Here is a 57,671-nt window from a genome sequence, read left to right as displayed (position 1 = left end):
ATGTTTATCAGCGTGAGCTTCTAGTGACAGTCCCTTTATACGATCTCGTTGACAATTGCAAACCACTAAATCGATTTTTGCATTTCGCTTATCAAAGTTTACTAAGAACAATTGCTGTTAAAAAAAATTGTTCAATTAAAAAGGCCGCCTCTATATTAGAAGAAAAAAATGTAACAATGAAGCAAATGACTCATGTATATAAATCAGCTGGCGAGCCGTATACATCTAAAGGTGTACGTACGGTTCTGAGGGAGGTGTCTAGATATCATCGAAATGACGTCGACCCTACGATCCTTCACCATCTCAAGAAGATATCCATGTTACAAAAAGGTTAGCAGAATGCGGGAAGATGATTGGCATAGAACTTTTAGATCATTTAGTGATTGGTGATCATAAATTCGTGTCATTAAAAGAAAAAGGATATGTATAAATACTATCTATTTTTAACAATTTCTCGTATAATTAAATAGGCGAGTTATCTAAGTAAGCGCCCTACGGCAAGAAAATTCTTGCGTTAGGCGCTTCTTATTGTGATAAAATGTATAGTAATAGTTTTTTACAATCCGAGATTATTCATCATGACTCTGACATGAATAAATGAGGGCAATGGTATTTCTGAAGCTGTAAGGGTATGAATTTTATCAAAACAACAGTAACGTTGTGTGAAATTTTCATGCACATATGAATATTTTACTTTTTAAAAGATAGAGAGGACGATTAATGTGTCAAAATTTAGTTTTTCACAAGATTTAGGTATTGATTTAGGGACGGCGAACACGCTAGTTTATATTAAAGGAAAAGGGATTGTTGTTAGAGAACCATCTGTTGTGGCTAAAAATAATTCAACAGGTGACATTGAGGCGGTTGGGAGTGACGCGCGTAATATGATTGGTCGTACACCAGGTAATATTTCTGTGATTAGACCTATGAGGGATGGGGTTATTGCAGATTATGATACGACGGCTGCTATGATGAAGTATTATATTCGTTTAGCACAAAAAAATCGCTCTGCACTTGCACGAAAGCCCAACGTGATGGTTTGTGTTCCATCCGGTATTACAATGGTTGAGGAACGCGCGGTGATCGATGCGACTAAACAAGCAGGCGCGAAAGAGGCTTATCCTGTAGCAGAACCTTTTGCTGCAGCTATTGGAGCAGGCTTACCGGTTTGGGAACCCACGGGTAGTATGATTGTAGATATTGGTGGAGGAACAACAGAGGTAGCCGTCATTTCTTTAGGTGGTATTGTAACGAGCCAATCTATTCGTACGGCCGGTGATGATATGGATGAGGCTATTATTCAATATATTCGCAAAAAATATAGTCTAATGATCGGCGAGCGTTCTGCTGAATCGATAAAGATGGACATTGGATCTGCAGGCTATCATGCTGAAGTTGATGAGATGGATATTCGTGGACGTGATTTATTAACAGGTTTACCTAAGACGATTACAGTAACCGCGGAAGAAATATCGCATTCTTTGCGTGATACAGTGACAGCTATTATCGATTCAGTGAAGAATACATTAGAAAAGACACCGCCTGAACTGTCTGCTGATGTGATGGATCGAGGCATTGTCATATCTGGGGGTGGTGCACTACTACGCGGTTTAGATCAAGTTATTTCTGAGGAAACAAAGATGCCAGTATTTGTAGCAGAGCAACCTTTAGATAGTGTAGCTATTGGTACAGGGAAAGCGCTAGAATATATTGAGCATTTCAAATCACACCCTAACATTGCATCGCGTTCAACTATGGATTAAATTGGAGGATTAGCTATGTCTTTTTTTCGAAGAAAACGTCTGTTTTCGATTTTGTTAGGTCTAATCATTTTAGTAGGTCTAATCGGTTTTTCGCTAAGAGACCGTGATCAGCTATCTTCTGTTGAAGAATTTTTTCATGATGCGGTTGGATGGGCACAACAAATTGTGTTAGCCCCAGTTAATTATACAACCCGTCTTGTTCAAAATATTAATAATCTGAGTAACCTTTATGATGAAAACCAAGTTTTAAAAGAGAATTTAGCTCAATATCAGCAAACACTATACGAAGTAAAAGAATTACGAAATGAAAATGATGAGCTTATGGCTCTTTTGGATAAAACAGAAAGTATTACTGACTATACACCAATCCAGGCCACCGTTACAGCAAGGAGTCCTGAGCAATGGTTCAAACAAGTTACGATTGATAAGGGAAAACAAGATGGGATTCAACCTGACATGGCTGTGATTACAGCGGAAGGGATGATTGGCAAGGTGCAGTCAGCCTCTCAGTTCACCTCAAGTGTTCTTTTATTAAATGGGTTTGATCGATCGAATCGAATTGCCGTTAATGTGAATTTGACTGATGGGGACCAAGATGCACGTGGTTTTATTTTGGGATATAATGAAGAACGGGATCAATTAGTATTAGAATTTACTGAATACTATGATGACATGGTTGAAGGTGAACCCGTCTTTTCTTCGGGATTGGGTGGAGTTTTTCCAAAAGGTTTAGAGATAGGGACAATTGAAGAAGTTACAACTGATCAATATGGCTTGACTCAAATCGCTTATGTCAGTCCTTCAGCAAATCTTAGTGATTTAAACCATGTTATTGTTGTTGATCGTGGTTTACCAACAATCAATGATAATGATGAAGTGGAGGAGGAATAATGTCTAGAGTTTATCTTCCTCTTATTTTGTTGTTTTTGCTTGTCATGCAAGGGGCAATGATTGAATTAATACCTGCTCGATTTGATGAATTAGGATGGTTAATTGTCATCCATTCTGTTTTTTTGTTCCTTGTACTATTCACAATGTTTTACGATTTAGAGAATACCTACTACGCGTTATTTTTCGCCATCTTATTTGGTTTTTTAATTGATGCTGTTTATACAAATATTTTAGGCGTGTATATGTTCAGCTATGCGATTTCTATCTATTTTGTTCACGGAATGCGTAAGTTGTTACATGCTAACTTTTATGTTGCATCATTACTGGCCTTTGTTGGTGTCGGGTTGGTAGATTTCCTACTTTACCTTATTTATTACGCTACTGATGTAACCCAAATGCACATGACTGATTACCTTATGAATCGGATGATCCCAACGATGGTTGTTAATCTGATAATCTTTCTTATTTTTTATGCTCTATTTAAAAGAAAATTAGTTAAATGGTCTAAGGAACGATTTGATGAAAAACGCTCTACAAATTAAATGATACCAACATGATTATGCAGATCGAATGGAGGTGTTTGCTTGGTGATAAAAAATCAATATGTAACGATTAAAGGCACAAGAGATGGACTAACGCTTAACTTGGATGATACGTGTTCTTTTCAACAACTGTTAAATGAGCTAGATAAAACGCTCTCTCAAGATGATATCGATGTTGAACAATCAATGATTACGGTTAAAGTTAAATTAGGTAATCGTTACTTACATAGCGACCAAGAGGAACAATTACGCACCCTTATTCGTCAGAAAAACAAGTTGGTCGTACAAGATATTGAGTCGAACGTAATAACAAAAGAACAGGCAATGCGATGGAAAGAAGAAAGTGATATGCGTATTATTACAAAAACGGTCCGATCAGGTCAAGTTATTGAGATAACAGGGGATCTCCTTTTAATTGGTGATGTCAATCCCGGCGGAACCGTAAAGGCAACTGGAAACATATTTGTGATGGGTAATCTTCGTGGTATCGCTCACGCCGGTTATAAGGGTAATCAAGATGCAGTAATTATGGCTTCTTACATGCACCCGGTACAATTGAGAATTGCAACGCTTTATAGCCGATCACCTGATTATGAATCAGATGGTGTTTATATGGAGTGTGGCTATGTTGATCAATCTGGAAAAATAATCATTGATCGCTTACAAGTAGTTGCTAAAAAACGACCAGAATTAAATGGATTTGAAAGGAGTGTTTTAAATGGCTGAGGCTATTGTTATTACTTCAGGTAAGGGGGGCGTTGGTAAAACAACGACCACTGCAAATCTAGGGACATCACTAGCGCTTTTGGATAAAAAAGTATGCTTAATGGACACGGATATTGGTCTTCGAAATTTAGATGTTGTTATGGGATTAGAAAATCGTATTATTTTTGACATTATCGATGTGGCAAAGGGGAAATGTAAGCTAAAGCAGGCATTGATTAAAGATAAGCGCTTTGACTATTTGTATTTGTTACCTGCTGCCCAAACCAGTGACAAAAATGATTTATCGCCAGAAGCGATGATAGAGATGATTTCAGAATTAAAAAAAGAATTTGACTATATTATTATTGATTGTCCAGCAGGTATTGAACAAGGTTACAAAAATGCGGTGGCTGGTGCTGATCAAGCGATTGTCGTAACAACTCCTGAAAAATCAAGTGTGCGTGATGCAGATCGGATTATTGGTTTATTAGAGCAGGAAGAATTGGAACCAGCTAAATTGGTGATTAATCGAATACGAAATCATATGATGAAAAATGGTGATATGCTAACGATTGATGAGATTATTCAAATTCTTTCAATTGATTTATTGGGTATTGTAGCGGATGATGATGAAGTGATTAAAGCTTCGAATCACGGAGAACCTATTGCATTTCAGCCGAATACTAAGGCATCGATATCTTATCGAAATATTGCTCGGCGAATATTAGGTGAGTCTGTACCATTACAATCTTTTGAAGAAGAACAAGGCATGTTGACTAAAATGAAAAAATTCTTCGGTATGCGCAATTAATAATTATTTTAACGAAGGATAACATAACCTGGTGATAAAACCCGACTATCACCGTTTTAAACGATTTCAGAGGCTTTAGCAATATAATCTACGCAAACATTATAGATCAATCAGCAACAGGGAAGAGGCAGACGACTTTGTCTGCTTCTTTTTTTCAGTAAATGGAAATATAAGCACTTTGAGTAGCAATTAATGATCAGCTCCTAAATTTGAATAAATGTAGCAATTTCTCAAAAGCGCCCTTTGAACGCGTGATCCGTTTGTCTCAGTTACTACCTTTTTTAGCACGTGTTGAAAGCTTTTGTTACTAAACCGCGGAGCAGGCCAACCGAATAAAAATCGCTACTGATAAACTCATAAATATTAGTATGTTGAATAAACTTGTACAAATGCTAATAGAAAGTAGTGAGTCTATCGTGAAGCGAGATTTAAAACAAGTACGTAAAACCTTGGACAAACGAAAAAAAGGGAAAACAAAAGCAGTTAAAGTTAAGTACCCTAATCGGTTACCTCGATCGATTGATGCATTAAAGCATCAGCATTCGAATCTTTCTAATGATCGAAAAGATAGAATGCCTTTATTTATGAAACAGTTAATCATATCAGGCTCCTTTTTTTTAATAGCAACGTTTATTTTCCAAACGCAATCGCCTGAATTAAATCAAGTTAAACAGTGGCTAACGAAGCAACTGAGTGAAGATTTTCCTTTTGCCACAGTTAATGTTTGGTATCAAGAACATTTTGGCTTGCCTTTTGGGTTATTTGTTGATCAGTCAACAATCCCAACCTATGGGCAATTGGCCATGCCAGTAAATGGTGTGGTTTCAGAGTCCTTTGAAACGAATGGACAAGGCTTGGTTATAGAAGTCATAGATCAGCCGGATGTTTATGCAATTGAGCAAGGTACAGTGATTTTCGCTGGAAACGATCGGCAAACGAAAAAAACCATTATTATTCAACATCCTGATCGAACAAAATCAATATACGGTTTTCTAGATGAGATCAATGTGACCCCATACCAGTTTGTCCATGCCAGTCAAATGATTGGGACAGTATCTACATTGTTAAATGGTCAACATCACTTGTATTTCTCCATGCAAAAAGGTAGTGAATTTATTGATCCCATCGAGGTAATTCCTGTTGATGATACGAAATAAAAACACCTTTATTTATTTACATCCATCAATTTGGTTTACCATTATTGTTTCTCTATTGACCGGTATGTTAACTGAAGTATTGATTATTTTCACTATCGTTATTTGGCATGAATTGGGTCATATTATTGTTGCTAAGTTATTTAATTGGAATATACGTCGTGTGACACTGTGGATATTCGGTGGCGTGATGGAGACAGAGGAACACGGAAATAAGCCGGCTTTTGAACAATTTTTTATTACAATTGCGGGTCCCCTACAACATGTATTTATTTATTGGGTGTTGTTACAATTTAACACAACGTTACAACTTTCAGAATCGCTAACCTTATTTGCTATTAAATATAATCAATTTATTCTACTTTTTAACCTCATTCCGATTTGGCCACTCGATGGTGGTAAATTATTTAATCTTTTATTAAATAAAATATATCCCTATAAAAAAGCATATGAACGTACACTAATCTTCTCTTTTGCTATGCTTTTTTTATTTTTAGTGATTGTGACCATTTACTATGATGCTTTTTTAAACGCGTCTGTTCTGTTTACTTTTCTTATTTTAGAGAATCGCTTAGAATGGAAAAGGAGATTATATGTATTTCAACGTTTTTTATTAAGTCGGATGTCAAAAATGAAGCAATCGAGGAAAGTCGTTCCACTTATACTTTCAAGTCAAACGTCATTAAGTGATGTTTTTTTACATTTTCGTGCCAATTGTTATCATCCTATTTTAATTAAGGAACGTTGTACATTGACAAATGAAAGCACGTGTTTAAAGCACTATTTTGAACAAGGTAACTATCAGGATCGGTTAGATGATGTCATTAGGAATTGAAGGAAAGAGGCGTATAAATGGTAGATATTATGTTATTAACCAAAACAACAGAAAAGATCGGTCTTGCTACAGTACAGGATAAAATTATTGACTTGGCGATTGACCGCCCCAACAGACCACAACTTATAGGTTCTATTTTGAAGGCAAAAGTGATAACTGTCGATACAGGCCTCCAAGCTGCTTATTTAGAAATAGGGTTAAAACACAAAGGATACTTAGAAAAAAAAGAGTTGCCAGCATCGATTAATCCAACAGATAAACCGATTGAATCTGTGCTATTTGAAGGCCAAACCTTATTTGTCCAAGTAGTTAAAGATGCTTACCAAGAAAAAGGGGCGCGATTAACGGCGAATATTACTTTACCTGGAGAAAATATCGTTTACTTACCTTATGGTCAACGGGTAGCTGTTTCAAAAAAAATAGCAGACAATCAAGGTGAAGAACTGGCAGGAGTACTTGGAGAAATCTGCGCAGATCATGAAGGTTTAATTATTCGCACAGAGGCGGTTAATTATTCAATTCAAGAGCTAACGTATCAGATCGAACAACTTCGCCAATTGTGGCACCATCTTCGACAAGACGCTAAAAACGAGAAGCCTCCTTATCAAATTTGGCATGATCAAACGGTCAGTGACCAATTAATTAAAAAATTTTCAGGCGCTGATATTAACATGATATATTGTGATCAAGCAACGACTGTAAGACAACTGAAACAGCGTTATCCTAAATTAATTGAAAAAGTAGTATGGGATAAACAGTTAACAGATAGACTGCCGATTACAGTGGACCATTTATTTGAGCAATTGTTAGATCCTGTGGTGGTTTGCCAACATGGTATAACATTACATATTGACCATACCGAAGCGCTAACGGTTATAGATGTTAACTCTGCCGGTTATACCGGTAAAAGAGGGTCTCATCAAACCGCATATGCGGTTAATAAAATTGCTGCTGTTGCGATTGCAGAACAACTTCGACTGCGAAATATATCCGGAATCATTGTGATTGACTTTGTGCGAATGCGAAAAGCACAGGATCAGGCGAAGTTGCAAAGGCTATTTACTGATAAGCTAAAACAAGACGCACTCCCAATTAAAGTTTTTGGCTTTACAGGGCTGGGGTTATTTGAGTTAACAAGAAAGCGAGAGACGCCCATTCATCAGTTTACAATAGGACAATCAACCGAAAAGACGGTTCGTCCTACACAGGAAACAATGGTTTTTCAACTTGAACGTCAACTTGTTCCAATTAAAGAAGAAGCAACGGTGGTAGAAGTGACTGAGGGTTTCAAGCAACTTTGGAATAAATGGATCAATCATGATTTGCTTCAGGAAAATCTTCAAACGACCGTCTATTTTAGTATTGTAAAAGGTGTCCACCATTATCATCTTAAACGAATAGGTTCAGAGGCGCTTATTCAGGAATATATCGCTAAAAAGAAACAACAAAACATTGACAAAATAAATTAAATCATGATATCATTCTAATGTTATGCAAGTTAAGTAGCACCCGTTGCTACAACCGCGCAGAACAGGTAAATACATAAGCGGGAGTATATTCCTCACCTGTGATGGCGAGTCTGAGTTATTTTAAGGAGGTGCAATTAGGATGTACGCAATTATTGAAACAGGCGGTAAGCAAATCAAAGTAGAAGAAGGTCAAAGTATCTACGTTGAGAAATTAACAGCTGAAGCTGGAGAATCTGTTACGTTTGATAAAGTGCTTTTCGTTAATGGTGATGAAGTCAAAGTAGGCGCCCCATTTGTAGAAGGTGCTTCTGTATCGGCTAAAGTTGAGAAACAAGGTCGTCAGAAAAAAGTAACGATCTACAAATTCAAACCTAAAAAAAATTATCACCGTAAACAAGGTCATCGTCAACCTTATACAAAAGTAACCATTGAAAAAATTAACGCTTAAGGTTGAATGATTATGATTAAGGTTACGATTTATCGTAAACAATTGGAACATATAACAGCGTTTGAACTGAGTGGACATGCTGATAGCGGTCCTCATGGTCATGATTTAGTGTGTGCTGCTGTGTCAGCAGTGGCTTTTGGAATGACAAATGCTATCATTAATTTAGGTGAGATTGAGCCAATTATTGATCAAAGTGACGATGGGGGTTACTTAAAAGTGGAGCTACCTAAAAGTATGACAAAAGGCCAGCTTGAAAAAGCGTCTTTATTACTTGAAGGTATGCTGATTTCTTTACAAACCATTGCACGTGATTATGGTCAATATATTTCCATCTCTGAAAAATAAGGAGGTGCAAACCCATGCTACGTTTAGATTTACAATTTTTCGCGAGTAAAAAAGGTGTAGGTAGTTCTAAGAACGGTCGTGATTCAGAATCAAAACGTCTAGGTGCTAAGCGCGCTGATGGCCAATTGGTTACTGGTGGTTCTATTCTTTACCGCCAACGCGGAACAAAGATATACCCAGGTAACAATGTTGGTCGCGGTGGGGATGATACCCTATACGCAAAAGCAGATGGTATCGTACGTTTTGAACGTGTCGGACGTAACCGTAAACGTGTAAGTGTTTATCCTGTTGCACAAGAAGCATAATGAATGTGAACGTGTCTCAAAAGATAAGTCTTTTGAGACACGTTTTTTTCTTTAAACTAAATATGGCTAAAAAAGGCTGTATATTAAGTAGAATCGCTATATTGAAGTGCTTTTCATTAAAGAAAGGGACAAACGACATATACCATATTGTATTGATACACCTTAAATTAAATGACCGAGGCTTTCTACAATAGGTTGAAGTAACTTTTACGAATAGATGGTAATCTGGTATAATTTTTTTACATTAATATCGGCGGTGATAAAATGGATGAAAAGGAAATCGTTAATTTATTAAGACATTATCGACATGATTGGTCAAATGATCTGCAAGTCATTATGGGTTATGCCCAAATGGGTAAGCTAGATAAGGTCCAACAAAAATCAGCAGAAGTCGCTGAAAGGCTCATGCGAGAACAACAATTTCAAAATATGGACTTGCCAGCGACCATACTAAAGCTCATGCAATTAAATAGCTTAGAAACAGGTTTAAAATGGGAGCCTATTATTGAAAATGAAATGCCTCCAGTTGTAAATGATCATCACTTAGCAGATTTAATTGAAGCTGTTCACCAAATAATCTCAAAATATCTAATGAATTCAACGTTTTACCATGGTACAATAAAGTTTCAACAATTTAAAAACCAATCCTTTCGTCTCACGTTAGAATTAGAACAAGCTCTTAAAGATTTGGATGAGCTTGTAGACGAAGTAACCACAATGGATTATAGAATACAAATAGCATCTGCTCAAGAAAAACGACTAGTGGTTGTTTGGGAAGCGGATTAAAGAGGTGACACCATGTTTGTTGATCAAGTAAAAGTATATGTAAAAGCAGGTGATGGAGGGAACGGCCTCGCTTCATTCCGTCGAGAAAAATATGTTCCATTTGGCGGGCCGTCAGGTGGTGATGGTGGTAATGGTGCCGACATAATCTTTGAAGTAGATGAGGGTTTGAATACATTAATGGATTTTCGTTATCAACGTCACTTTAAGGCAAAACGCGGTGAGAACGGCATGAGTAAAGGTCAACACGGCAGGAATGCAGAGCCCCTTGTCTTAATGGTACCACCAGGGACAACGATTAGAGATGAAGCAACTAATCAAGTTATTGCGGATTTAATAGAACACGGCCAACAGGCATTGGTAGCAAAAGGTGGACGTGGAGGACGTGGAAACATTCGATTTGCGACTGCACGAAATCCTGCACCTGAAATTGCAGAGAACGGTGAACCAGGTGTTGAACGTGATATTATAATTGAATTAAAGGTAATTGCGGATGTAGGTTTGGTAGGATTTCCTAGTGTTGGGAAATCAACGTTGTTATCCGTTGTCAGTGCAGCGCGCCCTAAAATAGCTGATTATCATTTTACGACACTAGCTCCTAATTTAGGTGTGGTTGAAACAGATGACCAGCGTAGTTTTGTGATGGCTGATTTACCAGGTTTAATCGAAGGGGCTCATGAAGGTATCGGTTTAGGTCATCAGTTTTTACGTCATGTTGAACGGACAAGAGTGATTGTTCATGTGATAGATATGGCAGCCACTGAAGGAAGAGATCCGTTTGAAGATTTCCAAGCTATCAATGAAGAATTAGGTGCTTACGATCAGACGTTATTAGATCGTCCGCAAATTATTGTAGCAAACAAAATGGACATGCCAGATGCGATTGAGCAGTTGGCTTCATTTAAGGAACAATTGCAGGATGAATACCCAATTTTTCCTATATCTGCAGTGACACGCCAAGGTCTTCGTGATTTACTATTTGCCGTAGCTGATCAATTAGCACAAATACCAAAATTACAAAAGCCAGTTGAAGAAGCGCCTGAACATGTCGTCTATAAACATCAAAAAGAAGAAGTCCCATTTCAAATTACCCGAGATTCGGACGGTGCTTACGTTATTTTTGGAAAGAAAATAGAGAAGCTGTTTAAAATGACTGATTTAACAAGAGATGAGTCAGTCCAACGCTTTTCAAGGCAGATGCGAAGTATGGGCATTGATCAGGCCTTAAGAGAAAGAGGGGCCAAAGATGGTGACACGGTACGATTGTTAGAATATGAATTTGAATTTATTGAATAAAATAACCGTCCGTAAACGCCCGACTCATTATTGAGAGTTGAAGTCATGTCTATATAAAGCGGGCGATAACGGACGCTAATGTCCTGGTTCACTTAGCTAACCATCAGTGGGCGGGTAAGATCGTAGACTAAAACCGCCACATCTTTAAGAAGGATGACAGACTAAGACCGCCACGTCCTATGGCAACGTCTGCATAACCTACATCCTGTAGGCCCACGTCTACATGACCTACGTTCTGTAGGACTTCGCCCACTGTATTGAAGGTTCGTTTTATCAATAGTGATGGGGAGGGTAGCAATGAAGAAGGAAGAGGAAACATTTTATCTGGTTCGTGGTGATTTTCTCCCTGAAGCGATGCGGAAAACTTTAGAAGTTAAGGCGCAGTTAGATCGAGGAAAGGCGAATTCAGTTTATGAAGCGGTAAAGCGAGTTGGGCTGTCGCGGAGTGCGTATTATAAGTACCGTGATGCAGTCTTTCCTTTGCAAGCCATTCAAAAGACGCGCATTATCACATTGTTCTTTCACTTAGAGGATCGCTCTGGAACGTTATCAACGTTGTTAGATACAGTTGCTAGAGCTGGTGGGAATATTTTAACGATCCATCAAACCATACCCGTTCACGGGAAGGCCAATGTCACCTTATCATTAGATGTTGAACAATTATTACTTGCATTAGATGAACTTATTGTGCAATTAAAAAATCAGCCATTTATCGAACGCGTTGAGATCCTAAGTTCTGGTGCATAGGAGAGGAAAGGTCGGGGATAGAAGTGTCATTTTCAGTAGGCTATTTAGGTCCAAAAGGTACATTTTCACAGAAAGCTGTTGATGCATTATTTCCACAACATGTGTCCATGAGCTATCAAACCATTCCAGCTTGTATTGATGCTGTTAAATTTGGCCATGTCAAGTATAGTGTGGTGCCCTTAGAAAATACATTAGAAGGCACGGTTAATTTAACACTTGATTACTTAATCCAAGAAAAGATGTTAAAGATTGTAAGTGAAATTATCATTCCTGTTAAACAACATTTTATGGTCCACTCGCAAAATAAGATGAACTGGGAAAAGACAGAAGTTATCTATTCACACCCTCATGCATTGGCGCAATGTCACCTATTTTTGAAGCAAAATATGCGTGAGGCACAAGTAGAAACATATACATCAACTGGAGCAGCGGCTCGCTTTGTAAGTGAGCACCCTGATAAACCACTAGGGGCGATAGCAAATAACCTTGCAGCAAAAGAATATGGATTAGAAATTGTCAAATCAAATATACATGATTTTATTAACAATCAAACCCGCTTTATTGTTTTACATAAAAATGATACAGCCTTACGTATTAAAGGTTTAGAATTAAAAGGATATAAAACAACGCTGATGATTGCATTGCCTACTGATCATGCTGGTGCCCTTCATCAAGTGTTATCAGCTTTTGCATGGCGCAGGATTAATTTATCTAAGATTGAATCTCGACCAATGAAAACAGGTCTCGGTCATTACTATTTTCTAATTGATGTTGATCAAAAGATGGATGATATTTTAATTCCGAATACCATTGCTGAAATAGAAGCTATTGGTTGTCATATAGAAGTTCTAGGAACTTATCCGTATTATGTAAGTAATGAGCAATAAGGAAAGATCGAACCTGTGTTGACATCTATCAAAACGCAGGTTCGATCTTTTTTGTTCTGCCTTTACAAATGGACAAATCTTGTATAATAGCTATAACATTTGATAATTCATTCTACAAGTCAGGGTTGATTCACAAATTTATCATAGATAACCGTCCGTAAAACGCTCATTGATTGAAGTTTCGTTTTATATCGAGTGATTTACTCAATCCACTGTATTGGTAAGCGTTGGCATATACCCCTTTTATTTTATAACTATTCAATAGTGAAGCCGTTATTTTTAAGTGCTAAATACGCTGCTTCTAACTTTTCTTCGTTTTCAGCTTCAAGGGTATGGAGATGTACACCATCTGTTAATTCAGATAAGTATGGGGCATTTGTAGAGTTAATTTTGTTGATAAATTGTTTGACATCATGACGATCACTAACCATAATAAGTGCTTTTAATTCGCCATATACCGGATGTTCTACGATTACATTACCAACCGTTACTCCCTGATCAACTATACATTCCAACTCTTGTTGCGTTTGCTCTGGTGTGTGTTTACAAGCAACAATCCGTTGGCATTTATGCGTTTGGTCATGTTGGTCTATCAATAAATAACCTTGACTTGTGGCGATAATGGGTTCCTTCTTTGCTTTTAACAATGACATATCTTGTACGATAACTTGTCTGCTAACTCCGGCCTTCTCTGCTAGATCCCCACCAGTTAAAGGCTGATTTGATTCTCTTAACCATGTTAAAAGGGCAGCCCTTCTTTCATCGCCAACTAGTTTATGCGTGTGTTCCACTATTGTCACTCCTTTTGTGTCACTTTGCTGAGCGCAAAACTCCTTATCAAAAGAAGTTTTACTTTATCTTACCCATTCCTTTAACATATTTTCGCACACTTTTATCGTTTTTTCTAGTTCAGGTTTTGTTGTTGCATTTCCTAGTGATAAACGAATGAAATTTTTGGCATGTTGTTGATCTATCCCTATGGCAATCATAGTGGGAGATGGCGCTTGTTGGTTGACGGTGCAGGCGCTTCCTGTGGACAGTGCAATCCCAGCTTGATTGAATTGTAACATCGCATAATGACCAGGTATTTTATTAAACAATATGCCAATCACATGCGGTAACTGTTGTTTTGCTGTAAATACGCTAGCATGTTCAGTGATACGAGCGCTGTTTTCTATAAAGTAAGTTCTTAATTCTTTAATATGCTTAGCTTGTTCATCAATATGTGTCGTGGCCATATCTGCAGCGGCTGCAAAGGCTACTAATTTAGCAATATCCTCTGTTCCCTTATATAATCGATCACGAGCGTTTTTGCTAAGAGCGCTTCTAAGATATGTGGCACCTATACCTTTAGGTCCATAAATTTTATGACTAGAAATGGAGTAACTGTCAACATGTAGAGTTCTTACGTCAACGTTTACCTTTGAAAAAGCTTGAACACCATCACAGTGAAAAAGTATCCCTTTCTGTTGTAACCACCTGCCAATTGCCTCAATATCTTGAATGGTCCCAATTTCATGATTGATATGCTGAATAACGACCAGACATGTATTTTCCTTTACTTTAGCGACAACTTCTTCTAATAGTATTTCTCCTTGATCATTTGGAGTAAGAAAACTAATTTCATACCCTTCTGTCTGCTGTTTCTCTTTTAAAAAGTCAACAATTGAAGGATGTTCAAATGATGTAGTGACGATGTGTTTTTTACTATGTGGGCTTGTTTGTAATAGCGTTTCCAGCGCTAAATGATTTGCTTCTGTTCCGCTATGTGTCAGATGTACTTCCATTTGATCGCACCCAAGACAATTGGCAATTACCTTATAACTATAATGAGATAATTCCATGACTTCTGTTCCTAAGTCATGTAAACTTTTTGGGTTTGCAAAAAAGTCTCTCGTGGTTTGCTGATAAATTTTTAATACATGCTCGTCAACAGGCGTCGAAGCAGCATAGTCTAAATAGATCATAAATGCTCCTTTCAAAGCGGGTTACTTCATCACAGATAACCGTTCGTAAAACGCCCGCCACAAAATAGTCAGCAAAGATGATCTATTTAGGCGGGAGAGAACGGCCACTAATATCCTGATCCACTCAACGACCCCTGTGGGAGAAGAATAAAAATGCCCAATAATTGAAGGTTCGTTTTATATTTATCTTAAAATAAGTGTTGTCATATGTAAAGAATTATGTAAAGATATCTGTAAAGACATATAAAAAGGAGACGCTATGGATTATAAAACAGTTATCATTATTGGCGGGGGATTATCAGCAATGGTTCTAGCTGATCAATTAGCACCAACACATCAAGTAACGGTGTTGATGAAAGTAGATACATCTGAAAATAATTCCGTTCTGGCCCAAGGTGGCATTGCAGCAGCATTGTCTCCAACAGATTGCTGGCAAGACCATATGGCGGATACATTACAAGCCGGTTATCATTTTGCAAACGAAGACGCTGTTAAGGTCCTTACAAAAGAAGGGGTTAACGTGGTCCGTGATTTAATAAAAAAGGGCTTTCAATTTGATTCATCAAATGGCGCACTGATTTTTGGTCAAGAAGGTGCTCATCATAAAAGAAGAGTTCTTCATGCCGGTGGTGATCAAACCGGTCATCGTCTTTTTAGCTTTTTTTATAATCGATTGGTAGGAAGTATTGACTTGAAACAGGAACATAAGCTAATCGATTTAGTTATTGAACAAAGTCGGTGTATCGGTGTGCGGTGTCAAACTGCAAATGATGAAGATGAATATTTTTTTGCTGATCATGTCGTTCTTGCTACTGGAGGATGTGGGTCATTGTATCAATTAACCTCAAATAATCCAACGATTACTGGGGATGGGTTAGCCATTGCTTATCGTGCTGGTGTAGAACTCATTGATTTAGAATTTATTCAATTTCACCCAACGATGCTCGTTAAGGATGGCGTTAATTATGGTTTAATATCTGAAGCAGTTCGCGGAGAAGGTGCTCGTTTGTTAGATGAAGAAGGTACGCCTCTTATGGAAGGGATACACCCATTAAAAGACTTAGCACCTAGAGACACCGTGGCACGCACGGTTTATGCTCATTATCTTGCAAATAAGCAAGTTTATTTAGATATTTCAACGATCGATCAGTTTGATGTGAAATTTCCTACAATCAATAAATTATGTCAAAAAGCAGAAATTGACATGCAAGACGGATACTTACCTATAGCTCCTGGTGCTCATTTTATGATAGGTGGCATAAAAACTGATTTAGCTGGTAGGACATCAATTGATCGGCTATACGCCATTGGAGAAGTAGCTTGTAAAGGGATTCATGGAGCAAATCGCTTGGCAAGTAATTCATTACTTGAAGCTTTAGTGTTTCCCAATCGATTAGCATCAGCCATTTTAGAAAGTACTTTAACTAAACGAATCGATCCAGTCGTTAATACTAGAAATAGCGAGGTATATCAATCACTCGATTTACCACCTTTAGATACTTTACAAAAGCAGATGACTTCCCATGCTGGAATTGTTCGCGACCAATTTGGTTTACTTAAACTTAAAGATTGGTTGGAAAGCTATCCCATCCATTGTCCCCTTGATCAGGTTCAGCCAAAACAAAGGGAACGAGTTAATCAACTGTTGTCTGCATGGTTAATTGTTACTTCGGCATTAAGAAGGACTGAAAGCCGAGGTGCACATTGGCGAGCTGATTATCCAAACCGTTCGAAAGATTGGGATCTTATTCATATCTTACGCTTTAAATATCATGATAAACATCTACATAATAAGACCTGCGGTATTATGTCAAGAAATAAATAATACTGATTTGATTATCAAGGCTGTCATGCTGAAATGGAAGCCTAAATATATTATACGAGGGGGAGCGTTATGAATCACTTGAAAGCTAAACATGCCATTGAGAATTTTTTACTAGAAGATATTGGAGATCGTGATTTGACGAGTGACTATTTATTTTCAAAAACGCATACAGGACAATCAAAGATTGTAGCCAAGCAATCTGGTGTATTGTCTGGTATTAATGTAATAGAAATTGTTTATCAATGTATTAATCCAACCGTTATCGTTAATAATCACAAGTGCGATGGTGAACATGTACAAATAGGAGAAGTTATCTCAACGATAACCGGTCCGCTGCAAGCTATTTTAAGTGGTGAGCGAGTAGCTTTAAATTTACTCCAACGAATGAGCGGTATAGCCAGTTTAACAGCAACCGCGGTCAGCCAATTAAGCGGTGAACAGACAAGAATCACGGATACGAGAAAAACGACACCGGGATTAAGACTTTTTGAAAAATATGCAGTTACCTGTGGAGGTGGGTTTAATCATCGCTTTGGTTTGTACGATGGCGTCATGATTAAAGACAATCACATTGCGTATTATGGATCAATTGAATCAGCGGTCCAACAGATCCGATCAAAGCTTGGACATATGGTTAAAATTGAGGTAGAAACTGAGCATTTAGATCAAGTTGAGGCAGCCGTGAAATCAGCTGTCGATATTATTATGTTTGACAATCAAACAGTGGAAAGGATTCGCCAATATATTAAGCACATTCCTGAACATATAATTACTGAAGCTTCAGGAAACATAACGCTCGATATGATTAAGGATTATCAGGATACAGGTGTTGATTATTTAGCATTAGGATTTATTACACATTCAGCGAAATCGTTCGATTTTAGCATGAATATTGAAGGGTAAAGGGGGTAGAGAAAATGGATATGCTAACCTATTTAAAAGAGAAAGAGCATAAAGCAGAATTAATGCAGACCTATTACGCTTTGCCAAAGGAAGAGTTGGAAAATGAAGTTTTTCGTATAAAAAAGCAATTAGGTGAGCGTTTATTTATACCTGGACACCACTATCAGAAGGATGAAGTTATTCAATTCGCAGATATTAGTGGTGATTCACTGCAACTTGCTCAATTATCAGCTCAAAATACTGCCGCATCATTTATTGTTTTTTGTGGGGTTCATTTTATGGCGGAGACAGCTGATATGCTAACAACAAAACAACAAAAAGTGATTTTACCAGATATGCGTGCAGGTTGCTCAATGGCTGACATGGCAACACTTGATCAGACAAATACATGCTGGTTAACGTTGAAAGATTTATTTGGTGACACTGTGATGCCTCTTACCTATGTGAATTCTACCGCAGCGATTAAAGGATTTGTGGGTAAACATGGGGGGGCAACCGTTACGTCTTCTAATGCTAAAAAAGTAGTTTCTTGGGCTCTTCAGCAAAAGCAACGATTGTTGTTTTTACCAGACCAGCATTTAGGTCGTAACACGGCTTATGATTTAGGTGTATCGCTTTCGGAGATGGCGGTATGGAACCAACAAAAAAATCAATTGGAATATCAAGGTGATTATCAGAATATTAAGGTGATATTATGGAAAGGTTTTTGTTCTGTCCATGAAAATTTCACAGTAGATAATGTGGAAAATATTAGAGCAGAGGAGCCAGATCGTTTCATTATTGTTCATCCTGAGTGTCGCTTTGAAGTTGCCCAGCGCGCTGATTATGTTGGCTCAACTAAATATATTATAGACATGATAACGGAAGCTAAACCAGGTACCAGTTGGGCGATTGGAACAGAAATGAATTTGGTCAAACGACTACAAAAACAACATCCCGACAAGAATATTATCTCATTAAATCCATATATGTGTCCTTGTTTAACAATGAATCGCATTGACTTACCTCATTTACTTGCCTCATTACACGCAGTTAGTGAAAATCGTTCATATCACCAAATTTCAGTCGATCCAGAAACAACGATGTGGGCAAAACAGGCTTTGAATAAAATGTTAATCCTTTCGTAGCTAAAAAAACAAACCTTTGTGTAAAGGTTTGTTTTTTTTATTCAACTTTTAGATACAGTTGCATATGTTGTTAGGGAATAAGCCTGTTGTTTGCCTAGTAAAAAGACATCAGAGAGGAGATTAACGCGTGAAGATTCATACTGTACAAAAAGGTGATACGTTATGGAACTTATCGAAAAAGTATAATGTCGATTTCCAAGCACTTAAAGCACTTAATAATCAATTAGCTAATCCTGATATGATTATGCCAGGTATGAAAATCAAGATTCCTAGTGAAACAAAACAAGTCGCACATCAAGATGCGAAGGAAAAAGTTATGGAACCTTTTAAGCCGGTTCCACAAAAAGCACAGCCAGTTATTAAAGAGGACGATCAAGTTCCCAAAAAAGATGTGGAGAAGAAAATGCCTAAAAAACAAGCACCGTTACCGAAACTGCCTCCAATGTCCATTCAAATGCCAAAGTTACCTAATATTTATTCTAATCACTATAATATAGATGTAGGTATTGAGGATAATGACACGATTATGCAAAATCAATCGATTCACCATTATCATCAGCCAAAAAAAGATGAAAAACCTAAAGAAATTAAAAAACAAGAGGAGAAAAAGCCGATGCATACACATGATATGAAGGGGTGGCCAATGATGCCATGTTGCTATGTATGGGTGCCTTATATGCCGATGCCGACACATTCCCCTATACATCCAAGTAGTGATTGTAAGCCTGTTCCTGATGCTTGTTATCAATATCAAGATCCAACAATGTTGCAAATGGCTCAGCAACATTATATGCCAACAGCTAATTATCAACAGCAAGGACAATGGGGAGATCTTGGAAGTGAGGACCCTAATATAAATGAAGGCATGGCTATGTATGACGATTATGATAGTGGAAATCAAAATCTCCAGTCACCTATGTATACCCAACAACCTATGTACACACAGCCGAATCAAATGGACCCTTACATGCAACAAGCTATGCCTTTACAGGACAATCAATATCCCGCATATATGGACCCTAATGCGATGTATGGTATGTCCCCTATGATGCCATATAGCTACGATCCACAATGGATGGGATGGGATCAATATCAACAACCCTTTCAGCCGATGCGTGAAGAAGATGAAGAATAAAAAAAAGAAAGAACAAGGATTGTGATGCAGCCAATCCTAACAAGTAATTGGATTTACTAATTAACTCAACTTTCGCACACTTAAAATAGTCATTGAACCTTGATCGTGTTCAATAGACGCGGTATTCAATAGGCTTGTAGACATTACTTCTGCTTGGATGTGCCGCATACGTTTAGCACGTTATTTCGTTTCGAAAAGCAAGGGATTCGCTTTTCGCGGGGATGGCTTCAGCTAACTTGAGTCGCAAGATCACTCCTCAAGTGGATCTTCAGCTCATCCTAACCCCGCAGAAGTCTCATCCCTTGCTTATCTCCACTTAGATTGGTGGTTCATACATGCTATCTTGGCTGAACCTGAAAATTCAGATGTGAAAGTTGAGTAATTAAAGATTAAAAATCAAACCCTCAGCAGTTATATAGACTTGGCTGGGGGCATTTTATTTTGCGTTTTTTTAATACTGAGATTAAAAGAAGCCATTGATGTTGTTTGGTCGCTTTTTATCTGATTATTCATCTTATATTGATATAAATGTTTAAGTTTTTATGCTATAAATAATTGCATCTTTACCCATATTAAGTAATAATAAAAAGAGAAAACAAACTTTAAAAACCGGAAGGGGACATGTAAGGTGCAAGAACAAGTTGATAAATTGGTAAAGTGGTTACAAGAGCAAGTGAAGGATGCAAATGTTAAAGGGTTGTTAGTCGGGATTAGTGGTGGGATTGATTCAGCAGTTGTTGCTAATCTAATAAAAAAAGCAATGCCTGAGAATGCTCTAGGTGTTATGATGCCATGTAAAAGTAACCCTGATGATTTAAAATATGCAAAACAAGTAGCAGAAGCAGCTGGTATTGAGCATGTTACCATTGATTTAACCGAAGCGCATGATACGTTGTTTAATAAAATTACGAATGAACTTGATCAACAAGGCATTCATTATAAGGAGCAAGATAAATTAGCAGATGCAAATTTACGTGCGCGTTTGCGAATGAGCACCTTATATACGGTTGCTACGAATCATAATTATTTAGTTGTTGGTACTGATAATGCGGCAGAATGGTACACAGGTTATTTCACAAAATATGGTGATGGAGGGATTGATCTCGCGCCTATTATTCACTTAACGAAAGGTGAAGTAAAGGAAATGGCTAAGTATTTAGGTGTTCCAGAACAGGTTATTACGAAAAAACCTAGTGCAGGCTTATGGGAAGGACAAACGGATGAAAATGAAATGGGTACAACTTATGAGATGATTGATCAATTTTTAAAAGGAGAATCAATTCCTATTAAAGATAAAGAAATTATTGAAGCGATGCACAAACGATCTGCTCATAAGCGTGAAGGGATTAAGGTACCTGACAAAAATGTTTAACATAGCAGGTAACGCATAAAAAAGTCTATCTATTTAAATGATTATGACAATGATACGAACGACTTTATTTAACAGCTTTTCCTATGCTATCATATAAAACGGAAATGATAAGTTTTATTTGAGAAAGGAGTCATAGTCGATGGCTGGACATTCTAAGTGGAAAAACATTCAAAGACGTAAAAATGCCCAAGATGCTAAGCGGGGAAAAATTTTTATGAAAGCTGCCAAAGATATTTATATTGCAGCTAAAGAAGGTGGGCCAGATCCAGAAGTGAATCCTGCGCTACGGTTAGCTATTGATAAAGCAAAAGCAAGCAACATGCCAAATGACAATATTGATCGTGCAATCAAAAAAGCTACGGGTTCATTAGATGGCGTGAGCTATGAAGAAGTCGTTTATGAGGGATATGGTCCAGGTGGGGCAGCTATAATGGTTGAAATCTTAACAGACAATAAGAATCGTTCAGCCTCAGATGTTCGCCATGCCTTTTCTAAAAATGGTGGTAATTTAGGTGAGAACGGTTGTGTATCGTTTATGTTTAATAGACGTGGTTATCTTTTGATTGATCGGTCGACAACAGAGGCTGATGAGGATACTATTATGTTAGCTGCAATAGAAGCTGGAGCAGAAGAAATGGAAACGACTGAAGATAGCTATGAAATATTTACCGAACCAGAGCAATTTAGTGATGTGAAATCTGCTTTATCCGAAGAAGGTTATCACCTTGAAACAGCTGAAGTCACTTTGATTCCATCAACCTATTCAAGCTTGTCAGAGGATGAGCGTAGCAAAATGGAGAAGTTAATTGATCATCTTGAAGAATTAGAAGATGTGCAAGAGGTTTATCACAATGCAGATTTAACGGAATAAAATATTAAAAAGGTTATATCGAGGTGTGTATTCACAATGTGTGAAACAAGTGATGGTGAACAAGAATTTGATGGTTTCTCTGAACAAGATAAAGAGAAGGCAAAAGCATGTTTAAAGCAATTTACCGCTGATCAATTTGATTATTTTGTTGTCTATCAGAAGCAAGGTCAAAAGACAATTAAAGAATTTCATTTTAATCAGGTGAAACGACAAGAAAACGGTGATTACTTGATTGCTATGCATCATGAAGATACACTAGATCATATTAGTTATTACAATGGAGAGGCGCTTGAGCTTTCTCCATCTGAGATATTAAAAGTAAAAAAAGTTGACCCAAATGAATATGACTTTGTTGTTTATACCGACTAATCACTAGTCGGTTATTTTTTTGCTTCTAAATTGAAATTTTAGAAAGTCTATAGTTACAAAGGGGTGGATTTCATATGTGTAAAAAAAAAAAAATTGTCTATGCTATGTTATATAAATGATTTTAAGAGGTGAAAATGTTGAAATATTTAATAGGGATTAACTTGTTATTGATCGTCATGATATTCATTTATAATGGCTATCTGAATAACGATCAACCAGAGATAGAAGACGATGAGCTCGTTGAAGTGTCCCGAACAGAACAACAGTCAAAGCACCCTGATGATTTAGCGACCATAGAAATTGTTTTACAAAGACAATATTTGGACGGAAGAATGGACTCAGAAGTTTTTGAGGAAACGATTACGTCTATGGAAGATTTTTGGTATGATTATGAACCTTATCAACTGATTGATCAAAAGATGGGGCAAATGATTTTTAGAGAATACTTGGATGATATTTCCCCTTACTTAAAAGAAGTAGGCTATTTCGGTTTATCCGATCAACAGTTAACGATCTATGAAGGTGAACCTCAATATGAACAAGTGATTCAACAAGTATATGACTTGGACCTTGATGCATTGCCAAAAGAGGAGCAGGAGAAATTAAGAAAAGGTATTAAAATTGATTCTAAACAAATTTATCAAGATACAATCGAAGTTTTTCGTAACCATATTCCTAGCGAACAAGTACAAGGAGAGTCTGGATCATGACAGACTCTCCTTGTCTATTTCCTCCTTCTTATAGAATCTAATGCTTAATGAGCTAAACTAGGCGAACATACGATTGTATGGTAAAATAGCAATTATGAAGGTATAGTGAGAGGTTGAGGAGCGATAATATAATGATATCATACATACATGGAACATTAGTCGAAATGACAGAGTTGGTAGCGATTGTTGACGTTAATGGTGTGGGCTACGAAATTTTTTGTGCTAATCCATTTCATTTTCAAGAATATATGAGCAAAAAAATAAAGATACATACTTATCATCATGTTAGAGAAGACGCGCAACTGTTATACGGTTTTCGAAATATCGATGAGAAACAATTGTTTTCACAAATATTAAATGTGTCTGGGATTGGTCCTAAAGGGGCATTATCTATTGTAGGCAATGCCTCAGTAGAGCAATTTGTCTTGGCGATTGAAGAGGAAGATGAAAAGTTTTTAACCCAATTTCCAGGAGTAGGGAAAAAAACAGCAAGACAAATGATTTTGGATTTGAAAGGTAAATTACCTTTTGTAATCCAACAAACGGATGATGCGCAGAAAGAAAATGAAGCCGTCGTTAAAGTTGATAGTGCTGGTGTCAATGAGGCTGTAGAAGCTTTAAAAGCCTTAGGTTATAAAGACCGAGAAATTAAAGCCGTGATGCCACAATTGAAGCAGGCTAAGCTTTCGAATACTGATGCATTAATACGTAAAGCTTTAGCGTTGCTTATGCAATAAATGAGGGAGGGGCATATAAGTGGAAGAACGCATGATTACTGGAGAACAACTTGATCAAGAAGAAGAGATTGAATTAAGTCTTCGTCCACAATCGCTGAATCAGTATATTGGTCAAACGACAGTAAAAGAGAATTTAGCTATTTTTATAAAAGCGGCAAAATTAAGAAATGAACCTTTAGATCATGTATTGCTGTATGGTCCGCCAGGGTTGGGGAAGACAACAATGGCCTCAATTATTTCAAATGAAATGGAAGTGGCATTTCGTATGACCTCAGGTCCAGCTATAGAACGAGCAGGGGATTTAGCTGCGATCTTATCTGGATTAGAGGCAGGCGATGTTTTATTCATTGATGAAATTCATCGCTTGCCCCGCGCTGTTGAAGAGATTCTTTATCCAGCAATGGAAGATTTTTGTTTGGATATTGTCATAGGTACAGGATCTACCGCCCGCTCTGTAAGGCTTGATTTACCACCTTTTACATTAGTCGGAGCTACGACTAGAGCTGGTTTATTGTCTGCACCCTTAAGAGATCGTTTTGGTGTACTAACTCGGTTAGAATACTATGAAGTAGAGGATTTAAGGGAAATTGTTGAACGCACATCTATTGTCTTTGATGTTAAAATTGCTAAAGAACCAGCGTTAGAGATCGCTCGCCGGTCAAGAGGGACACCTCGGATTGCTAATCGATTGCTCAAGCGGGTTCGAGATATTTCCCAAGTTAAAGGTGAAGAGACGATAAGCTTAGAGACAACCCAACACGCTTTAGAAATGTTACAAGTGGATAAGACAGGTTTAGATCATATTGATCATAAGCTGTTACTCGCTATTATTGATGCATTCCAAGGTGGACCGGTTGGTTTGGATACACTTGCTGCCACTGTAGGTGAAGAGTCTCAAACAATAGAAGATGTTTATGAACCCTTTTTATTACAAAAGGGATTTATTCAACGCACACCGCGTGGAAGATTGGCAACACCTAAAGCATATGAGCATTTTAATCGACCATTATTAAGTTCAGACTGATGAATGCTATAAAACGAACCTTCAATCAATGGGCGTTTGCGTTTTGCTCCCACGGATGGATATTTGGGTGAATCCGAACATTAGCGTCCGTTAACTCCCACTTAAATAGATGAATGCTACGCTCTATTTCGAGGCGGGGGTTTTACGGACGGTTTCTGTGATAAATATTAAGCGTACATTACTGCACATAAACGAATAGGGGATCATTATGGAAATAGAAGATTTTGATTTTTCATTACCAGAGCAATTAATTGCTCAAAAACCATTAAAGGACCGAACCGCATCAAAGTTACTGGTGCTCAATAAAGAAAATCAATCGCTTGAACATACGCACTTTCACCAGGTGATTGATTATTTAAAACCAGGTGATTGTTTGGTGTTAAACGATACGAAAGTCTTACCTGCAAGGCTATATGGAACGAAGATAGATACAGGAGCTAAAATTGAATTGTTATTACTTCATCAAAGGGAAGGTGATTGTTGGGAAGTACTTGTTAAGCCGGCAAAAAAAATTAAAGAAGGCACTGTGATAAGTTTTGGAGAAGGTCTTTTAACAGCAACCTGTAAAGAGGTGTTAAACCAAGGTGGTCGAATAGTAGAATTCACTTATCAAGGCATTTTTCTGGAAATTTTAAATGAACTTGGTGAAATGCCACTCCCCCCTTATATTAAAGAACAACTAAGTGATCAAGATCGTTATCAAACGGTCTATGCGCGTGAAGAGGGATCAGCCGCCGCACCAACAGCAGGATTGCATTTTACAGAGGAACTTTTAAACAAAGTAAAGCAAAAGGGGATTGAGATCGCTTTTGTAACATTACATGTGGGTCTTGGCACATTTCGTCCTGTCAGTGTTGAGCGGATAGAGGATCATCAAATGCATGCAGAATTTTATCACCTTAGTGAACAGGAAGCAAACAAAATCAATGCAGTTAAAGAAAAGGGAGGACGTATTATATCTGTAGGTACCACCTCGACGCGTACTTTAGAAACGATTGCCTCCAATCATAATGGAGAACTTATTCCGACAAGCGGATGGAGCTCTATATTCATATATCCTCCTTATCGCTTTAAAGTAATTGATGGATTAATTACGAATTTTCATCTACCGAAATCAACCCTTGTTATGCTCGTAAGTGCTTTAGCTGGGCGTGATTTCATCATGGAAGCTTATCATGCCGCTATTGAGCATCGCTATCGCTTTTTTAGCTTTGGCGACGCGATGTTAATTTTATAATATATAGAGTAAGAAAGTAGGAGAATAATGAATGCTGTAACTTATGAATTAATTAAAACATGTAAACAAACGGGTGCTCGATTAGGTCGTGTGCATACGCCTCACGGTTCATTCGAAACGCCTGTCTTTATGCCAGTAGGTACTTTAGCTACAGTAAAAACGATGAGTCCAGAAGAATTAAAAGAAATCGGTGCTCATATGATATTATCAAATACGTATCATTTATGGCTAAGACCTGGAGAGGATATTGTTAAAGAAGCTGGCGGTCTACATCAATTTATGAATTGGGATGGTTCTATTCTAACCGATTCTGGTGGATTTCAAGTTTTTAGCTTAAGTGACTTACGAGATATAGAAGAAGCAGGTGTACACTTTAGAAATCACATTAGTGGCGAGAAATTGTTCTTATCTCCTGAGAAAGCGATGGAAATTCAAAATGCACTTGGCGCTGATATTATGATGGCATTTGATGAGTGTCCGCCATACCCTGCTGAACATAAATATATGAAAGATTCAGTAGAACGAACAAGCCGCTGGGCTGAGCGTTGCTTAACTGCACATCAGCGTGCACATGATCAGGGTTTGTTTGGCATTGTTCAAGGTGGTGAATATGAAGACCTCCGTCGACAGAGTGCTAAAGATTTGACGTCACTTGATTTTCCTGGTTACGCTATTGGTGGGTTGTCTGTAGGGGAGCCAAAAGATGTTATGAATCGTGTTTTAGAATTCACTACCCCATTATTGCCAGATTCTAAACCCCGTTACTTAATGGGGGTAGGTTCACCGGATTCGTTAATTGATGGTTCGATTCGTGGTATTGATATGTTTGATTGTGTTCTACCGACACGAATAGCTCGTAACGGTACGTGTATGACATCAAATGGTCGACTCGTTGTTCGAAATGCAAAATTCGCACTAGATTTCTCGCCATTAGACCCAAATTGTGATTGTCACACATGTCAAAATTATTCAAGAGCTTACATTCGCCATTTAATTAAGGCGGACGAAACGTTTGGATTAAGACTTACCACTTATCATAACCTTTATTTTCTGGTAAAATTAATGGAGCAAGTTCGCGAAGCAATAAAAGCAGATCGACTTGGTGATTTTCGGGAAGAATTTTTTGAGCAATATGGCTTCAATAAACCGAATGCAAAGAATTTTTAATGAAAGGAGGATGACTCAAATATGGGAGAAATGATTAGTTTAATGGCTCCGTTTCTTTTATTGGCGTTTGTTTTTTATTTCTTTTTAATTCGTCCACAGCAAAAGCGCCAGAAACAAGTTAATCAAATGCAGTCTGAATTAAAAAAAGGTGATCAAATTGTCACGATTGGTGGTATGCATGGCACTGTTCATTCATTAGATGAAGGCACTCTTGTTATCGAAGTGGATGGTGGTCAAAAGCTTACATACGATCGTTCAGCTGTAAAACAAGTGGTTGCACAAGAGTAGAGAAGATCAAAGGCTGGGATTAAAGTAAAAGAAATGTAATGATAAGCGAATGATTCATTCATATGAATGGATCATTCGCTTTATTATATATCATTAACATGAAAAGCAATTTTGAAAAGTTCTTCACTTTATCTTTTTGATGAGAAGGAAGGCGTTTATATGAATATTAAAAAAAAGATCTTACTTGCCATTTTTGCGATGTTTTCAGTGTTGATTTCCCTTGTTATTTGGTATCTTAATGATAGTTATCTTCCCATGGATGTGGCTAATGTGGCTTTTCAACCAACAAAAGAAGTAGATGTTGAAACCATTCCAGAAGGATATAAGTTTACGCCGATTGATAGGTCTACTCAAACAGGACTAATTTTTTATCCTGGAGGGAAAGTAGAGACAGAAGCATATGGTCTATTTATGCAGAAGTTGGCTGAACAAGGTTATGATAGCTTTTTGGTATCGATGCCATTTAATCTTGCTGTTCTAAACCCGAGTGCTGCTGGGGACATTATTATTAATAACCCTGAAATCGAAGCATGGTATATCATCGGGCATTCACTCGGTGGTGCGATGGCTGCCAACTTTATCAAATCCAATTATGATCAGATTGAAGGCTTAATTTTGCTAGGTGCTTATTCAGCTACCGATCTCTCGAATTTTGATATTTCGATTCTTACTTTGCGGGGCTCAGAAGATAAAGTGTTAAATCAAGATAAATTTGTTGAGAATAGGGCGTATTTACCTAGCGAATCCTCTATTGAAATAGTAATAGAAGGTGGCAATCATGCTTATTTTGGACATTATGGTGAACAAAAGAGTGATGGGAAAGCGACAATCTCTAGAGAAGAGCAACAATTAAGCACTGCTGAACATATCAATGCTTTTATCACAGATAACCGTCCGTAAAACGCTGCCTCAAAATAGAGAACAGCGTTCAATCGATTGAGGCGGGCGCTAACGGACGCTAATGTCCTGATTCACTCAACTAACCATCCGTGGGAAAGGACGAAACCCCCACGGATTGAAGTTTCGTTTTATCACAGATAACCGTCCATAAAATGCTAGCCTCAAAATAGAGAGGGGAGTTTATCTATTTAGGTTAGGAGATAAACGCCGTTAATAACCTGATTCTCTCAATGCCCACTGATTGATCGTTTTATTAATACTGAATAGGTTTCGTAAATGAATTAATTATGAACATCTTGTGAATCTATACGTGATAATGTTTACTCTTTCACAAAAACAAAGTATGATACATAAGTGTGTGCTTACTTAATTTTATTTATTTTTGAGAGGAGAACTTGAATGGAACAACTTATTCAGCAAGTCGATAGCTTACAATTACTAAACCACTTCTTATTATCATTATTTTTATTAATCCCTATGGTTCTAATTGCCCGGACTGTTGTCGCTGGTACACGTTATTCCCCAATTTTAATCATTGTTATTTTCGGTTTAGCCATGGGTTTTGTCCTTGTTGCAAGTGACTTAGCTGAACCAGGTCTTCAACAATTCCCCGTTGTCGAATTGATTTCAAAAACAACCAATATTGCATTAATTGTTACTTTTTTTGTTGGTGGTCAAGAAATACGAAAGATATTTGGTAATAAGACCGGTGCAACGAAAGATTTACTTATTCACAATGAAGAAGAAGCAGTACTAGGTACAACGCGAACACAACTTGTTTTAATTGTTCGATCCTTCTTTTTACTAATTGGTATTGAAGCGATGAGTCGTATTCTTCTAGGTTTAGATACGGGCTCCCTAGGAAACTATTACCCTATTATGGCTTACCTTGGTCTTGTGGGATCGATTATTTTAATCGATAATCGGGCGAAAATTTTAGAAAAGCCCTTATATATCCGTAAAGGCGTACTTGAGATTATCGTCATTATTGGTGTTCTTATTATGTCGTTTCACTTAGCAGAATGGGTGCGTACATTGGTTGCCCTTCCATCCATTTTCTTTGCGATGGTTATTGCGACAATGCTTGGTGTACTGTGCTATAGTTATGTTTTTGGGCCAACAATTAAAGCGCTTTTGTTTGCTGGTATTCCAGTCGTTTTAGCAGGGAATTTTATGGTAGGTGGTTCTCGCATTATCGAAGTTTTTGAAATGGAGGGAACGGGTGCTGTATTAGGTTATGGATTTTTCGGACAAATTTTTTGGATGTTCGGTGGTATGGCATTATTAATTTATTTTGGAAAGACAGCAAGTGTACGGAACTTAGCGCCAGGTATGGCTGGAGCCTTATCACATACGGGTTTAACAGGTGCTTGTACAGCAGGTGATTTAGGCAAGCGAGCAGCAAATCGTGCACCTATGCTTGTTAATATCCCGTTTGCAATGCATATTTTTGTTTTTTCTATTCTAGCAGTTAGCTCGGAACGTGGATCATTACTTTTAATACCATCGATTATTATGCTAATCCTTGGTTTTGTTTTATTAGTGATTGGTCTTAAAAATATAAAAAAATCAGATAGTAATGATCGAGACGAAATGAAATCATTGCTACAATTCGGATTCGGTTGGCAAATCATTGCCATTTTCGGCGGTTTGTATTTGTTAAGTTTTAGCAGTATGTCAATCGATTTTGCTGCGATGGCAAAGGCTTCTGCTATTTCTCATTTTGGTTTATTTGCTGGTATTCAAGAGGGGATGTTCGGTCTAGAAGCGGCAAGTTTAATTACCTTTACTTTCTCGATGACGTTTTTAGTTCATCCATTTGTTTTCTTTATGTTTGGTAAAGCAATGGAGAATAATGAAGAGATGCCTAAATTACCCGTATATGTTCTGTCCGCAATTGGATTAGTTGGTATTTTGGCTTCAGCATTATTTTTATAAAAAATCTTAATTTTTTGTTCTACACCTTAGAGGTAGCAAAATGTGTGCGTTAAAAAAGCATAAAATGTCTACCAAACATCTAATCCAAGAAGTGTAAATTCTGGTATGAAGTAAAAATGAAATTGATTCATTCAGGTTGAATAATAGGGTACTGGTAGTGAAAGCACTCTTTTTCAAGTGTTCTAACTACCGGTATCCTATTAGTTACGCCTTTACTTCCTATGCTTCACCAACCACGAAGCTATCAAAGGTTACATAGTAATTTACTGCATTCATACTTGTGATAAACTGGTCATGAGTAATCACTTTTATCCCCTCTGCCTCTTAGGCATTGCTACCTTGTGAAATAATAATAAGGACATCAATACCTCTACTAATTAATATCCCAATTAGCGGATGATCCTTGGCTAAACATAATCTCAGTTGTGTAGCTTGATCCAGCCAAAGCATCCTTAAAGCGTTGTTCAGCCTGTACCCAACGTAGTGCATCTCAATTCGATAAGATGATCCTTACATATTTATTTCTACTGAACCTGTTGTTTCCTCTCCATCTGGTCAACCTCTTCTGTTTGATCGTCTTCGTTTCATTTGGCTCACTGTTAGTACCATTTGTCAGCCAACTAATACAAATACCCATGCCATAATTAACGTGTATGGGTTCACCGATTGTTATATAAGCGGATTCATTGGTGATTTTTTATATAGTCTGGATTTTTTAAGATATGTTTTAAAGGATCTTATAGTGGTCATAATAGCTAGGTCAAAAAGGGACAATTAATTTGGCGTCCTAGCCTAAATTAGGTGGTTATCTGTGCCAGTAGGCTTTAATCGAAGTTCCTCCTCTTTTTTAAAACAAATTTATTTTAAGAAGGAGTTTTTTGTCATTGCTAATTTACTGAGCTTTCAGCTAAAATATAGAATAACCATGGAACATAGCTACCTATAAAAGTAAAGATAATGAAATATGTCAAGCCGAGTGAGGTACTTTAAACGTGAAAATGAAAAGATTCGAGTCGAAAATTAGAAAAGACATTCTGAAGTTCTCATTTAAAATTATTACGGTCATGATTGTTATTACCATTATCACTATCGGTTTCTTCAACTACAATATGAGAAATTATCGATTGAACAATACACTTGATCATTATGGCGAAAGTTTGGAAGCTATAATAAAGACAAAACAAGAAGAACTTTATCAAGTATCTGAGGATGTCTTCGTTCGATTTTTGCAAGGCCAATCAGATTCAAGAAACGTATTTAGTTCCTTTTACAGCTATAATGCAAGACAACAGATCAAAAGTGACCTTTTGGTTTTTGATGAAGACGTAGCTTTAGCTTTACATACTAACCCCGTTTTTGAAACTGACTATGCACTCTTTCATTTCTTAAACTTAGTCATCGAAAATGAAACACCTTTAGCTGAAACAGGGGTAACGCGGGTTTATCGCTCAAATCAGTCCTCTTATTTATTGTATATACATCCAATAATTGATGGGGCTATTATTGGATATGCAGTGTCGGTTATTAATGGAAGGGAATTTCAACTGTTAAGGGAAGATGCAATCACAAATTATGTCATTTATGATCAGTATGATAATGTTTTATCATCAAGTTCAGATAGTATTGTGAATTCAACGACAGGTAAGTTAGATTTTAATAATGACAATTCAAATAGAAATTTTCTATATAAAGAAGCACAGCCATATAATAATATTAATGTTACCGCATATATCAGAAATCAAAATTATGCTGGTGTTTTTTTGGCAAGCTTAATTGTGCTTACTATCTTATCATTGTTTATTTTTTTTCAAACCTATATTTTCTCTAAAAATGTTTCGACAAAAATTGGTCACTCCCTATATTTACTTTATGATGAATTAATTAAAGTTAGCCAAACACCCACGCATCGAATATCAATTCAGACAGATGATGAATTTGAGACGTTAGCACAAAATATTAATAATGTTCTCGCTGAATTACAGAACGCGCATGACCGGAATATTAAGTTGAGTGAATTAAATTTAGAATCAGAACGTCGTAAATTAGAAGCACAATTTCATCCGCATTTCTTGGCAAACACATTAGAGACGATTCGCTCTGCCATCTATGTAGATAGCGGGTTAGCTGAAGAGTTGCTGACGCTAATGAATGATATCTTGAGATATAGTATTAGTGAAGGAAATGTCGATTTGAGCCTGCAAGAAGATTTAACTTATATTGAAAATTATTTAAAAGTTAATCAAATACGCTATGAGGATTTCACTTATGAATTTTATATTGATGACAAATTAAATCATTTACGTGTTCCCAAATTGTTTCTATTGCCACTAATTGAGAACAGCTTGAAATATGGATTTAAGTATCGACGCGATTTGAAGGTGCGGCTCTCTATCCATAAAAGCACTCATGGGGATGTCGTTATTCGTATCATTGATAATGGTGGCGCCCTAACATCAGATCAAGCTAACCGCTTAAATGTGATGTTAAAAACGACAACTAAGCCTGATCAGCACCACGGACTGATTAATACGAAACAACGCTTAAGCTTAATGTATCAGCACTCTCGTTTTGTTATAAAAACGAAATGGAATTACACCGTTATAGAATTAAGAATTGTTGGAGGTCATTATGTATAAATTAGTCATTGTAGAAGATGAACCACTTATCCGTAAACGTCTGGTATATGGCTTAGATTATGAAAAACACAACTGTATTGTTGTAGGTGAAGCGAGAGATGGCGATGAAGGTGTGAAGCTTATTAAGGAGCTAGATCCAGATATTGTTTTGACCGATATCAATATGCCGATAAAAAATGCATTTGAAATGTTAGAGGAAACACTAGATTATAGCTACTGTACCATTATACTGTCTAGCTATAATGAATTTTCCAATGCTCAGAAAGCGATAAAATTTGGTGTGACTGAATTCATCGTAAAGCCGATAAATGAACAGGAGATCTATCAAGCTTTAGAACGAGCAATTACACAAGCGAAACAATTAAAAACCATTAAACAGCTCTCCTATTCCCAAGAAGCTTTAGAAGAACTGCATGCAAGCGAAGTAAAGATTCATCAAGTCAATGATGAAGTTGTCAATGAAATGATTCAGTTTGTCAGAGAGAATTATGCTGAAAAGTTTGTATTCGATGATGTATCAAAAGCGATTGGTTACAGTCCTACCTTGCTCCACGATCGCTTCAAAAAAGAAGTGCATACGACTTTTAATGATTATTTAAATCGCTATCGAATTAGGAAATCAATCGAATTTATTTTAAAAGGCGAAAAAAAAGTTTATCAAATTGCTGAAGATTGCGGGTTCAGTGAATACAAATACTACAATAAGGTATTTAAGAAGTATGTAGGTATGAGTACAAAAGAGTTCGTTGATAAACTGTAGGATATTCCCCTATATTATTCGATTTTCGGATATGAAAACGTGATCATTACCGTATAATCAAGGTATTAAATGAAAAAGGGGAGATAATAATGAAAGCGCTTAGAAAGCAGTTGTTAGTTGTTGTAGCATTTATTGGTTTGATTACTTTATTAATCGGTTGTTCAGATAATGAAGAAGGTAACAGTGATCGGTTAGTTATTTATTCACCTAACTCTGAGGGATTAATTAATGCAACGATACCAGCCTTTGAAGAAAAATATGATATTCAAGTGGATCTCATTCAAGCAGGTACTGGTGAACTATTCGCTAAATTAGAAAGCGAGAAAGATTCCCCAGTTGCAGATATTATTTTCGGTGGTGGCTATACGCAGTTTTCGATGCACACTGATTTATTCGAGGAATATGTATCATCAGAAGATGGAAGTGTCATAGATGCTTATCAGAATTCAACAGGTTTCTATACGCCTTATACACTAGATGGTAGTGTATTGGTCGCAAACCGTGACATTTTAGGCGATATTGAAATTAATAGTTATGAGGACTTACTAAATCCAGAATTGCAAGGGAAAATCTCTTCAGGTGATCCATCGAATTCATCTAGTGCCTTCGCACAATTAACAAATATGCTGTTGGCTAAGGGTGGCTATGAGTCTGAAGAAGCTTGGAGCTACGTCGAAGATTTATATACCAATGTTGATGGTAAAATCAGTTCAAGTTCAAGCAATGTCTATCGTACGGTAGCTGATGGTGAAATGGCTGTAGGTTTATCTTATGAAGACCCTGTTGCCAAGCTGATTGAAGATGGTGCTAATGTCGAAATCATTTATCCTGAAGAGGGCGTTGTTTTCTTAGCCGCAAATGCAGCTATTATTAAAGGGGCGAATAATCAAGAATATGCTGAGAAGTTTATTGACTTTATTATTTCACAAGAAATCCAAAATGTACTCTCGACAACAACAACGAATCGCCCAGTTCGGGAAGATGTAGAGACAAATGATGTTATGAAGTCGTTCTCTGAAATTAATGCGTTGGAAGAAGACATGGATTTTGTATCAGAAAATCGACAAGAAATTGTGGATCGTTACAATGAAATCTTTGTACAGATTCAATCGAATGAATAAGGGGGGAGATTCTTATGACATTAATAAAAATAGAGCACGCAAAGAAAGTTTTTGACCATACAGTTGTTATACCGGATCTAAATATTACCATTAAAGAGGGGGCTTTATTCACACTACTCGGCCCCTCCGGTTGTGGTAAAACAACACTATTGAGAATGATTGCTGGGTTTAACTCGATCGAAGGAGGCGATTTTTATTTCAATGAAAAGCGCATTAATGATCAAGAGCCTAGCAGACGAAATATAGGGATGGTATTTCAAAACTATGCGATTTTTCCTCACCTTACCGTTCGAGAAAACGTAGAGTTTGGGTTAAAACAGCGAAAGCTTGATAAGAAAATCATTAGAGAGCGTGCTGAAAAATATTTAAAACTAATCCAAATGGAAAAGTTTATGGATCGTAAACCAGAACAACTAAGTGGCGGTCAACAGCAACGTGTTGCCCTAGCCCGAGCATTAGCGATTAATCCAGAGGTACTACTAATGGATGAGCCTTTAAGTAATTTGGATGCCAAACTAAGGATTGATATGAGAAAAGCCATTCGTGAAATTCAAAGAGAAGTTGGCATTACAACCGTCTATGTGACTCACGATCAAGAAGAGGCGATGGCAATTTCCGATCAAATTGCGGTAATGAAAGATGGTATTGTACAACAAGTCGGCTCGCCTAAATCTTTATATCATCGACCTTCTAATGAGTTTGTTGCCTCCTTTATTGGTCGAACAAATATGCTTAATGCTGAATTAAAGCATAACGAGGAAGGTATTGCTGAGCTCCATTTACAAAATGGCTTTACCATTCCTTATCCAAAATTAAATCATTTAGACGACCAGCAAGTACGTATTAGTATTCGTCCAGAAGACTTTATTCGAGTCGAAGATACTACTTCGGTAGATACATTTAAAGTCAGAATTGAGGACAGTGTTTATCTAGGTCTGAATACAGAATATGTTGTTTCGCTAACGGATAAACATCATATCCAAGTAACCGAGGAATCAAGCTTTGATGAGGACTTAAACGTTGGTGATCGTGTTCATTTAACGATTAATACGAATAAGATTAACGTGTATTGTGCCGACGGGTTAACTAACCTTTCGGAGGTGAAGTGATGAAAAACACAAAAAAAGTAAACCGATTTCGGTTAGATATTTGGGGCATAGCTGGTTTAGTTATTTTGATAACCTATTTGCTTTTTCTAGTCTATCCAGTTGGTAATATATTGAAGCAATCGTTTTATACTAGTGAGCTCGGTTTTTCGATTGAGAACTTTTCTAAATTCTTTTCAATGAGCTACTATTCTGACACGCTCTTTAATAGCTTTAAAGTCTCGATTACAGCAACTTTTTTCGCTTTGATTATTGGTATTCTACTTGCCTACCTATTCGCTATGTTTGACTTTAAAGGGAAAAAGTTTTTAAGGATTTTAATTATCATTGCTTCAATGTCAGCACCGTTTATTGGCGCGTACTCTTGGATTTTATTACTTGGGCGCAGTGGTGTCATTACAAGCTTTTTGAGCAGAATTTTTGGTTTTCAAATGCCAGATATTTATGGCTTTTCAGGCATTGTACTCGTGTTTACCCTTCAACTGTTTCCATTGATTTTTCTCTATATTAATGGTGCGTTCAAGAGCATTGATCAATCGATTTTAGAAGCGGCAGAGGGCATGGGGGTAACAGGTATAAGACGTTTCTTCAAAGTTGTCTTACCATTACTAATGCCTACCGTCCTAGCTGGAGCATTGCTTGTCTTTATGCGCGCATTCTCAGACTTTGGTACACCAATGTTAATTGGCGAAGGCTATCGAACCTTCCCAGTGTTAATTTATACTGAATTCATTAGTGAAGTCGGAGGAGATGCTGCTTTTGCTTCTGCATTAGCGGTCATTGCCATTGTCATAGCACTATCGATTTTTATGCTTCAACAGGTCGTTTCATTGCGTTTTGCTTTTTCGATGAATGCTTTGCACCCTGTCGGAACAAAGAAAGTAACCGGTATTAAAAAGGTGCTTGTATATGTTGCGAGTTACGGCATCGTATTTACAGCGGTACTTCCACAACTGTATCTTGTTTATACTTCATTCCAAAATACAAGTGGCATGGTCTTTCAATCGGGGTATTCTTTAGATAGTTATCTAGAGGCATTTTCACGGATGGGAAATTCAATCTTTAACACAATAAGAATTCCTTTCTTTGCGATTATTTTGGTTATCCTGTTCGCTGTCTTTATTTCGTATTTAGCTGTTCGGAGACGAAATGCCGTAACATCAACAATTGATAGCTTAAGTATGATTCCCTATATTGTTCCAGGTACAGTACTAGGAATTGCTTATTTAACGTCATACAATACGGGCATTGGTGGGTCAGGCATTTTATCAATCACCGGCACGACGATGATCTTAGTTATTTCATTCGCTGTCAGGCGGCTACCTTATACCATTCGCTCTTCAGTCGCTTCACTTCATCAAATTTCTCCATCGATTGAAGAGGCAGCTCAGAGCTTAGGTAGTAGTAAGCTAAATACGTTCTTTAGAATTACTGTACCGATGATGATGCCTGGTATTATTGCGGGTGCAATCCTAAGCTGGATTACGATGATTTCCGAATTATCGACCTCAATTCTGTTGTATACAGTGAACACCAGAACCGTTACGGTTGCGATTTACACTGAAGTCATTCGTGGTAATTACGGCATTGCTGCGGCCTTATCAACGATTTTAATGATCTTTACCGTCCTATCCCTACTATTGTTCATGAAGGTTTCGGGTAAGGATGAAATTAGTTTGTAATATATCTTTATCAAGCATAAGCCCTTCATCTAAAAATAGATGAGGGGCTTTTATCTTTGTCGGACTAGAAGCGGCAAGTTTAATTACCTTTACGTTCTCGATGACGTTTTTAGTTCATACGTTTGTTTTCTTTATGTTTGGTAAAGCAATGGAGAATAACGAAGAGATGCCTAAATTGAATGTATTTATTCTATCTGCAATGGATAGTTGGTATTTTAGCTTCAGCGCTATTATTATAAGACATTGCAATAATTGATGATCAGAGTATAGCAAAGAAAAAGAGTAAAAGATAACGCTTTTTCCATAGTTCTTCTTATCCGTGTAAAGAGTTTGTGACATAACTAAATAGTGAAATTGAATATCCGATCATTCTCAACTAAGCGTAGGTAAAACACGTAGACTCCTCGAAAATAAAGAACGATTTTCTTCGTGCGATGTATGATCGAGGACGCTTTCCTTATCCTGTGGGAACAGGACAAGCTGAGGATCCACTGTGTGAAGTGTCCTTCTTCACAGTGGAGGAATGTTAGACTAACCCCGTCCCGTCCTGGGACAACGTCTAACTGACCTACATCCTGTAGGCCCAAAGCCGTGCCCACGGCTAGGGAGAGTAAAAGCGAAGTGTTTTGCCGAAGCGCTATGCACATTGAGACATAATGTTCGGATTTTTCTTATCTAGCGTTTTCTTGTATACATCGCTTAAACGAAAGGTAAATCTATTTAGATGGAGGTTCATGTCCTGATTCACTCAACTAACAATCCGACGGAGTATGGTATATAGCCTATGTTATTCAAAGTTTTACTCAGGCAAGTCTTAAGGATTGATACTTCAAAAGATCCCCTGTAAAATTTACTTTAAAGATGTTTAATCGAATGACAAATCCAATTAACAAGATAACATTCAATAATGATAGAAGAAGTAATAGCGATTGCTATCTTCTTATCATCCATTCATTACATCTTTAACAAAAAATATTCCTACACATCTTACTTAGAATCCCTTCACAAATTTGCATATACTTATACTTGGTTTCAGTCTTTTTAACTTTAATTTATAGCTATAGCCTAACTATAATAAAATTATTTTTCTTTTCATAATAAATGATAGTATCTAAATTTAGGAGGATATATCAATGTTTAATGCTAAAAGAATGCACCTGTTATTAATTATTTCTTTAGGCTTATTATTAATTTTCAGCCTATTAATACGTCCCAATCATTTTTTTGAGGAAAAAGAAAAGAAAATAGAATTGGTTGATTCTAAGGCAATTTTAGTTGAGGGAGACGACTTTACAGTTACCGAAGCAGAATATATGGACTACAAAGAAAATATAAAACGCGTTCATAAATTAAATGGCGTTGAATTTGATCTTACTGATGAAGAAATACTTGACGATGTGATTGAAAATAAACTGCTACTACAAGATGCTAGGGAAAAGGGGGTCGAAGTAACGAAAGATGAGGTATTGGCTTACGCGGAACAAACCAAAGAAGCATTTGAACAAAATGCTACACCAGAATTGGAACAGACCCACATCAGCTTAGCAGAAGAACTAAATGTTTCACCAGCGGACTATTTTACTCACCCTGACGTTTTAAAACAATATGAAGATGTAATTAAATTAAATAAATTAGCTGAAAAGATAAGTGTAGAAAGTGAGCTCAATAGTCCTGATTCCCTAGATCATTATATTGAAGAACTAAAAGAAAGCAAAGCAGATACTTATAAGATTAATGAACAAATTTTTCATAAGGAAGAAAAATAACCTTTTATTTCAGATAATCATCCGTAAAATATCCGTCATAAAACAGAGACTAGAGCGCTTCTATTTAGGCAGGTGTTAACGGACGCTAATGCTCTGAATGATTCAACCTTGAATCAGTTGAGAAGTACGAAAACGCCTGCTGATTCAAGGTTCGTTTTATAGATTTTGTCTCTTTGGTTGTATCGTACACTAAATGACTTAATCGTCTGCTGTTCTGCTCCCCAATAGATTCACCCCTAAAATCGCTCCAATTGTACTTACGATTAAAAAACCAAGGTGGTAAAGTGACTGATGCATAGAAAAATGTTCACCATACCCCAAATATTGATAAAGATAAATCATTAAGCTGAAACCAAGACCGAGTATTAAACCTATCAACCAACCATTTTGTTTGGCTTTCACGCCACTTACAAAAGCACTAAAAAAGATCATTAGAAAGGCGATAATTGTTGTTAATCGGCCTAGCAATGGGTTAGTCAGTGATGTGAATTGTAAACCTAAAGCGAGAATAAAACTTGATAATATTAATAAAGTAATCATCATCATCCAACCGTAGATTAGAGCTGTAGTGTGCTGTTTCACTTGCTTTCCTCCCTCCCAACTTGTCCTCTTGTCATTACAATATGATGATAAATTCTTAATTAGACATCGATATTTCAAACATTTATGACATATAGTGTACAAGTAGTGCCTATCAATTGATTGGCTTGGAGGGACTTGTAGTGGCAATTACTTTAGCAGTAAGTATATTTATTATTTGTTATTTTTTTATTATACTTGGAAAAGTAAATCAAGCATTAGTCGCGATGACTGGTGGCACATTATTAATGATTACCCATATTTATAGTTGGGAAGAAGCGTTTCGTTGGTATATAAATTGGGATACGATTGCTTTACTCTTTTCAATGATGGTGATTGTCTCGATCACCGAACGAACAGGTCTATTTCACTATGTTGCGGTCTCCTTTGCTCAAGCTGTTAAAGGTAAACCTGTTTCTTTATTAGTAGGCTCTTCAGTATTAACGGCAATTGGTTCCGCGTTATTAGATAATGTGACAACTGTGTTATTATTTGTCCCTATTATGCTCGCGATTACAAAGCGATTACATTTACCGGCCTTTCCTTATTTAATGATGATCATCTTTAGTTCGAATATCGGTGGAACAGCAACGCTTATTGGGGATCCGCCTAATATTATGATTGGTCAAGCTGTTGAACATTTTTCTTTTTTATCATTTATTATCCATTTAGGACCTATCGTTGTTTTGTTGTTAGGTATTGTGAATATTTTCATGGTAGTCATTTTTAAAAAACATTTGGTTGTTGATCCAGAATTAGTTAAACAGTTATTAAAACAAAACCCAGCTTATTATTTGCAAAATAAGACCATGCTCCTCCAATCTATTGCTGTATTGATCCTAACTATGCTTGGTTTTATTTTTCATTCTGCCTTAAATCTCGATTTAACAACTGTTGCGGTTTCAGCAGCGATTTTGTTACTCCTATTAACAGAACAACAGTATTCTATTAATAAAGTGTTTGAGAAAGTTGAATGGGAAACATTATTTTTTTTCTTAGGTTTATTTGTCTTGGTTGGTGGGTTGGAAGAAGTCGGTGTACTAGACTTTATTGCTCAACATTTGATTTACTTGACGCGTGGTGACCTTATTTCAACGTCAATAGGTTTATTGTGGGTTTCAGGTTTGATCTCACAATTTATTAATAACGTTCCGTTTGTCGCTGCGATGATTCCAGTTATTCAGGAATTTCAATCATTTGGTATCGACTATTTAGACCCATTATGGTGGGGACTAGCATTAGGCGCTTGTTTGGGAGGCAATGGTACCTTGATTGGTGCCTCAGCTAATGTTGTCGTGGCTGGTATTGCAGAAGGAGAAGGTGAACGGATTTCTTTTCTTCAATTTCTGAAATTTGGTTTGCCGCTTGTTTTTCTATCACTTGTACTATCAACGATTTACTTGGTATTACGTTATTTATTTCCGTTGCTTTAACACATAACTTTATGGTGCTTGGGTACTTTAACAGTAATGCTGAAAAAATGGGTGATTATAAATGGTAATTATTATTACCCGAACGTTGTTGACTTACGGGTTTATTGTATTGTTTTTCCGTTTGATGGGTAAACGCGAGATTGGGGAATTAAGTTTACTGGATATCGTTATTTTTATTATGATGGCTGAAATTGCGGTGTTTAGTATAGAAGACCCTAATAATCCAATCTCACATGCGATTGTCCCGATGTTTATATTAGTGATCATTCAGCGACTCACCGCCTATATTTCTTTAAAAAGCAAGCGATTTAGAGATTGGTTTGAAGGGAAACCCTCATTAATCATCGCGAACGGGCAAGTTGATGAAAATGAAATGCGTAGACAACGTTATAATTTCGATGATCTAATGCAGCAATTGCATGAAAAAAGTATAAAAGGTGTCCAAGATGTAGAATATGCTATTTTAGAGCCTAATGGCAAACTTACGGTATTTGAAAAAGATCAACCTCAATCTACTGGTTTTGTTCATCTATTAATTATGGATGGAGAGATTCAGCACGACACCTTGAAGACATTAAATAAAAGCAAGCAATGGTTAGAGGAAGAATTAACGAAAAAAGGTTACCCAGCATTGGAACAGATCTCTTATTGTACCATTGACCAAGCGAAGAATTGGTTTATTGATCTAAAAGATGAACGCTGATCATTGATCAGCGTTTTCGAATGAGTGGTCTTATTTCTTGAAGTGTTATAATTTTCAACGCGAAGATATAGATTAAGTAAAGACCGATCATCACGGCAATAAGTATGACGAGTAACCATACGTTGTCTTGATAGAGAGGAAACCAAGACGTTAAAATCTTGCCTGTGATATAGGTTAACAATACAAGTAATAGCATCTTGAAAAGATCATGAAAAGAAAGGTGAAAGTTGATTAGTTTTTTTAAGCTGGTGTAATGCAATAATGTTGTAAAAATCGCTGATGCAGACAAAGCAATCACTGTCCCAAAGATACCTAATGCCGGTTGGATCGTTAACACAACTAAGATCGCATATTTTAAAATAGTGGCCAGTAATGTATTCCACATGGCAACCTTGGCGAAGTCGAGGGCTTGTAAAGTTGCATTTAATGGAAACTGTAAATAGACAAACAAGAAGAACGGAGACATAAACTGGATTAAATAACTTGCCTGTGTATCGTTGTACATAAACATTAAAATCGGTTCGGCAAACAGAAATAAAACAACTGAAGCAATAGCACCAGAAGCAAATGAAATGCGGATCGCCTGATTAATCCGGTAATGGACGGTTCGGTGTTGTTGCTTTGCTTCGGCTTCACTAATATTTGGGATTAATGCAATCGCCAAAGCGTGGGTAATAAAGGTTGGGAAAAATAATAAAGGAATCGCATACCCGGTTAATACCCCGTATTGTTTTGTTGCCATCACGGTTGAAAAACCAGCAATAGCTAAACTTTGCGCCACAAGGATCGGTTCAAGAAAGTTGGATAGTGAGCTAATTAGACGACTTCCTGTACTTGGGATCGCAATGGAAAGTAATGATTGAACCGTTGTTTTACTTGCTTTTAAAGTTGAAAAAAATTGTTTTCTTACTTTTATTTTTTTACTTGTTTTAAAATAACTGAACATAAAAATTAAGGAGACAAACTCTCCAACAATAACTGAAAACATGGCCCCAGCAGCGGCGAATTCAACACCATAAGGCAAGAGTAAATTCACAAAAAAAGTAATGCAACCAATTCGTATAACTTGTTCAATGATTTGTGCATAGCTCTGTGGCTTCATGTTTTGCAAACCTTGAAAATAGCCACGTAAGACAGCGCTAATTGCGCTAATAGGTACCATTGGTGTAATGGCTAATAACGGATAGAGCGTACGATTATCTGTCAAGAGATGATTTGCTATATATGGAGAGAGAAAGATCATCAAACAAATAAAAATAACACTTAAACTTCCTGTAATGGTAAGTGAAACGACAAGGATGGTTTTAACTTTTTTACGATCTTGATAAGCATTTGCTTCAGCAACACGTTTAGAAATGGCAATTGGTAGCCCCACCTGTGATAAGGTGTACATTAAGAATAGGGTAGGTAATGCCATATTGTATAGTCCAATGCCTTCTTCTCCCATTAGTCTTGCCATCATGATTCGATTTATAAACCCAAGTAAGCGCGTAATTAACCCTGCTGCAGTTAGAATAATCGTCCCTTTTAAAAATGATTGCTTTGGCATAATTTATAAATCCTACCTTCTCAAATTTTTAAAATTCATATACAATGAAGTATATGCACAGCAGATGTACGAGCATGACTAGATGGTGAAATTCATCTGCTGCTGAGGAGGAAACGCAATGGAAAAGAAGCATGTTGAAGCATGGAAACCGCTGTTGCAAGATGTGATCGATAGTAAAGTTAGTGAATTGCAATTATTTGGTTATCGTGATGCGACTTCAGATAACGTTTGGCAGTGTTTATTAACAAAGGTTTGGCGTAAAGATCAAGAAAAAAGGTTGTATCAAGTGGTTGAAGATATTTTCCATCTTAATGCCCATGTGTTTATGAGTTATCTGACCGTGCAAAATTATCAAGATGATGATTTATTAGCATCAATTGCAGCCGTTACTGCAGATCAGCAAGAAGATAATTGACAATGATTGTTAAACCACGCATAATACATAATGGTGATTTAAATATTTTTAAATTTATTTAGTGTAGCTTTTTTTATCACAGATAACCGTCAGTAAAAACGCGCGCCACAAAATAGAGAGTAGAGCTCATCTATTTAGGTGGGAGCTAATGTCCTGATTGAAAGGGCGTTTTATGAAAAATGCGTTTAGCTTGTTAAATAGTAATAATCAAAAGCTTAATTTTTCATTTGAATGTTGAGCTGAGGAGGAAGCAATACATATGATTAGAAAAAATCGCTTGATTGGCTTTTTAATTGTTTTATTAACCTTAATTGCTGTCATTTCAACTACAGCAACCGATACGGCGAAAGAATTAAACCTTGGTCTTGATTTACAAGGTGGTGTTGAAATTTTATATCAAGTAGAACCGTTGGATGAAGAACAAGAGATTACGACCGGTGTCCTTGATGCTACGGTGCAATCGTTGCGTCAACGTGTTGATGTGTTGGGAGTGAGCGAACCTAATTTTACTATCGAAGAACCTAATCGGATTCGAGTTCAACTTGCTGGTATTGAAAATGAAGATGAGGCAAGAGAATTGTTGTCAACATCAGCGCGGTTATCCTTTCGTGATGTTGAAGATCACGAATATTTAGATGGTTCAGACTTAGTGGAAGGTGGCGCCCGACAAGATTTTCATCCACAAACAAATCAGCCGATTGTAACACTACAACTAAAAGAGGCAAGCCAATTTGGAGAAGTTACGCGAACGATCTTAGAAGATGATCAACTAAGTAATCAATTAGTCATATGGTTGGATTATCAGGAAGAAGAAGACTCGTTTGCGGAAGAAGTTACCAAAGATGATCCTAAATTTATATCGGCACCGGTGATTAATCAAGTGTTAAATACATCTAATGTCCAAATTGATGGGAATTTCACAGTGCAATCTGCGCAACAATTAGCGGATATTTTAAATGCCGGGTCGTTGCCTGTTGATTTAAATGAAGAATATTCAACATCTGTTAGTGCCCAGTTTGGTATAGATGCGATGAATGAGACGATCTTTGCAGGTGCACTAGGGATTCTATTTATCTTTCTTTTTATGATTGCGTATTATCGATTTCCAGGTATGATTTCTGTAATCACATTAAGTTTGTATATTTATCTCGTTATACTTGTGTTCGGATGGATGAATGGTGTACTTACCTTGCCAGGTATTGCGGCATTAATATTAGGTGTAGGGATGGCGGTCGATGCCAACATTATTACCTATGAACGCATGAAAGAAGAGTTGTTGCAAGGCAAAACGATGATTGCAGCCTTTAAAGCTGCTAATAAAAATTCACTATCTACGATTTTTGATGCGAATATTACAACGCTTATTGCGGCAGCGATTTTATTTATTTTTGGTACGAGTTCAGTAAAAGGTTTTGCAACACTACTCATAGTCAGTATTGTTTTGAGCTTTATGACCTCTGTATTTATCTCTCGTTGGTTACTAGGGCTATGGGTCAATAGTCGCTTCTTAAATAAACGTTTCCGTTGGTTTGGGGTTAAGCCATCAGCGATTCAAGCTATTTCTGATTCGACACCGATTGAACCGACTGTATTAGGAAAACGATTTGACTTTGTCAAACATCGGAAGAAGTTTTTTACTGCTTCCCTGTTGTTAATGCTAGTGGGTGCTATATTCCTTAGTACGATTGGACTTAATTTAAGTATTGATTTTACCAGTGGTTCACGTGTTGAAGTGAATACGATCGACATGGTAGATGAAGAAGAAATAATTGAGCACTTTAACACACTTGATTTAGACGTTCAAAGTCTCTCGTTTTCTGGTAATGATAACGAAATAGCTGTGGCGCGTTTTGATCAGCAATTAAGTCAAGAAACGGTTGCCGAAGTGCGCTCATATTTCGATGAAGTCTATGGAACCGATATTAATGTTAGTACGGTTTCACCAGTAGTCGGTCAAGAGTTGGCACGTAATGCGATTCTAGCTGTGTTATTTGCATCTATTTTCATTATTATTTATGTAACGATACGCTTTGAATTTTATTTTGCATTGACAGCCATTGCTGCATTATTACATGATGCTTTTATCATTTTGGCGATATTTAGTATGACACAAATTGAGTTTAATATAACGATCATTGCTGCGATTTTAACAATAGTCGGTTATTCGATTAATGATACGATTGTGACCTTTGACCGGATTCGAGAAAATTTAAAAGCAAAGCAACGTGTGCGCTCTTTTGATCAATTGGCGAAAATTGTTAATGACAGCCTGATGCAGACATTAGCTCGGAGTATTAATACAGTGCTGACCGTCATCGTTGCTGCATTGTTTTTATTCCTATTTGGTGCAAGTGCGATTACAAATTTCTCGTTTGCCCTTGTAATTGGCTTGTTTGCTGGTATGTATTCCTCGCTTTTCATTGCTGCACAAGTATGGTTAGTATGGCGGGGACGCAATATTAAAGATAAACCAATCGTTTATGTTAAGAAGAAACGCAACGATGGTCCACAAGTTTAAAGTTATAAGCTAAGGTCGAAGCCAGTAAAGCCAGTAAACAACGCTTTACTGGCTTTAATTTTATTGTTTAATAAACTGAAAATTGTGGTAGAACTTAAATAAGTTTAATCATTAAAGAGGTGAAAAAATGAAGGGACAAACGTATATTATTTCAGCATTAGTCTTTGCGCTTATTGTAGCTATCTTTGCCGTTATTAATGTTGAGCCTGTAGAAGTGAATTATTTATTTACCACAGCTGAATCTCCGCTTATTTTAATTATTCTTGTTTCAACACTGTTAGGCGGTCTAATTACGGGGGGATTTAGTATTTATCATTTGATAGGTATAAGAAAGTCGGTTCGACAACTTGAAGCAGAAAATGAAAGTTTAAAGAACAAACTTTCTATCGATGATGAGCAAGAAGGTATAGAAGTTGACCCTAAAGTTACTGAAAGTGATCCCGTATCGTAAAAATCAGCATATAACCACAGCTATTAAAAAGTTTTATCCATTATTTGTGTGCGTTCTCTACCGTTACAGCTGTTCACTTTTCGCAGGTACGCGCCAGCATAAAAGTAAAAGATTATTTGAACCCCCTGACAGACTCTAGTATAATAGATTGGTCAGGGGTGAGCTTATGTTACATAGCCAGAAAAAATGGAACTTTACATATAAACAAGATCAGTCATTAGCATCATATCCATCTTCAACTATTGTTGAACAATTGCTTGCAACACGTGGGATGAAAGACGAAAAGGTTATTGAACAGTTCTTAAATCCCAAATTAGAAGACTTATTATCACCTGAGCTTTTAAATGGTGTACAAGCAACTAAAGAAAGAATTAAGATCGCTATTGATCGTGGCGAAAGTATCCTTGTTTTTGGTGACTATGATGCTGACGGTGTCACAGCAACGACATTGTTGGTTGAAACTTTACATGAATTAGGGGCGATGTGTGATTATTACATTCCAAATCGCTTTACAGAAGGGTATGGTCCTAATCCAGATGCTTTCCATGAAGCCAAAAAGCAAGGTTTTGGTCTCATTATTACGGTAGATACAGGTATTGCAGCATTTGAAGCTGCTGATGTAGCGAAACAGCTCGGTATAGATTTAATTATAACTGACCATCATGAATTACAAGATCAATTGCCTGAAGCTTTTGCTATCGTTCATCCTAAATGTTCAGATCGTTATTCTTTCAAAGAGCTAGCTGGAGTCGGTGTTGCTTTTAAATTAGCACAAGCTTTATTAGGTTACTTTCCGGAACAATTTCTTGATTTGGTGGTCATTGGTACAATAGCTGATTTAGTCCCGCTAAAAGGTGAAAATCGTATTTTAGCTAAGTTTGGTTTAGCTGCGATAACACGTAGTAGGCGTCCAGGCATTCACGCATTGAAAGAAGTGGCTGGTATTAAAGGTGAGGTTAATGAACAGGATATAGGCTTTGGCATTGGTCCACGCTTAAATGCAGTCGGACGATTACAGACCGCCTACCCAGCTGTTGAACTTTTATTAACTGAGGATCCAATACAAGCACAACAAATTGCTTCTGAGATTGACTTAATGAACCAAGAACGTCAACAGATCGTTTCTCAAATTGTTGAAGAAGCCATTGAACAGGTGGAGCAAGATATTGAGAGCAATCAACATGTGATTGTCGTTGCAAAAGAAGGCTGGAATGAAGGTGTATTAGGTATTGTAGCATCGAAATTGTTAAGGCTATACCAACGTCCTGTGATTTGCTTGACGCTTAAGCCTGATTTGGGTCATGCTAAAGGTTCAGGTAGAAGCATTGAAGCTTTTGACCTTTTTCATTATGGTATGCAAGTGCGTGATTTATTTCTTCAATTTGGTGGTCATGCACAGGCAGCGGGTATGACGTTAACTATCGATCAAATTAATCGTTTAAGAGATGCATTAAATGCTCTGGCAAAAGAGAATTTGAAGCCTGAAGACTACAAGGAGCAGGTGTCCATTGATGCCTCTATTGATCTAGCAAATGTCTCGTTAGCAGTTATCGAAGAAATAGAAAAGCTTGCGCCATTTGGTATGGCTAATCCGAGACCGCTTTTTCATGTGAAGGGAAAGCCCAAAGATATCAAGCAGATTGGTGCCAAAAAGAACCATCTAAAACTGGCACTTATGGACAACGAGCACGAGTTAGCAATGGTTGGTTTTGGATTAGGTGAATTACTATACGCCGTTAATTCGGACACGGATGCCGAAATTGTTGGCCAGTTGCAAATGAATGAATGGAATGGCTTACGATCGCCACAAATGCTTATTGAAGATATCAGAATTCAAGAAAAACAAGTTTTTGATTTTCGAGGTTCAAAATTATGGAAAAAACGATTAGAACATTTAACGCCCAACGATAGTTTAGGTGTAACGTTTCAAAATATAGAAAATAATAGTCCGCTGCCATTAATACAATATGATGCTTTATCTCAAGTAAACACAAGCCAGATCAGCAATCTTGTCCTAGTTGATTTACCCATTGATTTGATTGAGTTGCAGCATATTCTATCTGTGATTAAACCCGATAATATTTATGCTTGTTATAGTATTGAAGAAGATCATTTCTTGGAGTCATTACCAAGTCGAGCTGATTTCAAATGGTTTTATGGTTTGCTTTTAAAAAGAGAAATGTATAATAACGAGCTTGAAAAAAAGAAAATTGCTCAATATAAAGGGTGGAAATTAAATAAAATAGAGTTCATCTTAGAAGTGTTTTCTGAATTGGAATTTGTTAAAATAACTAATGGGATAGTACGACCCAATCAGCAGGCTAAGAAACGGCAAATAAATGAATCCGTTGTTTACCAAAAAGCTTTAAAAAAGCGAGAAGTTCAAGAAGCTTTGTATTATTCTAATTATCAACAATTAAAATCATGGCTAGAGAGTCAAGTAGAACGCACGCGTTCTACAGAGGAGGAAAATGTTTATGGATTATAAACAGTATATTACAGTAGTACAGGATTGGCCTAAAGAAGGCGTCCAATTTAAAGACATCACTACACTTATGGATAATGGCCCTGCTTATAAAGCAGCTGTTGATGAGATTGTTCACTATGCAAAAGAGATGAAAGCAGATCTTGTGGTAGGTCCGGAAGCGCGAGGTTTTATCGTCGGCTGCCCCGTGTCTTATGCATTAGAAATTGGTTTTGCACCTGTCCGTAAAGAAGGGAAGTTGCCACGGGAAGTGATAAAGGTAGACTACGGTTTAGAATATGGTAAAGATGTTTTAACGATTCATCGTGATGCAATTAAACCAGGCCAACGTGTGCTTATAACGGATGATTTGTTAGCTACAGGTGGAACCATTGAAGCAACTATTAAGCTGGTTGAAGAGCTGGGCGGAATTGTGGTAGGCTGTGCATTTTTAATTGAATTGACCTACTTAAATGGTCGTGATAAGTTAAACGGCTACGAAGTCTTGACATTAATGCAGTATTAATATAGTCATAATTCAGAAGCGTGCCAACACAAAGGTACGCTTTTGATTATGACATAGTATGATATGAAAGGGGGCTTCCTTTCATCGTTTATCACAGATAACCGTCAGTAAACCGCATTTCAAAATAGAGCGTTAAGCTGAATTTAGTTAGGTGGTCGGCAACGGACGCTAATGTCCTGATTCACTCAACAACCAATCAATGGGCGAAGAACGAAAATGCCCACTAATTGAAGGGTCGTTTTATATAATCTGTTAATCATGGACATATTATTTAAAGTAAGCAAAGTCAATATATTTGACGTAATTTGTTGAAATAGTTTTAATAAGTGTTATAAAATATAAAGAATACGTGTTATGATAGTGAACAAAGTAGTGATATGTATGAAGAAGGCTTTATTTAATCATAACTTGGCAATAGCCAAGTTTTTCTAATAGGATAGTAAAAGATCAAACGGTTATCATAGATAACTTTCCGTAAAACCCCGACCTCAAAATAGAGCGTAGAGCAAATCGATTGAGGTCGGTGATAACGGAAGCTAATGTCCTGATTCACTTGACGAATCATCGGTAGGTGGGTAAGATCGCAGACTAAAACCGCCACATCTTTAAGAAGGATGACAGACTAAGATCGCCACCTCCTGTGGCAACGTCTGCATGACCTACATCCTGTAGGCCTCCGTCCACTGATTGAAGGTTCATTTTATAAAAAAAGTTAGTCAGCGAAAAAGAGATTTTGAAGCTCTAGTATAAGACATACTAAGGTGCAAGTTTTTCTAACAAAGGATTAAGGTGATTACAAATGGCGAAAGAAAATATTTTAACAGCACAGGATGTGATTGATCAAGCATCTTCATATTTAGCAGATGAAGATCTTAATTTTATTCGTCGTGCCTATGAATATGCGAATAAAGCGCACGAAGATCAATTTAGACGATCTGGGGAACCCTATATTATTCATCCGGTACAAGTGGCGGGTATACTTGTGCACTTAGGGATGGATGCTGAAACCATTGCTGGGGGATTTCTTCACGATGTCGTAGAGGATACGAATATCTCTTTGACTGACCTTTCAGAAACGTTTAATGATGAAGTCGCCATGCTTGTTGACGGTGTGACTAAATTAGGGAAAATCGAATATAAATCGAAAGAAGCACAACAAGCGGAAAACCATCGCAAAATGTTTGTTGCCATGTCCAAGGATATCCGTGTTATTCTCATTAAGTTAGCTGATCGCATGCATAATATGCGAACATTAAAACATCTGCCGCCAGAAAAACAAAGACGAATCGCCAATGAAACATTGGAAATTTTCGCACCACTCGCGCATCGACTCGGTATCTCAACAGTGAAATGGGAACTAGAAGATGCTGCGTTACGCTATTTAAACCCACAACAGTATTATCGAATTGTGAATTTAATGAAACAAAAACGAGAAGAACGTGAATATTACATTGAAGAAGTTATGAAAGAAGTTCAACAACAATTACAAGATGTTAATATTAAAGCAGAATTCTCGGGACGTCCAAAACATTTATACAGCATTTATCGAAAAATGGTTTTACAAAACAAACAATTTAATGAAATTTATGATCTTTTAGCTGTCAGAATAATTGTTAATAGTATTAAAGATTGCTATGCTGTATTGGGCATTATTCATACATGTTGGAAACCGATGCCTGGTCGCTTTAAAGATTATATCGCAATGCCAAAGCCAAATTTATATCAGTCATTACACACGACGGTAATTGGTCCTAAAGGCGCTCCTCTTGAAGTGCAAATTCGAACGAAAGAAATGCATGAAATTGCTGAATATGGTATCGCTGCACACTGGGCTTATAAAGAAGGCAAAAAGTTGGAACCAGGTAAAGAAAATTCTGAAGAGAAATTGGCATGGTTCCGAGAGATTCTTGAATCCCAAAGTGAAACGAATGATGCAGAAGAATTCATGGAATCATTAAAAGTTGAATTATTTGCTGATATGGTCTATGTCTTTACACCTAAAGGTGATGTCATTGAATTACCTAAAGGATCTGTACCGATTGATTTTTCCTATAAGATCCACACTGAAGTAGGTAATCATACCATTGGTGCTAAAGTTAACGGTAAGATGGAGCCCTTAGATTATCCGTTAAATAATGGCGATATTGTTGAAGTTATGACGTCAAAACATTCATATGGGCCTTCACGTGACTGGATCAAAATGGCTCAAACTTCTCAAGCTAAAAATAAAATTAAGCAATTTTTTAAAAAGCAGCAGAGAGAAGAAAATGTAATAAAAGGAAAAGAACTTGTTGATAAAGAAGTGAGAGCAACAGGTTTTGACCCAAAGGATGTATTAACCCAAGAGAATACACAACGTGTAGCTGATCGGTTTAATTTCATTAGTGTTGATGACATGTATGCTGCTGTGGGGTACCAGGGTATTACGGCATCACAAATTGCGACACGCTTAACAGATAAATTGCGAAGAAGTGAACAGAAGCAAGATTTAGAAGATAGTATTGAACAAGTACAACAAAAATCCAAGTCTAAGCCATCCAAAAGAAAAGATTCAGGTGTTAAAGTAGAAGGTGTTGACAACCTACTTGTCCGATTAGCTAAATGCTGCAATCCAGTGCCTGGTGATGAGATTGTTGGCTTCATTACTAAAGGGCGTGGCGTATCGGTTCACCGGAAAGATTGTCCGAATATGAATATTGAGGGTGCAGAAGATCGTGCCTTAAATGTTGAATGGGAAAATGATGGTGCTGGTTCTAAACAATATCACGTTGATTTAGAAATATCAGGATATGATCGCAGAGGGCTCTTAAATGATGTATTGCAATCTGTTAATGAGATGGGGACGAATATAACAGCTGTGAGTGGAAAATCTGATCGGAATAAAATCGTGGTTATTCATTTGACGATTTTAATCCATAATATTAGTCACTTGAGAAAGATTGTTGATCGTCTAAAACAAATAAAAGATGTTTATACTGTGGAACGTGTTGTTCAATAAGATGAAGGAGTTTTTTATGAGAGCAGTCATACAAAGGGTAACTGAGGCGAAAGTGAGAGTGGCTGAGCAAGTAATTGGTCAAATTGGCCAAGGTTTAGTTGTATTATTAGGCATAACGCATGATGATTCGAAAGAAGATGCAGATTATTTAGTCAAAAAAATAAGTCATCTTCGTATCTTCGAAGATGATCAAGAAAAAATGAACTTATCCTTATTAGATGTTAAAGGTCAATTATTGTCAATATCACAATTCACTTTATATAGTGATACACGGAAAGGTCGCCGTCCTAACTTTATGGAGGCCGCAAAGCCTGACCAAGCTGAGCCATTATATGATTATTTTAATCAACAAATGCAACAATTAAGTGTTACGGTTAAAACAGGAAAGTTTGGTGCGATGATGGATATCGATTTAATAAATAATGGGCCGGTAACGATTATGATTGATAGTCGAGATCGCCAATAATAAAAAACATGCCCTTAATGCGGCATGTTTTTTGGGTTCTTTGTCAAATGATGTTGGTGAGAATTTTTGCCGGCAATTTTATAGATGAATTTCACAAATATTCAAGTCGGATTATGCTGCTTGAATGTTTGTTTGGTTAGGTGCATTTTGGACTGATTTCGATTCAATAGATCTTAACTTAATTTGAATGTCTATCTACACGTGAATTCATACGGGTTCGGTCAGGAAGTGATGAGACTCCTGCAGGAATAGCACGAGCTGAAGCCGTGCCTGCGGAAAGCGAATCCCTTGCTTTTCGGAACGACATAACGTGCTAAACGCATGCAGAAGTAATGTCAACAAGCCTATTGAACACGATCAAGGTTGAATGACTATTTTCAGTGTGCGAAAGTTGAATGATTATTTATCCGTATTTCTATTTAAAGTTTTACATGCAATTATTTTTAGAAAATAGCTTTAGCGTATTGTATATTTGTGACGTCAAAAATGAGGTCACTTCCCCCAAAAAACCCCTAAAGCAAGTCATCTCGAGATAAACATCATTTTAAAATTTACAAGTTCTTAACATTCAATTAACGATAAGTTCAAACTTAGGCGTTAAGATGGGTTTGTGGCCAAGTTAAAAAGCCCGTGAATCATATATAGAAACTGAGGAGGATTTATTTGATGAAAAAAATGAAGTTAGTAGGACTAGGTTTATTTATGATCTTAATGATTGGTTTTTTAGCGGCATGTGGGGGAGACGACGCCAATACTGATGCTGATCCAGCAGATTCAAATGATGAAACTGAAGATAATCAGGCTAGTGACGAAGCATTGTCAGGTAGTGTTGTTATTGATGGATCTGGAACTGTTTATCCATTAATGGCGCGTGTAGCGGAAGAGTATATGACTGTCGCTCAGCATGATGTATCAGTTGAAGTTGCTCGTGCAGGAACAAGCGCAGGTTTTGCTAGATTCCTAGTTCCGGACGGTACTGATTTTAACGATGCCTCCCGTCAAATTAAAGAGGAGGAATTACAAGCTGCAGAAGAAGCTGGCTTTGAAGTGAAAGAGCTAAAAGTAGCTTTAGATGGTTTAACCTTTGTGGTTCACCCTGATAACGACTGGGCAACAGAATTAACTGAAGAAGACGTTGTTAACATTTTTCGTGCAGATGGTGGTATTACACAATGGTCTGATATAAATTCTGACTGGCCAGCAGAAGAAATTAATACGTATGGTCCTAATGAAAATCATGGAACATACGAATTCTTTTATGAAAAGATATTAGATGAAGCTGATCTTGTAGACGGTGTTGATTTACAACAAGAGTATTCAACGTTAGTTACACTGATCAGTGAGGATGAGAATGCAATTGGATTCTTTGGTTTTGGTTACTATGTAAATAATCAAGATCAATTAGGTGTAGTAAGTGTTGATTTTGGTGATGGTCCGGTAGAGCCAACGCTTGAGACGATTGATGAGAGCGGCGATTATGCGCCATTTACTCGACCCGTATTTACTTACTTAAATTTAGATATGGCAGCATCTAAGCCTCAAGTACTCGATTATGCGATTTACTTAATGGATAATGTTAACACCTTTGCAGGTGAAACGGGCTTTGCTCCATTACCTGAAGAGGAAGTACAAGCTGATGTTGAATTTTTAGAAGGCTTAAAATAAATAGATTGATGAGGGTGAGAAGAGGGCAATGAAGCTCTCTTCTTTACCGTCAGCTTAAAGGTGGGTTAATTGTGTCAATAAATAGTCATACAAATACACAAGATACTGTGCGTGTAAAAACATTAATTGAAGAGAGTAAAGATTCAAGAAAGTTACTCATGCTTGGTGAAAAAACAATACCCAAGGTTTTATTTGTTGTAGCATTCTTATCCTTGTTAACGACGGTAGGTATTGTGCTTGTCCTTGTTACTGAAACCATTGAATTTTTTGAACGTGTCTCTGTCATTGAATTTTTTACAGGTACAGTATTGAGGCCGTTAAGTCAAAATCCTGAGTTTGGTGTATTGCCGTTGATTAATGGAACGATCATTTCATCGCTCATCGCCATGCTTGTTGCAGGACCGATTGGAATAATGACGGCTGTTTTTTTAAGTGAATACGCATCAGATCGTACCCGTCGTGTGCTGAAACCGATGCTAGAGTTATTAGCTGGTATTCCGACGATTGTCTATGGGTTCTTTGCTTTTACTTTTGTTACACCACTTTTGCGTCAGTTTATTCCTGAATTAGGGGCAACGAATATTCTAAGTCCGGGGCTTGTGATGGGAATCATGATTATCCCAATGATTGCTTCACTATCTGAAGATGCGATGAGTGCTGTTCCTAACGCCATGCGTGAAGGTGCACTCGCCTTAGGTGCGACAAAGCTTGAGGTAACCTTTAAAGTCATTATACCAGCTGCGCTTTCTGGCATTATTGCTTCTTTTGTACTGGGGATATCCAGAGCGATAGGGGAGACGATGATTGTCACCATTGCCAGCGGTAGCTCAAAGAACTTCACTTTAGATGTTACAGAATCGATGCAAACGATGACAGCATATGTGGTGGAGGTTGCAGCTGGAGATGCACCTGCTGGTTCAACGATTTATTATAGTTTATACGCCGTTGCGATGACACTCTTTTTATTTACTTTAGTGATGAACATTTTAGCACGCTATGTTTCTCGTCGCTTTAGGGAGGAATATTAAATGAAATATATGGAATCTGACCAAGTCTTAAAAAAAATGAATCGCCGTATTTTATATAACAACCTATTTAAAGGTGTATTCTTTTTAGCAACGACAGTAGGGATTATTGTGCTAGCGATATTACTGATTCAAGTGTTTACAGAAGGTATAGGCTACATTAATGTGAATTTTTTAAGTGGACGGTTGTCAACTGATCCTGATCATGCAGGGATAATGGGGGCCATTTTAGGTACACTTTGGCTAATGGCTGTTGTTATACCGATTACGATGTTATTAGGCGTTTGTACGGCTATTTATAATGAACTTTATGCGAAGCAAGGAAAAGCCCAATCAGTTATCCAGACAAACATCGCTAATTTGGCAGGCGTACCTTCAATCGTTTATGGAATTTTAGGGATGACTATTTTTGTCCGTACACTTGGTTTAGGAAGTGTGGTGTTAGCTGGTGGATTAACCATGTCTTTACTCGTTTTACCGATCGTTATTGTTTCCAGTCAAGAAGCCATTCGTGCAGTGCCACAACACCTAAGTGAGGCTTCTTTTGGCTTAGGGGCGACAAAATGGCAAACAGTAAAAAACATAATTTTACCAGCTGCTTTACCGGGTATTTTAACCGGAACAATTCTTGCGTTATCTCGAGCGATTGGTGAAACGGCTCCACTTGTTGTGTTAGGTATCCCCGCACTACTGATTCCTTTTCCCGGTGGGTTATTTGATCGTTTTACAGTGCTCCCTATGCAAATTTATTATTGGACATTAGATGCCTCATTAGTTGATGAATACGCAAACTTAGCTTCAGCGACTATCATTGTATTATTATTCATGTTATTCCTGTTAAATTCAACTGCAATAATCATACGAAATAAATTTCAAAAAAGATATTAACTATAGGAGGGAAACAAATGGATTTTGTTACAGGGGTAGCCCTTAATCAAACGGTTGAAGCGTCAAATGAAAATATTGTTTATTACACAGAAGATTTAAACTTATGGTATGGGCAAACCCATGCTTTAAAAAATATAAATCTACCGATCTATGAAAAAGAAGTGACCGCAATAATAGGTCCTTCCGGATGTGGGAAGTCAACATTTTTAAAAACATTAAATCGGATGGTCGAACTCGTTCAAGGTGTACAGACCTCAGGTGTTATTCACTATCGTGAACGGAATATTTTAGATAAAACGTTTCAAGTTGAAGAATTAAGAACAAAAGTTGGCATGGTTTTTCAAAAACCTAATCCATTTCCTAAGTCGA

The 57,671-nt window shown here is 37.1% G+C and carries 54 protein-coding genes, 2 pseudogenes and 1 other annotated feature (2 of these 57 cut by a window edge); of the genes and pseudogenes, 51 read left to right on the top strand and 5 right to left on the bottom strand.

The genetic code is table 11. The features are described 5' to 3' along the window. The 17 genes and pseudogenes from JOE23_RS10075 to pheA form a co-directional block, all read left to right on the top strand. Window positions 1-335: the final stretch of a hypothetical protein gene (locus tag JOE23_RS10075; protein WP_204438124.1), read on the top strand. It extends 868 nt beyond the left edge of the window; only the last 335 of its 1,203 coding nucleotides appear in the window; its start codon lies beyond the left edge, outside the window; the stop codon is at window positions 333-335. After that, window positions 290-430, top strand: a pseudogene (locus JOE23_RS10070) (JAB domain-containing protein); the annotation flags it as partial. The gene JOE23_RS10075 and the pseudogene JOE23_RS10070, both read left to right, overlap by 46 nt. Before the next feature lie 292 nt (window positions 431-722). Beyond that, window positions 723-1,763 carry a rod shape-determining protein MreB gene (locus tag JOE23_RS10065; RefSeq protein WP_204438123.1) on the top strand — a complete coding sequence of 347 codons (1,041 nt, stop codon included), beginning with the start codon at window positions 723-725 and terminating at the stop codon, window positions 1,761-1,763. Between the two features lie 15 nt (window positions 1,764-1,778). After that, window positions 1,779-2,654, top strand: a complete 876-nt coding sequence (gene mreC, locus JOE23_RS10060; RefSeq protein ID WP_204438122.1) for a rod shape-determining protein MreC — start codon at window positions 1,779-1,781, stop codon at window positions 2,652-2,654. Beyond that, a complete protein-coding gene (gene mreD / locus JOE23_RS10055; RefSeq protein WP_204438121.1) occupies window positions 2,654-3,196 on the top strand; it encodes a rod shape-determining protein MreD in 543 nt (180 codons plus the stop codon). The genes mreC and mreD overlap by 1 nt, the downstream gene beginning before the upstream one ends. A 42-nt stretch (window positions 3,197-3,238) precedes the next feature. After that, window positions 3,239-3,922 (top strand): septum site-determining protein MinC, encoded by a 684-nt coding sequence (minC, locus tag JOE23_RS10050; protein ID WP_204438119.1) that lies wholly within the window; start codon window positions 3,239-3,241, stop codon window positions 3,920-3,922. Beyond that, the gene (gene minD, locus JOE23_RS10045) at window positions 3,915-4,712 is read left to right on the top strand and encodes a septum site-determining protein MinD (protein ID WP_204438118.1); all 798 of its coding nucleotides are present in this window, start codon (window positions 3,915-3,917) and stop codon (window positions 4,710-4,712) included. The genes minC and minD overlap by 8 nt, the downstream gene beginning before the upstream one ends. Window positions 4,713-5,128: 416 nt before the next feature. Further along, on the top strand, window positions 5,129-5,869 hold the full coding sequence (locus JOE23_RS10040; RefSeq protein WP_204438116.1) for a peptidoglycan DD-metalloendopeptidase family protein: 741 nt from the start codon (window positions 5,129-5,131) through the stop codon (window positions 5,867-5,869). Then, on the top strand, window positions 5,856-6,701 hold the full coding sequence (locus JOE23_RS10035) for a site-2 protease family protein (RefSeq protein ID WP_204438115.1): 846 nt from the start codon (window positions 5,856-5,858) through the stop codon (window positions 6,699-6,701). Before JOE23_RS10040 ends, JOE23_RS10035 begins: the two co-directional genes overlap by 14 nt. 17 nt (window positions 6,702-6,718) lie before the next feature. Continuing rightward, a complete protein-coding gene (locus JOE23_RS10030) occupies window positions 6,719-8,170 on the top strand; it encodes a ribonuclease E/G (protein ID WP_204438114.1) in 1,452 nt (483 codons plus the stop codon). A gap of 40 nt (window positions 8,171-8,210) precedes the next feature. Further along, window positions 8,211-8,292: a sequence feature (ribosomal protein L21 leader region), on the top strand. Window positions 8,293-8,309: 17 nt separating this feature from the next. After that, window positions 8,310-8,618, top strand: coding sequence for a 50S ribosomal protein L21 (gene rplU / locus JOE23_RS10025; RefSeq protein WP_204438112.1), 309 nt, complete (start codon window positions 8,310-8,312; stop codon window positions 8,616-8,618). A gap of 12 nt (window positions 8,619-8,630) precedes the next feature. Next, complete coding sequence (locus JOE23_RS10020) at window positions 8,631-8,963, top strand: ribosomal-processing cysteine protease Prp (protein WP_204438111.1); 333 nt, start codon at window positions 8,631-8,633, stop codon at window positions 8,961-8,963. Window positions 8,964-8,977: 14 nt separating this feature from the next. Next, a complete protein-coding gene (rpmA, locus tag JOE23_RS10015; protein ID WP_204438110.1) occupies window positions 8,978-9,268 on the top strand; it encodes a 50S ribosomal protein L27 in 291 nt (96 codons plus the stop codon). 264 nt (window positions 9,269-9,532) lie between these two features. Next, entirely contained in the window at window positions 9,533-10,054 is a 522-nt protein-coding gene (locus JOE23_RS10010) for a Spo0B domain-containing protein (RefSeq protein WP_204438108.1), read from the top strand. 12 nt (window positions 10,055-10,066) lie between these two features. Next, window positions 10,067-11,347, top strand: coding sequence for a GTPase ObgE (obgE, locus tag JOE23_RS10005; protein ID WP_204438107.1), 1,281 nt, complete (start codon window positions 10,067-10,069; stop codon window positions 11,345-11,347). A gap of 297 nt (window positions 11,348-11,644) precedes the next feature. After that, the gene (locus JOE23_RS10000) at window positions 11,645-12,094 is read left to right on the top strand and encodes an ACT domain-containing protein (protein WP_204438106.1); all 450 of its coding nucleotides are present in this window, start codon (window positions 11,645-11,647) and stop codon (window positions 12,092-12,094) included. A 23-nt stretch (window positions 12,095-12,117) separates the two neighbouring features. Next, window positions 12,118-12,981 carry a prephenate dehydratase gene (gene pheA / locus JOE23_RS09995; RefSeq protein ID WP_204438104.1) on the top strand — a complete coding sequence of 288 codons (864 nt, stop codon included), beginning with the start codon at window positions 12,118-12,120 and terminating at the stop codon, window positions 12,979-12,981. A gap of 254 nt (window positions 12,982-13,235) precedes the next feature. Here the strand turns inward: pheA and JOE23_RS09990 are convergent, their stop codons facing one another. Both JOE23_RS09990 and JOE23_RS09985 read right to left on the bottom strand, forming a co-directional pair. Further along, window positions 13,236-13,772 carry a transcription repressor NadR gene (locus tag JOE23_RS09990; RefSeq protein WP_204438103.1) on the bottom strand — a complete coding sequence of 179 codons (537 nt, stop codon included), beginning with the start codon at window positions 13,770-13,772 and terminating at the stop codon, window positions 13,236-13,238. Between the two features lie 63 nt (window positions 13,773-13,835). Then, the gene (locus JOE23_RS09985) at window positions 13,836-14,948 is read right to left on the bottom strand and encodes an IscS subfamily cysteine desulfurase (protein ID WP_204438102.1); all 1,113 of its coding nucleotides are present in this window, start codon (window positions 14,946-14,948) and stop codon (window positions 13,836-13,838) included. A 259-nt stretch (window positions 14,949-15,207) separates the two neighbouring features. On the opposite strand from JOE23_RS09985, the gene nadB reads away from it, so the two are divergent. The 15 genes from nadB to JOE23_RS09910 all read left to right on the top strand — a co-directional run bounded on the left by nadB (window position 15,208) and on the right by JOE23_RS09910 (window position 30,551). Next, window positions 15,208-16,773, top strand: coding sequence for an L-aspartate oxidase (gene nadB, locus JOE23_RS09980; RefSeq protein ID WP_204438100.1), 1,566 nt, complete (start codon window positions 15,208-15,210; stop codon window positions 16,771-16,773). A gap of 69 nt (window positions 16,774-16,842) precedes the next feature. Next, window positions 16,843-17,676: a carboxylating nicotinate-nucleotide diphosphorylase gene (gene nadC, locus JOE23_RS09975; RefSeq protein WP_204438099.1), complete on the top strand. Its 834-nt coding sequence runs from the start codon at window positions 16,843-16,845 to the stop codon at window positions 17,674-17,676. 20 nt (window positions 17,677-17,696) lie between these two features. After that, window positions 17,697-18,803 (top strand): quinolinate synthase NadA, encoded by a 1,107-nt coding sequence (nadA, locus tag JOE23_RS09970; RefSeq protein ID WP_204438327.1) that lies wholly within the window; start codon window positions 17,697-17,699, stop codon window positions 18,801-18,803. 127 nt (window positions 18,804-18,930) lie between these two features. Beyond that, complete coding sequence (gene safA / locus JOE23_RS09965) at window positions 18,931-19,938, top strand: SafA/ExsA family spore coat assembly protein (RefSeq protein ID WP_204438098.1); 1,008 nt, start codon at window positions 18,931-18,933, stop codon at window positions 19,936-19,938. 628 nt (window positions 19,939-20,566) lie between these two features. Further along, the gene (gene nadE / locus JOE23_RS09960; protein WP_204438096.1) at window positions 20,567-21,310 is read left to right on the top strand and encodes an NAD(+) synthase; all 744 of its coding nucleotides are present in this window, start codon (window positions 20,567-20,569) and stop codon (window positions 21,308-21,310) included. A gap of 139 nt (window positions 21,311-21,449) precedes the next feature. Next, on the top strand, window positions 21,450-22,181 hold the full coding sequence (locus JOE23_RS09955) for a YebC/PmpR family DNA-binding transcriptional regulator (RefSeq protein ID WP_204438095.1): 732 nt from the start codon (window positions 21,450-21,452) through the stop codon (window positions 22,179-22,181). Between the two features lie 36 nt (window positions 22,182-22,217). Beyond that, window positions 22,218-22,550, top strand: a complete 333-nt coding sequence (locus JOE23_RS09950; protein ID WP_204438094.1) for a hypothetical protein — start codon at window positions 22,218-22,220, stop codon at window positions 22,548-22,550. A 134-nt stretch (window positions 22,551-22,684) separates the two neighbouring features. After that, a complete protein-coding gene (locus JOE23_RS09945) occupies window positions 22,685-23,260 on the top strand; it encodes a BofC C-terminal domain-containing protein (protein ID WP_204438092.1) in 576 nt (191 codons plus the stop codon). A 131-nt stretch (window positions 23,261-23,391) separates the two neighbouring features. Beyond that, the gene (ruvA, locus tag JOE23_RS09940; RefSeq protein WP_204438091.1) at window positions 23,392-23,997 is read left to right on the top strand and encodes a Holliday junction branch migration protein RuvA; all 606 of its coding nucleotides are present in this window, start codon (window positions 23,392-23,394) and stop codon (window positions 23,995-23,997) included. A gap of 19 nt (window positions 23,998-24,016) precedes the next feature. Continuing rightward, window positions 24,017-25,021, top strand: a complete 1,005-nt coding sequence (ruvB, locus tag JOE23_RS09935) for a Holliday junction branch migration DNA helicase RuvB (RefSeq protein WP_204438090.1) — start codon at window positions 24,017-24,019, stop codon at window positions 25,019-25,021. 208 nt (window positions 25,022-25,229) lie between these two features. Further along, window positions 25,230-26,258 (top strand): tRNA preQ1(34) S-adenosylmethionine ribosyltransferase-isomerase QueA, encoded by a 1,029-nt coding sequence (gene queA / locus JOE23_RS09930; protein ID WP_204438089.1) that lies wholly within the window; start codon window positions 25,230-25,232, stop codon window positions 26,256-26,258. Between the two features lie 27 nt (window positions 26,259-26,285). Continuing rightward, window positions 26,286-27,425 carry a tRNA guanosine(34) transglycosylase Tgt gene (tgt, locus tag JOE23_RS09925; RefSeq protein WP_204438088.1) on the top strand — a complete coding sequence of 380 codons (1,140 nt, stop codon included), beginning with the start codon at window positions 26,286-26,288 and terminating at the stop codon, window positions 27,423-27,425. Window positions 27,426-27,446: 21 nt separating this feature from the next. After that, window positions 27,447-27,713, top strand: a complete 267-nt coding sequence (yajC, locus tag JOE23_RS09920; protein WP_204438087.1) for a preprotein translocase subunit YajC — start codon at window positions 27,447-27,449, stop codon at window positions 27,711-27,713. A 159-nt stretch (window positions 27,714-27,872) separates the two neighbouring features. Further along, window positions 27,873-28,613 carry an alpha/beta hydrolase gene (locus tag JOE23_RS09915; RefSeq protein WP_204438086.1) on the top strand — a complete coding sequence of 247 codons (741 nt, stop codon included), beginning with the start codon at window positions 27,873-27,875 and terminating at the stop codon, window positions 28,611-28,613. 399 nt (window positions 28,614-29,012) lie between these two features. After that, entirely contained in the window at window positions 29,013-30,551 is a 1,539-nt protein-coding gene (locus tag JOE23_RS09910) for a hypothetical protein (RefSeq protein WP_204438084.1), read from the top strand. Window positions 30,552-30,773: 222 nt separating this feature from the next. Here the strand turns inward: JOE23_RS09910 and JOE23_RS17905 are convergent. Further along, window positions 30,774-31,041 (bottom strand): annotated as a pseudogene (locus JOE23_RS17905) (sugar ABC transporter substrate-binding protein); the annotation flags it as partial. A gap of 508 nt (window positions 31,042-31,549) precedes the next feature. On the opposite strand from JOE23_RS17905, the gene JOE23_RS09905 reads away from it, so the two are divergent. From JOE23_RS09905 to JOE23_RS09880, 6 genes are all read left to right on the top strand, one after another. After that, the gene (locus tag JOE23_RS09905) at window positions 31,550-33,187 is read left to right on the top strand and encodes a sensor histidine kinase (RefSeq protein WP_239585368.1); all 1,638 of its coding nucleotides are present in this window, start codon (window positions 31,550-31,552) and stop codon (window positions 33,185-33,187) included. After that, on the top strand, window positions 33,180-33,947 hold the full coding sequence (locus JOE23_RS09900) for a response regulator transcription factor (RefSeq protein ID WP_204438082.1): 768 nt from the start codon (window positions 33,180-33,182) through the stop codon (window positions 33,945-33,947). The genes JOE23_RS09905 and JOE23_RS09900 overlap by 8 nt, the downstream gene beginning before the upstream one ends. An 89-nt stretch (window positions 33,948-34,036) precedes the next feature. After that, window positions 34,037-35,068 (top strand): extracellular solute-binding protein, encoded by a 1,032-nt coding sequence (locus tag JOE23_RS09895; protein WP_204438081.1) that lies wholly within the window; start codon window positions 34,037-34,039, stop codon window positions 35,066-35,068. Between the two features lie 14 nt (window positions 35,069-35,082). Next, complete coding sequence (locus tag JOE23_RS09890) at window positions 35,083-36,177, top strand: ABC transporter ATP-binding protein (RefSeq protein WP_204438080.1); 1,095 nt, start codon at window positions 35,083-35,085, stop codon at window positions 36,175-36,177. Further along, window positions 36,177-37,856 (top strand): ABC transporter permease, encoded by a 1,680-nt coding sequence (locus tag JOE23_RS09885; RefSeq protein WP_204438079.1) that lies wholly within the window; start codon window positions 36,177-36,179, stop codon window positions 37,854-37,856. The genes JOE23_RS09890 and JOE23_RS09885 overlap by 1 nt, the downstream gene beginning before the upstream one ends. Window positions 37,857-38,989: 1,133 nt before the next feature. Continuing rightward, window positions 38,990-39,622: a SurA N-terminal domain-containing protein gene (locus JOE23_RS09880; protein ID WP_204438077.1), complete on the top strand. Its 633-nt coding sequence runs from the start codon at window positions 38,990-38,992 to the stop codon at window positions 39,620-39,622. 198 nt (window positions 39,623-39,820) lie between these two features. Here JOE23_RS09880 and JOE23_RS09875 read toward each other — a convergent pair whose 3' ends face one another. Continuing rightward, entirely contained in the window at window positions 39,821-40,204 is a 384-nt protein-coding gene (locus JOE23_RS09875; protein WP_204438075.1) for a TIGR04086 family membrane protein, read from the bottom strand. Window positions 40,205-40,344: 140 nt separating this feature from the next. Between JOE23_RS09875 and JOE23_RS09870 the strand changes: the two genes are divergently transcribed. Together JOE23_RS09870 and JOE23_RS09865 are read left to right on the top strand one after the other, a co-directional pair. Further along, a complete protein-coding gene (locus JOE23_RS09870; protein ID WP_204438074.1) occupies window positions 40,345-41,634 on the top strand; it encodes a sodium:proton antiporter in 1,290 nt (429 codons plus the stop codon). A 61-nt stretch (window positions 41,635-41,695) separates the two neighbouring features. Beyond that, a complete protein-coding gene (locus JOE23_RS09865; RefSeq protein ID WP_204438073.1) occupies window positions 41,696-42,337 on the top strand; it encodes a DUF421 domain-containing protein in 642 nt (213 codons plus the stop codon). A gap of 7 nt (window positions 42,338-42,344) precedes the next feature. Here the strand turns inward: JOE23_RS09865 and spoVB are convergent, their stop codons facing one another. Continuing rightward, window positions 42,345-43,886 (bottom strand): stage V sporulation protein B, encoded by a 1,542-nt coding sequence (gene spoVB, locus JOE23_RS09860; protein ID WP_204438072.1) that lies wholly within the window; start codon window positions 43,884-43,886, stop codon window positions 42,345-42,347. 118 nt (window positions 43,887-44,004) lie between these two features. On the opposite strand from spoVB, the gene JOE23_RS09855 reads away from it, so the two are divergent. The 11 genes from JOE23_RS09855 to pstB form a co-directional block, all read left to right on the top strand. After that, window positions 44,005-44,301, top strand: coding sequence for a post-transcriptional regulator (locus JOE23_RS09855; RefSeq protein WP_204438071.1), 297 nt, complete (start codon window positions 44,005-44,007; stop codon window positions 44,299-44,301). A 259-nt stretch (window positions 44,302-44,560) separates the two neighbouring features. After that, window positions 44,561-46,819, top strand: a complete 2,259-nt coding sequence (gene secDF / locus JOE23_RS09850) for a protein translocase subunit SecDF (protein WP_204438069.1) — start codon at window positions 44,561-44,563, stop codon at window positions 46,817-46,819. 127 nt (window positions 46,820-46,946) lie between these two features. Further along, entirely contained in the window at window positions 46,947-47,270 is a 324-nt protein-coding gene (locus tag JOE23_RS09845) for a LapA family protein (protein WP_204438067.1), read from the top strand. A 166-nt stretch (window positions 47,271-47,436) separates the two neighbouring features. Next, a complete protein-coding gene (gene recJ / locus JOE23_RS09840) occupies window positions 47,437-49,758 on the top strand; it encodes a single-stranded-DNA-specific exonuclease RecJ (protein WP_204438065.1) in 2,322 nt (773 codons plus the stop codon). Continuing rightward, entirely contained in the window at window positions 49,748-50,260 is a 513-nt protein-coding gene (locus tag JOE23_RS09835) for an adenine phosphoribosyltransferase (protein WP_204438062.1), read from the top strand. The genes recJ and JOE23_RS09835 overlap by 11 nt, the downstream gene beginning before the upstream one ends. Window positions 50,261-51,059: 799 nt before the next feature. Further along, on the top strand, window positions 51,060-53,258 hold the full coding sequence (locus JOE23_RS09830) for a RelA/SpoT family protein (RefSeq protein ID WP_204438061.1): 2,199 nt from the start codon (window positions 51,060-51,062) through the stop codon (window positions 53,256-53,258). A gap of 16 nt (window positions 53,259-53,274) precedes the next feature. After that, on the top strand, window positions 53,275-53,724 hold the full coding sequence (dtd, locus tag JOE23_RS09825; protein WP_204438060.1) for a D-aminoacyl-tRNA deacylase: 450 nt from the start codon (window positions 53,275-53,277) through the stop codon (window positions 53,722-53,724). A 666-nt stretch (window positions 53,725-54,390) separates the two neighbouring features. Next, window positions 54,391-55,389 (top strand): PstS family phosphate ABC transporter substrate-binding protein, encoded by a 999-nt coding sequence (locus JOE23_RS09820; protein WP_204438059.1) that lies wholly within the window; start codon window positions 54,391-54,393, stop codon window positions 55,387-55,389. Between the two features lie 71 nt (window positions 55,390-55,460). Continuing rightward, window positions 55,461-56,417 carry a phosphate ABC transporter permease subunit PstC gene (gene pstC / locus JOE23_RS09815; protein WP_204438058.1) on the top strand — a complete coding sequence of 319 codons (957 nt, stop codon included), beginning with the start codon at window positions 55,461-55,463 and terminating at the stop codon, window positions 56,415-56,417. Further along, entirely contained in the window at window positions 56,418-57,302 is an 885-nt protein-coding gene (gene pstA / locus JOE23_RS09810) for a phosphate ABC transporter permease PstA (RefSeq protein WP_204438057.1), read from the top strand. A 17-nt stretch (window positions 57,303-57,319) separates the two neighbouring features. Next, window positions 57,320-57,671, top strand: partial view of a phosphate ABC transporter ATP-binding protein PstB gene (gene pstB / locus JOE23_RS09805; RefSeq protein WP_204438054.1) — the beginning only. 455 nt of this gene lie beyond the right edge of the window; the window shows 352 of its 807 coding nt (coding positions 1-352); it begins with the start codon at window positions 57,320-57,322; its stop codon lies off the right edge, out of view.

The sequence above is a fragment of the Amphibacillus cookii genome (assembly GCF_016908375.1).
Lineage (GTDB): Bacteria > Bacillota > Bacilli > Bacillales > Amphibacillaceae > Amphibacillus_C > Amphibacillus_C cookii.
The sequence above is the reverse complement of the archived record's forward strand: the minus strand, read 5'-3'. Positions and strand labels throughout refer to the sequence as shown.

What these genes read in the sequence shown, in the direction of transcription:
- JOE23_RS09985 (WP_204438102.1), bottom strand. Translation starts at nt 14,948, where the DNA reads ATGATCTATTTAGACTATGCTGCTTCGACGCCTGTTGACGAGCATGTA.
- JOE23_RS09835 (WP_204438062.1), top strand. Translation starts at nt 49,748, where the DNA reads ATGGATTATAAACAGTATATTACAGTAGTACAGGATTGGCCTAAAGAA.
- JOE23_RS09885 (WP_204438079.1), top strand. Translation starts at nt 36,177, where the DNA reads ATGAAAAACACAAAAAAAGTAAACCGATTTCGGTTAGATATTTGGGGC.
- JOE23_RS10030 (WP_204438114.1), top strand. Translation starts at nt 6,719, where the DNA reads ATGGTAGATATTATGTTATTAACCAAAACAACAGAAAAGATCGGTCTT.
- JOE23_RS09855 (WP_204438071.1), top strand. Translation starts at nt 44,005, where the DNA reads ATGGAAAAGAAGCATGTTGAAGCATGGAAACCGCTGTTGCAAGATGTG.
- JOE23_RS09845 (WP_204438067.1), top strand. Translation starts at nt 46,947, where the DNA reads ATGAAGGGACAAACGTATATTATTTCAGCATTAGTCTTTGCGCTTATT.
- JOE23_RS10000 (WP_204438106.1), top strand. Translation starts at nt 11,645, where the DNA reads ATGAAGAAGGAAGAGGAAACATTTTATCTGGTTCGTGGTGATTTTCTC.
- dtd (WP_204438060.1), top strand. Translation starts at nt 53,275, where the DNA reads ATGAGAGCAGTCATACAAAGGGTAACTGAGGCGAAAGTGAGAGTGGCT.
- JOE23_RS09915 (WP_204438086.1), top strand. Translation starts at nt 27,873, where the DNA reads ATGAATATTAAAAAAAAGATCTTACTTGCCATTTTTGCGATGTTTTCA.
- JOE23_RS09910 (WP_204438084.1), top strand. Translation starts at nt 29,013, where the DNA reads ATGGAACAACTTATTCAGCAAGTCGATAGCTTACAATTACTAAACCAC.
- JOE23_RS09900 (WP_204438082.1), top strand. Translation starts at nt 33,180, where the DNA reads ATGTATAAATTAGTCATTGTAGAAGATGAACCACTTATCCGTAAACGT.
- tgt (WP_204438088.1), top strand. Translation starts at nt 26,286, where the DNA reads ATGAATGCTGTAACTTATGAATTAATTAAAACATGTAAACAAACGGGT.
- JOE23_RS09945 (WP_204438092.1), top strand. Translation starts at nt 22,685, where the DNA reads ATGTTGAAATATTTAATAGGGATTAACTTGTTATTGATCGTCATGATA.
- recJ (WP_204438065.1), top strand. Translation starts at nt 47,437, where the DNA reads ATGTTACATAGCCAGAAAAAATGGAACTTTACATATAAACAAGATCAG.
- yajC (WP_204438087.1), top strand. Translation starts at nt 27,447, where the DNA reads ATGGGAGAAATGATTAGTTTAATGGCTCCGTTTCTTTTATTGGCGTTT.
- JOE23_RS09950 (WP_204438094.1), top strand. Translation starts at nt 22,218, where the DNA reads ATGTGTGAAACAAGTGATGGTGAACAAGAATTTGATGGTTTCTCTGAA.
- spoVB (WP_204438072.1), bottom strand. Translation starts at nt 43,886, where the DNA reads ATGCCAAAGCAATCATTTTTAAAAGGGACGATTATTCTAACTGCAGCA.
- nadA (WP_204438327.1), top strand. Translation starts at nt 17,697, where the DNA reads ATGCTAACCTATTTAAAAGAGAAAGAGCATAAAGCAGAATTAATGCAG.
- rpmA (WP_204438110.1), top strand. Translation starts at nt 8,978, where the DNA reads ATGCTACGTTTAGATTTACAATTTTTCGCGAGTAAAAAAGGTGTAGGT.
- JOE23_RS09890 (WP_204438080.1), top strand. Translation starts at nt 35,083, where the DNA reads ATGACATTAATAAAAATAGAGCACGCAAAGAAAGTTTTTGACCATACA.
- obgE (WP_204438107.1), top strand. Translation starts at nt 10,067, where the DNA reads ATGTTTGTTGATCAAGTAAAAGTATATGTAAAAGCAGGTGATGGAGGG.
- JOE23_RS10010 (WP_204438108.1), top strand. Translation starts at nt 9,533, where the DNA reads ATGGATGAAAAGGAAATCGTTAATTTATTAAGACATTATCGACATGAT.
- JOE23_RS10035 (WP_204438115.1), top strand. Translation starts at nt 5,856, where the DNA reads ATGATACGAAATAAAAACACCTTTATTTATTTACATCCATCAATTTGG.
- minD (WP_204438118.1), top strand. Translation starts at nt 3,915, where the DNA reads ATGGCTGAGGCTATTGTTATTACTTCAGGTAAGGGGGGCGTTGGTAAA.
- mreD (WP_204438121.1), top strand. Translation starts at nt 2,654, where the DNA reads ATGTCTAGAGTTTATCTTCCTCTTATTTTGTTGTTTTTGCTTGTCATG.
- nadC (WP_204438099.1), top strand. Translation starts at nt 16,843, where the DNA reads ATGAATCACTTGAAAGCTAAACATGCCATTGAGAATTTTTTACTAGAA.
- JOE23_RS09880 (WP_204438077.1), top strand. Translation starts at nt 38,990, where the DNA reads ATGTTTAATGCTAAAAGAATGCACCTGTTATTAATTATTTCTTTAGGC.
- ruvA (WP_204438091.1), top strand. Translation starts at nt 23,392, where the DNA reads ATGATATCATACATACATGGAACATTAGTCGAAATGACAGAGTTGGTA.
- secDF (WP_204438069.1), top strand. Translation starts at nt 44,561, where the DNA reads ATGATTAGAAAAAATCGCTTGATTGGCTTTTTAATTGTTTTATTAACC.
- queA (WP_204438089.1), top strand. Translation starts at nt 25,230, where the DNA reads ATGGAAATAGAAGATTTTGATTTTTCATTACCAGAGCAATTAATTGCT.
- JOE23_RS10020 (WP_204438111.1), top strand. Translation starts at nt 8,631, where the DNA reads ATGATTAAGGTTACGATTTATCGTAAACAATTGGAACATATAACAGCG.
- JOE23_RS09895 (WP_204438081.1), top strand. Translation starts at nt 34,037, where the DNA reads ATGAAAGCGCTTAGAAAGCAGTTGTTAGTTGTTGTAGCATTTATTGGT.
- rplU (WP_204438112.1), top strand. Translation starts at nt 8,310, where the DNA reads ATGTACGCAATTATTGAAACAGGCGGTAAGCAAATCAAAGTAGAAGAA.
- nadB (WP_204438100.1), top strand. Translation starts at nt 15,208, where the DNA reads ATGGATTATAAAACAGTTATCATTATTGGCGGGGGATTATCAGCAATG.
- JOE23_RS09820 (WP_204438059.1), top strand. Translation starts at nt 54,391, where the DNA reads ATGAAAAAAATGAAGTTAGTAGGACTAGGTTTATTTATGATCTTAATG.
- mreC (WP_204438122.1), top strand. Translation starts at nt 1,779, where the DNA reads ATGTCTTTTTTTCGAAGAAAACGTCTGTTTTCGATTTTGTTAGGTCTA.
- JOE23_RS09865 (WP_204438073.1), top strand. Translation starts at nt 41,696, where the DNA reads ATGGTAATTATTATTACCCGAACGTTGTTGACTTACGGGTTTATTGTA.
- JOE23_RS09905 (WP_239585368.1), top strand. Translation starts at nt 31,550, where the DNA reads ATGAAAAGATTCGAGTCGAAAATTAGAAAAGACATTCTGAAGTTCTCA.
- JOE23_RS09955 (WP_204438095.1), top strand. Translation starts at nt 21,450, where the DNA reads ATGGCTGGACATTCTAAGTGGAAAAACATTCAAAGACGTAAAAATGCC.
- JOE23_RS09830 (WP_204438061.1), top strand. Translation starts at nt 51,060, where the DNA reads ATGGCGAAAGAAAATATTTTAACAGCACAGGATGTGATTGATCAAGCA.
- pstA (WP_204438057.1), top strand. Translation starts at nt 56,418, where the DNA reads ATGAAATATATGGAATCTGACCAAGTCTTAAAAAAAATGAATCGCCGT.